The 57,671-nt window shown below is 47.2% G+C and carries 43 protein-coding genes and 2 pseudogenes; 19 read left to right on the forward strand and 26 right to left on the reverse strand.

The features are described from left to right. The first annotated feature begins 166 nt into the window (after positions 1–166). Together JGK36_RS04965 and JGK36_RS04970 are read left to right on the forward strand one after the other, a co-directional pair. Positions 167–4,798 (forward strand): ATP-binding protein, encoded by a 4,632-nt coding sequence (locus tag JGK36_RS04965; RefSeq protein ID WP_293196985.1) that lies wholly within the window; start codon positions 167–169, stop codon positions 4,796–4,798. Positions 4,799–4,903: 105 nt separating this feature from the next. Next, positions 4,904–6,235 (forward strand): response regulator, encoded by a 1,332-nt coding sequence (locus JGK36_RS04970; RefSeq protein WP_293183408.1) that lies wholly within the window; start codon positions 4,904–4,906, stop codon positions 6,233–6,235. 333 nt (positions 6,236–6,568) lie between these two features. Here the strand turns inward: JGK36_RS04970 and JGK36_RS04975 are convergent, their stop codons facing one another. Together JGK36_RS04975 and JGK36_RS04980 are read right to left on the reverse strand one after the other, a co-directional pair. Further along, entirely contained in the window at positions 6,569–7,108 is a 540-nt protein-coding gene (locus JGK36_RS04975) for a GIY-YIG nuclease family protein (protein WP_293183410.1), read from the reverse strand. Positions 7,109–7,167: 59 nt separating this feature from the next. Then, positions 7,168–7,494, reverse strand: coding sequence for a hypothetical protein (locus tag JGK36_RS04980; protein WP_293196984.1), 327 nt, complete (start codon positions 7,492–7,494; stop codon positions 7,168–7,170). Between the two features lie 628 nt (positions 7,495–8,122). Between JGK36_RS04980 and JGK36_RS04985 the strand changes: the two genes are divergently transcribed. Next, positions 8,123–8,920, forward strand: a complete 798-nt coding sequence (locus JGK36_RS04985) for a hypothetical protein (protein ID WP_293196983.1) — start codon at positions 8,123–8,125, stop codon at positions 8,918–8,920. 235 nt (positions 8,921–9,155) lie between these two features. Here JGK36_RS04985 and JGK36_RS04990 read toward each other — a convergent pair whose 3' ends face one another. Further along, a complete protein-coding gene (locus JGK36_RS04990; protein WP_293183415.1) occupies positions 9,156–10,037 on the reverse strand; it encodes a sulfite exporter TauE/SafE family protein in 882 nt (293 codons plus the stop codon). Between the two features lie 116 nt (positions 10,038–10,153). Further along, positions 10,154–10,999, reverse strand: a complete 846-nt coding sequence (locus JGK36_RS04995; RefSeq protein WP_293196982.1) for a pentapeptide repeat-containing protein — start codon at positions 10,997–10,999, stop codon at positions 10,154–10,156. Between the two features lie 232 nt (positions 11,000–11,231). Between JGK36_RS04995 and ilvD the strand changes: the two genes are divergently transcribed. Next, positions 11,232–12,917: a dihydroxy-acid dehydratase gene (ilvD, locus tag JGK36_RS05000; protein WP_293183419.1), complete on the forward strand. Its 1,686-nt coding sequence runs from the start codon at positions 11,232–11,234 to the stop codon at positions 12,915–12,917. 784 nt (positions 12,918–13,701) lie between these two features. Further along, positions 13,702–17,283 (forward strand): isoleucine--tRNA ligase, encoded by a 3,582-nt coding sequence (gene ileS / locus JGK36_RS05005; protein WP_293196981.1) that lies wholly within the window; start codon positions 13,702–13,704, stop codon positions 17,281–17,283. Between the two features lie 541 nt (positions 17,284–17,824). Here ileS and JGK36_RS05010 read toward each other — a convergent pair. The 7 genes and pseudogenes from JGK36_RS05010 to JGK36_RS05040 all read right to left on the reverse strand — a co-directional run bounded on the left by JGK36_RS05010 (position 17,825) and on the right by JGK36_RS05040 (position 24,174). Continuing rightward, positions 17,825–18,118, reverse strand: a complete 294-nt coding sequence (locus JGK36_RS05010; protein ID WP_293196980.1) for a hypothetical protein — start codon at positions 18,116–18,118, stop codon at positions 17,825–17,827. A gap of 10 nt (positions 18,119–18,128) precedes the next feature. Next, positions 18,129–18,464 carry a XisI protein gene (locus JGK36_RS05015; protein WP_293183425.1) on the reverse strand — a complete coding sequence of 112 codons (336 nt, stop codon included), beginning with the start codon at positions 18,462–18,464 and terminating at the stop codon, positions 18,129–18,131. Continuing rightward, positions 18,452–18,871, reverse strand: a pseudogene (locus tag JGK36_RS05020) (XisH family protein). The gene JGK36_RS05015 and the pseudogene JGK36_RS05020 overlap by 13 nt, the downstream one beginning before the upstream one ends. 128 nt (positions 18,872–18,999) lie before the next feature. Further along, complete coding sequence (locus JGK36_RS05025) at positions 19,000–22,029, reverse strand: COR domain-containing protein (RefSeq protein ID WP_293196979.1); 3,030 nt, start codon at positions 22,027–22,029, stop codon at positions 19,000–19,002. A 478-nt stretch (positions 22,030–22,507) separates the two neighbouring features. Then, positions 22,508–22,870 carry a DUF5615 family PIN-like protein gene (locus JGK36_RS05030; RefSeq protein WP_293196978.1) on the reverse strand — a complete coding sequence of 121 codons (363 nt, stop codon included), beginning with the start codon at positions 22,868–22,870 and terminating at the stop codon, positions 22,508–22,510. 3 nt (positions 22,871–22,873) lie between these two features. After that, positions 22,874–23,212, reverse strand: coding sequence for a DUF433 domain-containing protein (locus tag JGK36_RS05035; RefSeq protein WP_293196977.1), 339 nt, complete (start codon positions 23,210–23,212; stop codon positions 22,874–22,876). A gap of 104 nt (positions 23,213–23,316) precedes the next feature. Beyond that, on the reverse strand, positions 23,317–24,174 hold the full coding sequence (locus JGK36_RS05040; protein ID WP_293178594.1) for a leucine-rich repeat protein: 858 nt from the start codon (positions 24,172–24,174) through the stop codon (positions 23,317–23,319). A 339-nt stretch (positions 24,175–24,513) separates the two neighbouring features. Here JGK36_RS05040 and JGK36_RS05045 point away from each other — a divergent pair, with 339 nt between their 5' ends. From JGK36_RS05045 to JGK36_RS05055, 3 genes are all read left to right on the forward strand, one after another. Beyond that, positions 24,514–25,395, forward strand: coding sequence for an aspartoacylase (locus JGK36_RS05045; RefSeq protein ID WP_293196976.1), 882 nt, complete (start codon positions 24,514–24,516; stop codon positions 25,393–25,395). Positions 25,396–25,930: 535 nt separating this feature from the next. Then, positions 25,931–27,010 carry a M23 family metallopeptidase gene (locus JGK36_RS05050; RefSeq protein ID WP_293189399.1) on the forward strand — a complete coding sequence of 360 codons (1,080 nt, stop codon included), beginning with the start codon at positions 25,931–25,933 and terminating at the stop codon, positions 27,008–27,010. A gap of 158 nt (positions 27,011–27,168) precedes the next feature. Further along, on the forward strand, positions 27,169–27,750 hold the full coding sequence (locus JGK36_RS05055; RefSeq protein WP_366516565.1) for a hypothetical protein: 582 nt from the start codon (positions 27,169–27,171) through the stop codon (positions 27,748–27,750). 183 nt (positions 27,751–27,933) lie between these two features. Here JGK36_RS05055 and JGK36_RS05060 read toward each other — a convergent pair whose 3' ends face one another. Further along, positions 27,934–28,167 carry a hypothetical protein gene (locus JGK36_RS05060; RefSeq protein ID WP_293153381.1) on the reverse strand — a complete coding sequence of 78 codons (234 nt, stop codon included), beginning with the start codon at positions 28,165–28,167 and terminating at the stop codon, positions 27,934–27,936. A 180-nt stretch (positions 28,168–28,347) separates the two neighbouring features. Between JGK36_RS05060 and JGK36_RS05065 the strand changes: the two genes are divergently transcribed. Continuing rightward, entirely contained in the window at positions 28,348–30,570 is a 2,223-nt protein-coding gene (locus JGK36_RS05065; protein ID WP_293189395.1) for a flavin-dependent dehydrogenase, read from the forward strand. A gap of 316 nt (positions 30,571–30,886) precedes the next feature. On the opposite strand, the gene JGK36_RS05070 is transcribed toward JGK36_RS05065, so the two are convergent. The 3 genes from JGK36_RS05070 to JGK36_RS05080 all read right to left on the reverse strand — a co-directional run bounded on the left by JGK36_RS05070 (position 30,887) and on the right by JGK36_RS05080 (position 33,533). Beyond that, positions 30,887–32,224, reverse strand: a complete 1,338-nt coding sequence (locus tag JGK36_RS05070; RefSeq protein WP_293196973.1) for a hypothetical protein — start codon at positions 32,222–32,224, stop codon at positions 30,887–30,889. Positions 32,225–32,439: 215 nt separating this feature from the next. Then, a complete protein-coding gene (locus JGK36_RS05075) occupies positions 32,440–33,105 on the reverse strand; it encodes a (2Fe-2S) ferredoxin domain-containing protein (protein WP_293178576.1) in 666 nt (221 codons plus the stop codon). A gap of 182 nt (positions 33,106–33,287) precedes the next feature. Continuing rightward, positions 33,288–33,533: an Asr1405/Asl0597 family protein gene (locus JGK36_RS05080; RefSeq protein ID WP_293178573.1), complete on the reverse strand. Its 246-nt coding sequence runs from the start codon at positions 33,531–33,533 to the stop codon at positions 33,288–33,290. Positions 33,534–33,889: 356 nt separating this feature from the next. On the opposite strand from JGK36_RS05080, the gene JGK36_RS05085 reads away from it, so the two are divergent. Beyond that, complete coding sequence (locus JGK36_RS05085) at positions 33,890–34,432, forward strand: Dps family protein (RefSeq protein WP_293178570.1); 543 nt, start codon at positions 33,890–33,892, stop codon at positions 34,430–34,432. Between the two features lie 324 nt (positions 34,433–34,756). Here the strand turns inward: JGK36_RS05085 and chlP are convergent, their stop codons facing one another. Next, a complete protein-coding gene (chlP, locus tag JGK36_RS05090) occupies positions 34,757–35,977 on the reverse strand; it encodes a geranylgeranyl reductase (RefSeq protein WP_293178567.1) in 1,221 nt (406 codons plus the stop codon). Positions 35,978–36,483: 506 nt separating this feature from the next. On the opposite strand from chlP, the gene JGK36_RS05095 reads away from it, so the two are divergent. Then, a complete protein-coding gene (locus tag JGK36_RS05095) occupies positions 36,484–36,870 on the forward strand; it encodes a hypothetical protein (protein WP_293196972.1) in 387 nt (128 codons plus the stop codon). Between the two features lie 16 nt (positions 36,871–36,886). Here JGK36_RS05095 and JGK36_RS05100 read toward each other — a convergent pair whose 3' ends face one another. Continuing rightward, entirely contained in the window at positions 36,887–37,054 is a 168-nt protein-coding gene (locus JGK36_RS05100; RefSeq protein ID WP_293189391.1) for a hypothetical protein, read from the reverse strand. Between JGK36_RS05100 and JGK36_RS05105 the strand changes: the two are divergent. Then, positions 37,047–37,139: pseudogene (locus tag JGK36_RS05105) on the forward strand (prevent-host-death protein); the annotation flags it as partial. The gene JGK36_RS05100 and the pseudogene JGK36_RS05105 overlap by 8 nt on opposite strands. 36 nt (positions 37,140–37,175) lie before the next feature. Here the strand turns inward: JGK36_RS05105 and JGK36_RS05110 are convergent. From JGK36_RS05110 to JGK36_RS05140, 7 genes are all read right to left on the reverse strand, one after another. Continuing rightward, positions 37,176–37,781, reverse strand: coding sequence for a hypothetical protein (locus tag JGK36_RS05110; RefSeq protein ID WP_293189389.1), 606 nt, complete (start codon positions 37,779–37,781; stop codon positions 37,176–37,178). Beyond that, the gene (locus JGK36_RS05115; protein WP_293189387.1) at positions 37,781–38,134 is read right to left on the reverse strand and encodes an STAS-like domain-containing protein; all 354 of its coding nucleotides are present in this window, start codon (positions 38,132–38,134) and stop codon (positions 37,781–37,783) included. Before JGK36_RS05115 ends, JGK36_RS05110 begins: the two co-directional genes overlap by 1 nt. 15 nt (positions 38,135–38,149) lie before the next feature. Further along, the gene (locus JGK36_RS05120; RefSeq protein ID WP_293196971.1) at positions 38,150–38,626 is read right to left on the reverse strand and encodes an ATP-binding protein; all 477 of its coding nucleotides are present in this window, start codon (positions 38,624–38,626) and stop codon (positions 38,150–38,152) included. Between the two features lie 314 nt (positions 38,627–38,940). Beyond that, positions 38,941–39,366, reverse strand: a complete 426-nt coding sequence (locus JGK36_RS05125) for a hypothetical protein (protein ID WP_293196970.1) — start codon at positions 39,364–39,366, stop codon at positions 38,941–38,943. A gap of 93 nt (positions 39,367–39,459) precedes the next feature. Further along, positions 39,460–39,885 carry a universal stress protein gene (locus JGK36_RS05130; protein ID WP_293197003.1) on the reverse strand — a complete coding sequence of 142 codons (426 nt, stop codon included), beginning with the start codon at positions 39,883–39,885 and terminating at the stop codon, positions 39,460–39,462. Positions 39,886–40,210: 325 nt separating this feature from the next. Further along, entirely contained in the window at positions 40,211–41,515 is a 1,305-nt protein-coding gene (gene hisD / locus JGK36_RS05135) for a histidinol dehydrogenase (protein WP_293178546.1), read from the reverse strand. Positions 41,516–41,703: 188 nt separating this feature from the next. Then, the gene (locus JGK36_RS05140) at positions 41,704–41,916 is read right to left on the reverse strand and encodes a hypothetical protein (protein WP_293178543.1); all 213 of its coding nucleotides are present in this window, start codon (positions 41,914–41,916) and stop codon (positions 41,704–41,706) included. 467 nt (positions 41,917–42,383) lie between these two features. On the opposite strand from JGK36_RS05140, the gene rpsT reads away from it, so the two are divergent. From rpsT to JGK36_RS05155, 3 genes are all read left to right on the forward strand, one after another. Then, positions 42,384–42,683: a 30S ribosomal protein S20 gene (gene rpsT, locus JGK36_RS05145; RefSeq protein ID WP_293178540.1), complete on the forward strand. Its 300-nt coding sequence runs from the start codon at positions 42,384–42,386 to the stop codon at positions 42,681–42,683. 224 nt (positions 42,684–42,907) lie between these two features. Next, positions 42,908–43,687 carry a TatD family hydrolase gene (locus tag JGK36_RS05150; RefSeq protein ID WP_293178537.1) on the forward strand — a complete coding sequence of 260 codons (780 nt, stop codon included), beginning with the start codon at positions 42,908–42,910 and terminating at the stop codon, positions 43,685–43,687. Between the two features lie 31 nt (positions 43,688–43,718). After that, on the forward strand, positions 43,719–43,928 hold the full coding sequence (locus JGK36_RS05155) for a hypothetical protein (protein WP_293178534.1): 210 nt from the start codon (positions 43,719–43,721) through the stop codon (positions 43,926–43,928). Between the two features lie 116 nt (positions 43,929–44,044). On the opposite strand, the gene JGK36_RS05160 is transcribed toward JGK36_RS05155, so the two are convergent. Continuing rightward, positions 44,045–44,188 carry a hypothetical protein gene (locus tag JGK36_RS05160; RefSeq protein ID WP_293178531.1) on the reverse strand — a complete coding sequence of 48 codons (144 nt, stop codon included), beginning with the start codon at positions 44,186–44,188 and terminating at the stop codon, positions 44,045–44,047. Between the two features lie 102 nt (positions 44,189–44,290). Here JGK36_RS05160 and rpoB point away from each other — a divergent pair, with 102 nt between their 5' ends. The 4 genes from rpoB (at position 44,291) to JGK36_RS05180 (ending at position 55,408) form a co-directional block, all read left to right on the forward strand. Continuing rightward, positions 44,291–47,677, forward strand: a complete 3,387-nt coding sequence (gene rpoB / locus JGK36_RS05165; protein WP_293178528.1) for a DNA-directed RNA polymerase subunit beta — start codon at positions 44,291–44,293, stop codon at positions 47,675–47,677. A gap of 133 nt (positions 47,678–47,810) precedes the next feature. Then, the gene (locus JGK36_RS05170; RefSeq protein WP_293196968.1) at positions 47,811–48,902 is read left to right on the forward strand and encodes an HNH endonuclease; all 1,092 of its coding nucleotides are present in this window, start codon (positions 47,811–47,813) and stop codon (positions 48,900–48,902) included. Between the two features lie 83 nt (positions 48,903–48,985). Then, positions 48,986–50,860 (forward strand): DNA-directed RNA polymerase subunit gamma, encoded by a 1,875-nt coding sequence (locus tag JGK36_RS05175; RefSeq protein WP_293178522.1) that lies wholly within the window; start codon positions 48,986–48,988, stop codon positions 50,858–50,860. A 405-nt stretch (positions 50,861–51,265) separates the two neighbouring features. Next, positions 51,266–55,408 carry a DNA-directed RNA polymerase subunit beta'' gene (locus JGK36_RS05180; protein ID WP_293196967.1) on the forward strand — a complete coding sequence of 1,381 codons (4,143 nt, stop codon included), beginning with the start codon at positions 51,266–51,268 and terminating at the stop codon, positions 55,406–55,408. 306 nt (positions 55,409–55,714) lie between these two features. Here JGK36_RS05180 and JGK36_RS05185 read toward each other — a convergent pair whose 3' ends face one another. After that, the gene (locus JGK36_RS05185; RefSeq protein WP_293189379.1) at positions 55,715–57,031 is read right to left on the reverse strand and encodes a transposase; all 1,317 of its coding nucleotides are present in this window, start codon (positions 57,029–57,031) and stop codon (positions 55,715–55,717) included. Between the last annotated feature and the right edge of the window lie 640 nt (positions 57,032–57,671).

Raw genomic sequence — 57,671 nt, forward strand, 5'->3', positions numbered from 1 at the left:
AATCAAGAGCGCTTAAGCGCAACTACATACCTAAATCAAGAGCGCTTAAGCGCAACTACATACCTAAATCAAGAGCGCTTAAGCGCAACTACATACCTAGAAATTAACCTCGCAGAAGACTGCAAAAGTTAAAATTCGATCGCCAGCCCAACTCCTCGATCGCGCCATGCCGATTTATCCCCTCAACCACCCAGCAGCCGCCGAAATTTTCAGCAAACCTCGCCTGCGAACAGTTCTGATTGTTCCCTTTGTGTTGCTAACAGTCAGCGCTGTCGGGCTAGTGGGTTATCTTTCTTTCAAAAGCAGCCGGGAATCCGTCGAGGATCTAGCACAGCAGTTAATGGAACAAGTAGGAGAGCGAATTGGCGATCGGCTCAGCAACTACCTCAACGCCCCCCAGAATGCCGTAGCAGCCAACCGTCTAGCAGTAGAACAAGAAATGCTGAACCTCAACAACACTCAGCAACTGCGACAGCAACTTTGGCAGCAAATAATCTTCAACCCCGCTCTGCAATCGAGCTTTTTTGTCAATGAGCGAGGAGAACAAATTGGGTACGGGCGCCTGATGAGCGAGGAATTTGTGCAACAAGTCACAAAAGAGACAGGGGAGAAATTCTCAATCGGTACGCGTTTTTTTTGCAGTATGAAAAGTACCGACTTGGGTAAAATGCAATACTACTCGGTTGACTCCAAAGGCAATCCCCTAAAACTGCTCTATAGCATCCCTATGGATAACCGCGAAACAGTTTGGTTTCGCCAGGCCAAAGCCTCCAACAAACAAACTTGGTCGCCAATTGTTGTTTTCAACGCTATGCCGACGTTAGGAATTTTTGCGGTGTCTCCCATCAAGGATGCTGGCGAATGGCGGGGGGTTTTTACTTCAAATTATGCGCTGTCGGCAATTAGCAGTTTTCTCGATCGCCTCTACTTCTCTAAATCGGGACAGACTTTTATTATGGAGCGATCGGGCAATCTGGTTGCTACATCCACCCTAGAAACACCCTTTGTCAAGCAAGAAAAACAGCCACCCACGCGATTGCTAGCCACCAACAGCCAGGATACCCGCACCCGAGACATTGCTCGGCAACTCACCAACCGCTTTACCAACTTAAGTTCGCTGGATAGAGCTCAGCAATTTACCATGACGAGTAATGGATCTCGGCAGTTTGTCAGCGTCGCTCCTTATGGAGATGCCTATGGCTTGGATTGGTTGATTGTGGTGGTGGTACCAGAGTCGGATTTCATGGCTCGCATTGAAGCGAATACCCGCAATACATTGGGGTTGTGCGTCGGTACGCTGGTGTTGGCGATCGCGATCGGATTGTTGACTGCCCGTTGGGTAATAAAGCCAATTCTGCGCTTGAATACCGCCGCCAAAAATCTAGGAAAAGGAGAATGGCATCAACCTTTAGAAATTAGACGCTTCGATGAACTCGGAGACCTCACCAATTCCTTCAATCTGATGGCAGAGCAACTGCAACAGGCTTTTTCCGAACAAAAATCTTTAACAGAAGCTTTAGCGCAAAGCGAGAGCCAACTCAAGCAATTTTTAGAAGCCATACCAGCCGGGATATCTATCCACGATGCCTCGGGTAAAGTCGTCTACTTAAACGAAACTGCCAAGCGTTTGAGCGGCGTACAAAATATTCCCGATGCGACTTTAGAAAAAATGGCAGAAGTTTATCAAATCTACCACCAAAACCAGCTTTGTCCAACTGAAAAAATTCCTGCCTTCCGAGCGCTGCGGGGTGAAACGGTACTTGTTGAGGATTTAGAAATTCATCGAGATGGGGAAATTATTAAGCTTGAGGTGCGCGCCACACCAGTTTTCGATGCAGGCGGCAAGATTATTTATGCCATCAATGCTTTTAGTGACATCTCAGGGCGCAAACAATCTGAAAAACTATTAACTGACTACAATAGCACTTTAGCCACCAAAGTTGCAGAACGTACTGCTGACCTAGCTCGTGCTAACGAACTATTACATGAGGAAGTTGCCGAACGCAAATTGATAGAACAAAAACTTGACAGTTCTACTCAAAGAATTCTAAAAATATTTGAGTCAATTGCAGATATTATACTAATTTTAGAATTGCCAGAAAAAACAATTCAAGTTATACCAACTAGGGGAATTTTTCAAGACTACACTCAGACAGAGCAGCTCGACTCTATCCTCGAACAAATTTTTAGTGAGAGTTCCCAAGACATTTATTTCACTCAAGTTCAAGAGGCATTAGAAACCCAGCAAACTATAAATTTTGATTACAGGATGCAGATTAACAACCAAGAAGTTTGGTTTGCTGCTAAAATTTCGCCATTGTCCGATCGCTCTGTGGTTTGGGTAGCCAGGGACATTAGCGATCGCCAGTTGGCTGAAGCCCGACTGCTGGAAGCCCAAAAAATTGCCAGGATTGGCAGTTGGGAATACGATATAGGCCAAGCAACAAGCACTTGGAGTGAAGAACTCTATCGTATGTTCGAGATCGAACCGACTCAAAAACCCGTAGCAACCCCAGAATTAGTCGATCGTTTTCATCCCGAAGATCGATCGCCCTATCTAACAATGCTTCAGGAGCGATCGATCAGTAAAAAAAGCTTTGAACTCGCTCTGCGCCTGATCCGCAGAGATGGCTCGCTCACTTACATGGAAGTCAGAGGGAAACCCGTTTTTGATAAAAAAGGGCAGTTGCTCCGTTGGTTTGGCACTGTCTTGGATATTACCGCTTACAAACAAGCCGAGGCAGCTTTGCGAGAAAGCGCCCAGCGGGAACAAGCAATCGGGCGATCGATCGATCGCATCCGTCAGTCCTTAGATATTGATACCATATTCCAAACCACAACCTCAGAATTGCGAGAAACACTCAAATGCGATCGAGTCGCTATCTATCGTTTTAATCCAGATTGGAGTGGCGAATTTGTTGCCGAGTCAATGGGGGAGGGCTGGATATCTGTGATACAACAATTGGACGAACTTAATTTACCAAACAATCTCGCCACCGACTTTCGCTGTGCGGCGACAAACTTACAAGCCTGCGGTGAAGGAGTACGAGATACCTACCTACAAAAAAATCAAGGCGGTATCTACGATATAGGTGTTTGTTACCGCATGGTTGAAGACATATACACTGCTGGATTTACTCCTTGTTACGTGGAAGTGTTAGAGCAATTTCAAGCCAGAGCCTACATTATTTGCCCCATATTCTGCGGCAGTCAACTTTGGGGTTTGCTCGCCAGCTATCAAAATTCTGGGCCCCGCACTTGGCGCGCAGCAGAAATCAATATCGCGCTGCAAATTAGCACTCAACTCGAAGTCGCTTTACAACAAGCTCAATTACTCGAAGCCACTCAACAGCAAGCCGTACAGCTCCAACAAGCCGCCTTAGCAGCAGAAGCAGCCAACCTCGCGAAAAGCACTTTTTTGGCCAACATGAGCCACGAATTACGCACCCCTCTTAACTCAATTCTGGGATTCTCCCAATTGATGCAGCGATCCGCCAACCTCAACCGCGAACAACAGGAAAATATCGGCATCATCAACCGCAGCGGAGAACACTTGCTAACTCTGATCAATCAAATATTAGATTTAGCCAAAATAGAGGCAGGACGCATTACACTCAACCCAACAGACTTTCAATTAAGCAGACTGCTAAACGAGGTGGAAGAGATGTTCCAACTTCAGGCGCGCGAGCAACAATTGGAGTTAATATTTAGCTACTCTAGGAATATTCCAGAATATTTGCACGCCGATCAAGTTAAGTTGCGCCAAGTTTTAATTAATCTGCTTTCTAACGCTATTAAGTTTACGAAGGAAGGAGGCATTGCAGTAAGAGTAAGTTCGGTAATTGAACAGGAAAATCAGCAATTACCAATCAATTACAAATTACATTTTGAAATAGAAGATACAGGCTGCGGCATGACTCCCGATGAGTTAGACCAGCTTTTTCAAGCCTTTGTCCAAACCAAAACAGGAAAAACATCTCAGCAGGGAACCGGTTTGGGGCTGGCCATCAGCCAACACTTTGTCAAGCTGATGGGCGACATCATTACTGTACGCAGTAAAGTAGGACACGGGACCACCTTCGCCTTTGATATCCCCGTCAGCGCAGTTGAGGCGGCGGCGATTGAACTGGTACAGCCGTCGCGTCGGGCGATCGCCCTAGAATCCAACCAACCGCGCTATCGTATATTGATTGTGGACGATCGCGAGGACAACCGCCAACTACTGCTCAAAATCCTTGCAACCTTTGACTTTGAGCTCAAAGAAGCCTGTAATGGTGTAGAAGCCATTGAAGTGTGGACGAGTTTTGAGCCGGACTTAATTTTTATGGATATGTGGATGCCCGTAATGGATGGAGGTGAAGCCACGCAACGCATTAAAGCCACCGTTAAAGGTAAAACTACCGTCATTATTGCCGTGAGTGCCGCCAACGCCGAGGAAGCCCGAACCGTTACTGTATCAAATAATTGGGATGACTTTATCCACAAACCCTTTCGAGAGACAGACATCTTTGCCACCCTCCACAAACATCTCGGAGTGCGTTACATTTACGATGAACCGGAGAGTGTGCCGGAGCCAACTCAAATCGAGGCTCCGACTCCAGAAAACGTTGCAGCTTTACCAACGGATTGGCTGACAGCTTTAGAAAAAGCCACTATTGAGTGCGATTTAGAGCTGATTCTCAGTCAAATAGAGCAAATTCGCGATCGAAATGACCCATTAGCTAGCGCTCTCGCCGCCTTAGCTAACGAGTTTCAGTTCAATCAAATACTAGCTCTCATCCGTCCCTCAACCAAATAAAAATGATATTAGATCGGGTTCGTAGTGAGGACTTTAGTCCTCATCAAACTTTGAGGACTAAAGTCCTCACTACAAACCTACAAAGGTTATTTTACCAGACTAGATATGAATTACGAAGCAACTCCCGTCTTAAAAGGGAATATTTTAATTGTTGATGATGTTCCGAATAATTTGCACCTTCTAGCTAAAATACTATCGAGGCATGGCTACAAAACACGCACTGCACCCGACGGTCAACTAGCCCTAAGGTCGATCGAATCAACACCTCCTGACTTGATTTTGCTGGACATCATGATGCCCAGTATGGACGGCTACAAAGTCTGCGAAATTTTAAAAGCTTCTGCCACCACCAAAGACATTCCCGTCATTTTTATCAGCGCTTTAAATGAAGTGTTAGATAAAGTCAAAGCCTTTGAAGTTGGCGGTGTAGATTATATCACAAAACCTTTTCAAGAACAAGAAGTTTTGGCGCGCGTCTCAAATCAACTCTTGCAGCGCCAGTTGTTGCAGCAAACACAATCCTACGCGCAGCAACTCGAAGAAACTTTAACTGAACTCAAGAAGACTCAATCTCAGTTAATACAGAAGGAAAAAATGGCTTCTTTAGGGCAACTAGCCGCAGGGATTGCTCACGAAATCAACAATCCAGTCAACTTTATCTCCGGCAATATTACTATGGCTGCTGACTATGCACAAGACTTGGTTCGCCTCATAAAATTATACCGACATTACTACCCGCATCCCGTGGCAGAAATTGTCGGCGAATTGGAAAAAATTCAACCCGAATTCATTGCAGATGATTATCCAAAACTGCTAAGTTCGATGAAAGAAGGTACTTCTCGAATTAGCGAGATTGTGCTGTCTTTTCGCAACTTCTCCCGCCTGGGCCAAGAAAAGTGCAAGCCAGTGGATATTCATGAAGGCATTGACAATACTTTAGTTATTTTGCAACACCGCCTCAAAGGAGCCAACAATATCGGTGAGATTGAAGTGAGAAAACACTACAGTAAACTGCCAAAAATCACCTGTTATGCCAGTCTATTAAATCAGGTATTTATGAATCTGCTAATCAATGCTATTGATGCCCTGGAATCTCAACCTTATCCCCGAAAAATTACCATCAGCACTTCAGTAAGTTCAGATTCAGAACCTGCGTTGTACAATCCAAATTCAAACTTGGCAACTCAAAAGTTTCAGTCCGTTATGATTTTAATTGCCGATAACGGTTGCGGGATTTGCGAGGCAGTGCGCCACCGGATATTTGACCCATTTTTTACTACCAAGCCTGTCGGCCGGGGTACTGGATTGGGCTTGGCAATCAGTCACGATATTATAGTAGAAAAACATGGAGGTAAAATCAGTTGTATTTCTGCTCCCGGCGGGGGGACAGAGTTCATTTTGCAGATTCCGATATCTGTTATAGCAGTTGACAGTTGACAGTTGACAGTTGACAGTTGACAGTACGGGAATCAAATCATTTCTGCTTGACGGATATCGGCTCTATTCATTAGGTTATTTGTGTCCGCACCCGATGTGGCGGTTGCTATAAATCTTAAAATGTTATAAGTTCGCAGTCAGGGCTTTAGTCCTTAGATAAAAAAGTTAATTCCTCATTACAAAAAGGTTCGTAGTGAGGACTTTAGTCCTTAGATAAAAAAGTTAATTCCTCACTACAAAAAGGTTCGTAGTGAGGACTTTAGTCCTTAAAGAGAGGACTGAATTCCTCACTACAAACAGGGTTTATTGTGGAGAATTAACCTGAGAGCATATTTACTTCAAATCCAGCAAGCCGCTAGTTTTTAGCTTGGGATTAAACCGGATTTCTTCAGTTACACCGCGAGATTTGAGCAGCGCTAAAATTTCATTTTCTACGCGGCGCGCTACATTTTTCAACAATTTATCTTTGGCAAGTTCATCGGCGACTATACCTTCATAATTTGCTACTTCTTGCGAAGTCATGACAGTTTTGGTATCGATGGGATCGTTCCACTTGGTAGCATCGGTACCATTGCCCTGGGGCTGGGAACCGTTTTCGGCAATCCAACTCGCTCGGATGCTTTCTAGAATAGTGCGGCTGGGCTTGTCGATAGTTTGGACTTTTAGCCAGTAGCAATGTTCGGGTTGGCGTACTAAATGCTGTTTGAGGCTGAGGTAAGTATCCCGAGAATAGCCGACAAATTGCAGCATTTTATCGTTGTCGAAAATCGCATAGACGCCGATTTTACCCTGGACAAATTCAGGCAATTTCCCTTCTGAGTCAATGTATGGTATGAATTGTAAGCTGGCGAGAGGCTGAATGTCTTCTGTCATCCGATTTTAGATTTTAGATTTTAGATTTTAGATTAAACCACAGATTAACTAGCCTTTAGCTAACTTTGGAAAATGCGATAAACGGCACAGAGGCGGCTGGGTTTAAATATTTTGGCTTGAAACATGAAATTAGGCGGGACGTTGACGATCGCAAAATCGATCGATTCGTGATACTTTTCAAATTCCGCAGGCATTCCCTTGGGCGTCTCGCTGCTGTAAGGGACTGGCTGAAAAAGTAACTCGGCAAACTCAATCCGCGAGCACTGCAATTGCATCGCTACTTGTTGGAGAAAGCTTTCACCTGTTAGTGAATGGAAGAGTGCGGCTTTAGCATCCGGTTCCAGGACAAAACTGCTATCGTAGCTTTCAATAATCTTGAGACCCATTTTCTGTATACTCCTGACAGACGGCGGTTAACGGTTGTCGGTTAAGTTTTAGGCGATCGACATATCCTGAATTTTACCTGAGACTGGCCGTGTTGAAAGCAAAAATTATTCAGCAGAGCTGCCGATAGAAATATGATAATCCCGAAATTTTGACCAGAAAACTAGACGCAAGCCCCCGGCTTGAGACGTGGGGATTAGTCGGTCTGCGGTTTTAACCGCCAGTAAATATTGTATTTGGGGACTAAGCATGGTAATGTAATTGGGTGAGTATGAATAACCGTCTGCGCGTTGAATCATCCTAGTACGGAGAAATCCCGGCAACTCAGATATCCGGCTAGAACCGGAATACTTAGAAAGGGCAAATAATGGCAGGTTGAGGAGCGTACCTATCTGGCTTGTGATGGACTCCCAAAGCAAAAGAAAAACTAAAAGTAAGCCCAACTGCAACACCTCTAGTATTGGTAGTTGATTTGAAGGGTCTAGGGGGATATTTGCCTATCCCTTCCAAGTTCGGCTTGGAGAATCCCCCGGCGACCGCCGTGGGGAGTGTCAAAAATAGCCCTGATTTATTTGCCGATCGCTCTTATCATGTCGGTATCGCAATCTATCAGACTACGACTAAAAGGCTATGCAGAAGATCGAAGACGCATCATTCCCCACGATGAGAATTTCCCCAAACCAGCAGGATTGGCTAGAATTGGCAGAATACGCCTCTATTGCCGGTTCAGCGATTGGTACCATTGCTGCGGGATTGTCGGGGCAAATTCTCTACGCTGCCGCCCCGCTAACCGCAGCACTCTCGCTGAATCTCGCCAATCGCCAGCGTTTTGAGCAAAAAATTCAACAAAAGGCAAATTCTGCCATCGCAGAGGTACAGGCCTCCGCAGAAGCTCGATCGCAGCAAGTTCAGAAACTACCTGGAGAACTTACCAAACTTGATTCTACCGTCTCCGACTTAAAACAAAAACTCGGTATTTTGGAATCGGGCGCCATCGCCGACATACAAGCTGCGGTAGCCGCACTCGAACGCCAAGCGCAGGCACTTCCTGCCGATTCTCAAGAACTCTACAGCATCCTGTCGGATTTGCAGGAAAAACTCCGCATTCTGGAAAATAGCGCCCTCAGAGAGCATGATTGGGAAAATGTCAACGTCCGATTTTTGTTGCTAGACGAGAAGTTAACTGAGGTTAGAACTATTACAGCAGAGTTGCAGGAGCGATCGAACGAAGTAGACTTGGATCGAATCCAAGGTTCTCTGAAGCAATTGCAGGATTTGCTCGATCGACCGACAATAGATACAGCGACGCTGCAAACCGAAATTCAGCACTTGCAGGAGCAAGTTTCCGAGTTGCAGCGACAAAATCAAGAAATTGTCAAGCCTTATCTGCTGCGCTTGACTCGCGCCGTCAAGAAACTTAGTCAGTAGTCATTGGTTATTGGTTATTGGTTGTTTGTTATTTGCCTTGTCTTGTGGCTTTGCTGCCAATAACCGATCGCAAGTAATCTCAGATCCGCTCAATTACCGATAAGAAAAAATGTTTTTAGTGAGGACTTTAGTCCTTGATTTATGAGGACTAAAGTCCTCACTACGAACTAATTTTATAGTCTGATAGCGGAGACTATCTAACCCTTGCAAATAACTAATAACAAATAACTAATAACTAATAACGAAATTTTTGCCAAGCTTGCCAGAAAATATAGATTGATAAAATTGCTAAGAGCGATCGAAAGGCTAAACTAATAGTGCGATCGGACAATCTCGGCAAAAACCTGGTGCTGATTTGCGCGCCCAACAAACCGCCACACCCAAGAATCAACCCCACAACCCACAAAACATTCCCGCGCGCCGCGTGTCCCGCCGTCGCCGAAATTGCCGTAATCACGATGACGCCCAAACTCGTTTGAATTGCCTTTTTAATGCTTTCCCCTAACAGCAAAATTTGCAAGGGAACCATAATCACACCACCGCCTACACCGAACAAACCTGCCAATAAACCGGCAGCACTGCCAGTCGCAATTTTAGCAAAAGTTGGATTAAATAGAATACTTGAATTGTTGGGTAATTGGTGATTGGTAATGGGTAATTGGGAATTGGTAATGGGTAATTGGGAATTGGGAATTGAGCCAGATTCTTTCGTGTCTTCCCCTTCCCCTTCTTCTTCCACTTTCTTAGCAGTCAGGCGCTTGCGAACTTCAATCAAATAAATATTCAGCCACAGCAACAACCCAAAAGTAACTAACAGCAAATAAGGAGGAAATATCCCCGCCAAATAAGCACCAATTTGTGCTGTGATGACGGCGGGAAATCCGATGCCTGCGACTTGACTCAAGTTGAGATAGCCCATGCGCCAATTCTGGATGCTGCCAGAAAGAGCCGTAATTACGATCGACAAACCGCTAGTAGCAACCGCTTGCACCGGAGCATACTTGAGAGCCACCAACAACGGCACGAGCACCGTACCGCCGCCGATACCCAAAAAACCAGCTAGAATACCGGCAAACAGTCCGGCAGCACCCAGAATCAATAATTCGCTAACAGTCATTAGTTAATAGTCATTAGTTATTTGTTATTTGTTATTTGTTGTTTGTTACTCGCTTGGGGCTGCTAATAACCAATAACCAATAACCAATAACATTAATCAATACTCACAACTCAAGATTATTGAGAGTCATTAGTAGCCCCGTCAGGCATAATTGCCCGCCTCAAATCTGCATCGCGGAAGTTAGTTCGATTGAGATTAGCATCAATCAAAACCGCTTCCACCAAAACAGCCCCGCTCAAATTAGACCAACACAGCTTCGCCCGGTACAAATTAGCACCGCTCAAGTTAGCACCGCGCAGAGTTGACCAACTCATATTGGCAACTCTCAAATTAGCATTGCTCAGATTAGCTTCGCTGAGATTAGCTCCAACCATCGTGACTTGACGCAAGTCTGCACCAGTCAGGTTGGCCCTGCTCAGCATCGCCCCACTGAGAATTGCCTGAGTCAGATTGGCTCTTTCTAAAAGCGAATCGCTAAGGATAGCATTTGTCAGGTTTACAGCTTTGAGAGTTGACCAACTCAAATTGGCCTTCATCAAATTAGTGCGAATCATACTAGCTTCGGTTAAGTTAGCCGCAAACAAATTCGCTTCGGTAAAGTTGGCTTCTGTCAAATTTGCTTCCGTCAAATTTGCCTTAGTCATGTTGACTTCTCTCGCCATTGAGCCGCGGAGGTTTGCTCCCACCAGGTTAGCCCCGCTGAGATTGGCGCGGGTCAAATCGGTACCGATGAGATTGGCTTCGGTGAGGTTGGCTTCCGTCATGTCCACCCCACCCAATTTCACCTCGCGCAAGTTCGCTCCCGTCAGGTTAGCGCCTTTGAGGTTTGCGTTTTGGAAATTCGCTCGGGTAAAATTAGCCTCGCTGAGGTTTGCCCCTTTTAAGTCGGCTCCCGCGAGGTTAATCTCTCGAAAAATTCTTTCTCCGGCCGCATATTGCCTCAGAATTCGATCGGCCTCCATGTCATTCGCCTCGCAATTTTTGTTTCAAACGTTAGAGTGATCGGTTTTACACATCATCCCAGATAACCACGGTATTCACCCTGTACGCTTCAGTATCTGTAGAATTTTGGCACTGCTGTGCGAATCTATTCTAGACGGTCTCCTAAAGGTCAGCGATTCTGAGAGAATTAAAAATAGAGTCAAGATATCAGAAAAACAGACAACTGAAACAACAGACAAAGGAAGTTTGAGAATGCCTGAGAATTTAAGAAGCCAAGCGGTGACTGGGGGCGTGCAGCGTTCGCCCAACCGCGCCATGCTGCGCGCCGTGGGTTTTGGCGACGGCGATTTCACTAAGCCCATTGTGGGCATTGCCAACGGCTACAGCACGATTACGCCCTGCAATATGGGATTGAACGACCTCGCCTTGCGGGCCCAGGCGGGTGCAAAAGAAGCCGGCGCCATGCCACAGATGTTCGGTACGATTACTATCAGCGACGGAATCTCGATGGGAACCGAAGGGATGAAATATTCTCTGGTGTCGAGAGATGTGATTGCAGATTCGATTGAAACGGTTTGCAATGGCCAGAGTATGGATGGGTTGCTGGCTGTGGGCGGTTGCGATAAGAATATGCCGGGGGCGATGATTGCGATCGCCCGCATGAACATTCCTGCTATTTTTGTCTACGGTGGCACGATCAAACCGGGACACCACAACGGACGCGATTTAACTGTCGTCAGCGTTTTTGAAGCAGTCGGTCAATTCAGCGCCGGCAAAATTGACGAAACAGAGCTCAACGCAGTGGAACAAAAAGCTTGTCCCGGCGCTGGTGCTTGCGGCGGAATGTACACGGCAAATACGATGTCCAGCGCTTTTGAAGCTATGGGGATGAGTTTGCCCTATTCTTCGACAATGGCTGCTGAGGATGCTGAAAAAGCCGACAGCGCTGCGGAATCTGCAAGAGTTTTGGTCGAAGCAATTCGCAAACAGTTGTTACCCAGCCAAATTTTAACACGAGCGGCCTTTGAAAATGCGATCGCGGTAATTATGGCGATCGGCGGTTCAACGAATGCGGTGCTGCATTTATTGGCCATTTCAAATGCGATCGGCGTTGAGTTGTGCCTCGACGATTTTGAAACAATTAGAGCCAAAGTACCCGTATTGTGCGATCTCAAACCAAGCGGCAAATACGTAGCAACCGATTTGCACAAAGCCGGCGGCATTCCTCTAGTAATGAAAATGCTTTTGGAACGCGGTTTGCTGCATGGAGATGCGCTGACAATTACAGGTAAAACAATTGCCGAATCCCTAGCAGATATTCCCAGCGAACCCCGCGCCGATCAAGATGTCATCCGCCCTCTTGACAATCCGATGTACGCCCAAGGACATTTAGCAATTCTCCGGGGAAATCTGGCAACAGAAGGATCGGTTGCTAAAATTACAGGTGTTAAAAAACCGCAAATCACCGGCCCAGCGCGGGTATTTGAATCGGAAGAAAATTGTTTAGCTGCAATCTTGGCTGGCAAAATTCAAGCCGGAGATGTCATTGTCATCAGGTACGAAGGGCCCAAAGGCGGGCCGGGAATGCGCGAAATGCTAGCACCAACTTCGGCAATTATTGGTGCAGGTTTAGGCGATTCTGTGGGGTTAATTACTGACGGTCGCTTTTCCGGCGGAACCTACGGCATGGTTGTCGGTCACGTTGCACCCGAGGCGCAAGTTGGCGGCACAATTGCTCTGGTAAATGAGGGCGATTCAATTACGATTGATGCTAAGAATCGCTTGTTACAGCTCAATGTTGATGATGCAGAATTAGAGCGGCGGCGCGCTCTTTGGCAAGCTCCTAAACCCCGGTATACTAAGGGTGTTTTGGCTAAATACGCTAAGTTGGTTTCTTCTAGCAGTGTCGGCGCTGTAACTGATTTGGGTTTGGGTTGAAGAAGAAAACCTAATTTTAACCGCAGATAAACGCAGATAAACGCAGATGAAATTCCATCTGCGTTCATCTGTGTTCATCCGCTGATATCTGCGGTTAAAAAAACGATCGCTCCGCTAGCTAACATACCTGACAAATTGCTAAAATAATCGAGATAAAACTGTCAAGAATAGATACTGCGATTGCTTCGTTCCTCGCTATGGCAATTCTCACCCAAGCGTATTGGTTTTTAAGTCGCGAGAATCCTATGGGACTGGACTGTTGGTCAAATGCTCGGTTGGCTGACCCCGTAGCGTAATCTGGATTTATGAATGATTTTTTTTACCACAGAGGCCGCAGAGGGCGCAGAGTTAGAGAGGAGAGGGTATGTTACGGATTTGGTTTGAGCGAATGTGCGGTCGATCGCCGATCGCACCATAACACTGTTTGAACAACGGGGCGCGATCGCATCCCTGTCCCGGCTTTTGCTGAAGCCCTGAATCTGACTGTTGGTCAAATGTTCAGTTGGCTGACTCCGTAGCGTAACCTGGATTTATGAATGATTTTTTAACCACAGAGGCCGCAGAGGGCGCAGAGTTAGAGAGGAGAGGGTATGTTACGGATTTGGTTTGAGCGAATGTGCGGTCGATCGCTTATACTAGAATATCTGGTTGTGTGCCCTTCAAGGACGAAACAGGACTGAAGTCCTCACTACAAACTTAATTATGATTATTTAATCGGACTTGATATCAACTCTCAGTTAACCGCTAACTACTAACAACTAAGTACAAAAAACGTTTCTGAACAATGGAAGCAAAATCCTACAAAGACACCGTAAATTTGCCCAAAACCAAGTTTGATATGCGCGCCAACGCCGTCAAACGTGAACCAGAATTGCAACAATTTTGGGCAGATCAAGAAATATACGATCGCCTTTCGCACAATAACCCAGGGGATTTGTTCGTCCTCCACGACGGCCCGCCCTACGCTAACGGACAACTCCACATCGGCCACGCCCTCAACAAAATTCTCAAGGATTTTATCAACCGCTACCAAATGCTGCGCGGTAAAAAAGTCCGCTATGTACCCGGTTGGGATTGTCACGGATTGCCGATCGAACTTAAGGTATTGCAAAACATGAAGTCGGACGATCGGCTAAATCTTACTCCGATCGATCTCCGCCGCAAAGCCTCCGCCTTCGCCCAGGAAACAATGGCGCAGCAGCGCACATCCTTTCAGCGCTACGGCGTTTGGGGCGACTGGGAACACCCGTATTTAACCCTGAAACCCGAATACGAAGCGGCTCAAATCGGCGTTTTCGGTCAAATGGTGCTCAAAGGCTACATCTTCCGCGGCTTCAAACCCGTGCACTGGAGTCCGAGCTCGAAAACAGCCCTCGCTGAAGCTGAATTAGAATATCCCGAAGGCCACGTCTCGCGCAGCATCTACGTCGGCTTTCACGTGAGAAAATTGTCAAAATCCCTGCAAACGAAGCTCAAGCGCTATATGCCGAGCCTCTGGGCGGCGATTTGGACGACTACCCCCTGGACGATTCCGGCTAACTTGGCGATCGCAGTTAATCCCGAACTGATGTATGCAGTGGTGGAACCGCCGGCAAATTCCCACATTGCACAACAATTTATGTTAGTTGCTGTCGATGCGGTCGATCGACTGTCGGCAACTTTGAATACTGAATTAAAAATCCTGGCTACCTTCCCAGGTAAAGATTTAGAAGGTTCCACCTACAAACACCCGTTGTTCGATCGCGAAAGCCCGATCGTTGCCGGTGGCGACTACATTACCGCTGACTCAGGAACCGGATTGGTGCACACTGCACCCGGCCACGGACAAGAAGACTTTATCGTCGGAAAACGCTGCGGTTTGCCAGTTTTAACGCCCGTCGATGAGAACGGAAATTTCACCGCCGAAGCTGGACAGTTTGCAGGTTTAAATGTCCTCGGAAACGGCAATGCCGCAGTCATTGATGCCCTTGCGGAAGTAAATTGTTTGATTAAAGAGGAAGCTTATCCTCACTCCTATCCTTACGATTGGCGGACTAAAAAACCGACGATTTTTCGGGCGACTGAACAGTGGTTTGCATCCGTTGAAGGGTTCCGCGATGAAGCGTTAAAGGCAATTTCCGGTGTGAATTGGATTCCCGCCCAAGGGGAAAATCGGATCACGGCTATGGTTAGCGATCGATCGGATTGGTGTATTTCTCGCCAGCGGACTTGGGGCGTGCCGATTCCGGTGTTTTACGACGAAGAAACCAACGAACCTCTGTTAAATGAAGAGACGATCTCGCACGTGCAAGCTATTTTTGCCGAGATCGGTTCCGATGCTTGGTGGGAAATGTCGATCGCCGAATTGCTACCGGAATCATACCGCAATGACGGCCGCACTTACCGCAAGGGCACAGACACGATGGATGTGTGGTTTGACTCGGGTTCTTCCTGGGCGGCTGTGGCGAAAGGGCGATCGGAATTAAACTATCCTGCTGATATCTATTTGGAAGGTTCAGACCAACACCGCGGCTGGTTTCAATCGAGCTTACTTACCAGTGTAGCAACTAACGGCGTCGCTCCCTACAAAACAGTTTTGACTCACGGTTTTGTCCTAGATGAAAAAGGCCGGAAGATGAGCAAATCTGAAGGCAATGTCGTCGATCCGGCGTTAGTAATCAAGGAATATGGCGCCGATGTTTTGCGATTGTGGGTGTCTTCGGTAGACTACTCCGCCGACGTGCCTTTAGGCAAAAACATTCTCAAACAGCAATCGGATGTTTACCGCAAGATTCGGAATACAGCGAAGTTTTTGCTGGGGAATTTACACGACTTCGATCCGGCAAAAGATGCCGTTGCTTTCGAGGATTTGCCGGAACTCGATCGCTATATGTTGCACAGAATGGGCGAAGTTTTTGCGGAAGTTCAAGAAGCTTTTGAAAGTTTCCAATTTTCCCGATTCTTCCAAACAGTTCAGAATTTCTGTACCGTGGATTTGTCTAATTTCTACTTGGATGTTGCCAAAGATCGACTTTACATCAGTTCGACAGATGCGCGCCGCCGCCGCAGTTGTCAGACGGTAATTGCGATCGCAGTCGAAAATTTAGCACGGGCGATCGCACCTGTGTTGTGTCACATGGCTGAGGATATTTGGCAGTACATTCCTTATCAAACACCGTACAAGTCAGTATTTGAGGCTGGTTGGGTGCAACTAGATGCTAAATGGCACAATCCAGAATTGGCGACTCGCTGGCAGTATTTACGGCAAGTACGCGGCGAAGTTAACAAGGTTTTGGAACAGGCGAGGACTGAAAAGGCGATCGGTTCTTCTTTGGAAGCTAAGGTTTTATTGTACGTTCCCGATGTCGCAAAAAGAGCGCAATTGCAAGCTTTGAATCCCAGCAGCGAAGGATTGATGGATTATGTGCGATCGCAAAATGCAGCCATCCAACTAGCAGAAGACGAGAAAGCCAAAGCAGTACAAGACAAACAAGAATCACAAGCAGCAAGTGTTGCCAAAGTCTTGACAGAAAAGACAGTTCATGTTGAGGAAGAAACTGTCGCCAAGGGCGATGCAGCTTCTGAGATTGTAGAATATTCTGCCCCAGAAGCATCTGCTTTAGATTTGCAGGAAATGTTAGATAAAAGCGCCCAGTTTGTGGCGGATTTGCCTAACTATGCCGGCAACTTTTTCACAGAATACCAAACATTGCTGGTAACACTTGGGCTGTTAGCTTCTGTGGCGATAACTGGGAGAGTAACCCTGGCGGTTTTGGATACAATGAATCAGATTCCGCTGCTGGGTGACTTGTTTGAAGTCATCGGTATCTTGTTTACAATCTGGTTTGCTTTCCGTCACTTGCTGTTTGCAGAAAGCCGCCAAGAAATGGCACAAACAATTGATTCGCTGACAGCAGATGTGCTTGGAAAGTCAACGGCGCTGGTACTGGTAGAAACACAGGAGATTGTGCTTTCACTTCCAGTAGAGACAGCCCTTGTACCAGTACAGGCGATCGCACAAACAGCCCCAGTCGAACAAGTGTTTGCAGAAACACCCGAAATCCCGACAGCAGAATTAAGTGCGATCGCGCCCAAAGCAGAAATTCCTGCGGAAATAGCTGTACACCACCATTCTGCAAGTGGTAGCAACGGTGTAGACGAACTGCGCTACTTGTTCATTACTTCGGAAGTGGAACTGATAGAATCGAATGCAGTGATGCAGGAATTGCCGTACAGTTACCAGTCTCCAGAGTTGGCGATTGGTGTAGTTAAAGCAGACGGCCAAAAGTGCGATCGATGCTGGAACTACTCTACTCATGTCGGAGAGTCGATCGAACATCCGGTAATTTGCGAACGTTGCGTCTCAGCAGTTGACGGCAAATTCTAACCCTCGCCTCCAACCCCTCTGAGCTCGGGTTTCGTTTGTGCAGACGCGGTTTCAACCGCCGTCTCCAACTCTTGTGGGATGGGCTTCTCCAACTCTTGTGGGATGGGCTTCTAGCCCGTCCCAAATATACAATTCAAATTGTGTATAAAAAATCAAAAACCTCTTGTGGGATGGGCTTCTAGCCCGTCCCAAATCCACAATTTAAATGCGAAAAACCCTAACAATATTGAGTCTTAAAGATTCATTTATGATTATCGTCATCGCCTTCTGTAACTCTACATTTCCTCCATAAATTCAAACAGAGAATTACAGCAAAAGGCACGAAAAATACAACTGCTGGAACTATCCAAAAAGCACCACCGCCAATCAGACTATCGCCATCTGGCGTGATACAGCTAGAATTAGCCGCCTCGATACAGTCCCGCCATTTCCAGTACCGCACATAAAACAGATAAAAGAAAAAAGAAGAGCAAAACAGACAGACACTCATTATAATATAAGACATCTGATTACAAAAACAAGAGTTAATTGAAGAACTTTTCTATTTCTTATTAAAAAAACGGCAGACAAATTCACCAGGATTGTTTTGTCCAAACGCCAAAACAGTGCCATCTTGCTTAACTGTACTGTGGCTGCGGCAATTGTAGACTTCCAGAGGCTGCTTGACTCCATCAACACTCAGAATTACCCTGTATTCCCAGTAGTTTTTCGCACTGCGCTTGATATCGACAATGCAAATCTCGCGCCCTTGATAGTTGCGGCATACAGAAGCCTCAGCCGGAAGGGCGGCGCAGAAAAAACAGATTAATAGCAACAAGTAGCAAACATATTTCATGATTCGCGATCTATTCTACTGCATAACCAGTAAACTTTCGCATAAACGGCGGCTGAAATCCCCACACAATGTCCTCCTTGGGAACTCCGGCTATGACTAAATCTTCAGCAATATCATCTTCAGTCGCATTCCATTGCAGCCAAATTTTCCCGCCCTTGATATCAATGTGAATGCTACAGTGATGCACTCTAGTCTGTTTGTCCCAGCCCACATAGAAGATTTGGTAATGATCTCGTTCTGTATCAAGAATTGTCTCGACTTCAATATCTCCGTGGGCAGGTTTGCGGTTGCCGTACTCCATTAACATTTGCTGTACAATTTGCCGATATTTGATTAGTTTTTCCATTTAACAATTACCTCAATTGCTGTATCATAAACTATCATTTTTAGCTGATTTTCCTCCACTCTTGCTTTCGGAAAATCTAGTTGAAAGAATTATTCGTAAGTTATTAATGGCACAGCCAAGTACAAAATGCGATCGGGTTCTTTTTCTTTCAGTGCAGCTCGGTAATTAATGAACTGCCCCAAAGCTCTGTGGAATTCGGAGATTGCCGACGATTTTGTCAAAAAGCTTTTAACTTCAACGGCAATTTTTTCGCCTTGCCTTTCTGCTGCAATCAGCCTTTCTGCTCCCAGATCGATCGACATATTGACACCGCCCACACTAATCGGAAACGGATCGTGGGTAATATGCCAGCCTTCTTTTTGCAAAGCTGTTTTGACAACTTCATGAAAAACATCTCTGGCAGACATAATCAATTGATAAATAACTTACTTATTACTATCATACCTCTTAACCGCTAAATACAACAATCTCAGAGCGACGCACCTTACTTACTCGAAAATTGTGTATACCACATATACATGGAATATGCTGTAATTTAGCGTGCTGGCGGTAGCTTGATTTCGATACCCACTTTTTGGCCTAAATCGATCGCACTACTAGCAAAATCAGTCATCCCTGCGATCGGAATTGCGATCGCAGTACCGGCCGCAATCATCGCAGTCAAGCTCTTCTTTAACCTGGCTTTATTCCATTGGCTTTCCGGTTTCTTGATTTCCGCTTCGACATCTTCAATATCGATAATTATCCCATCGCGGATGTCTTCGGGAAACTGAGCGGCGGTTTCACGCATCGATGAAATCAGTTTCAAAAGTTCGGCTGTATTGGCGTTATTATTTTGCACTGATTGATTGCCGCCAACTTCGGCACTGTTTGACGAACCGCCGATATTGCCGGAGAAGTTAGCACCTTGAAAAGCACCTTGAAAGTGGTTGATTTCAGAAGAATTTTGAGTCATTTTTGCTTCGGCTTTATTAATAATAGGTCTACTAACAGCTAGTTTAGCGATATCTATAAGGTCGTCATATTCTCTGCCGTATTTGTCATCGCCCCTTTGCCTTCTGCGCCGAAGTTCGATCGACTCATAGCCATCCAACAAAGGCCGCAAATCCAGTTTAAGTTTAAGTTTCCCCACCCGAACCTTAGTCTCGCCCATCTCCTCCAATCCTAGCAACTCCTCGTAATCCAGCGGATCGGCATCTGGATAACCGGGAACCGGCACCCATTGACTGATTTCCAGATTGGCAAAAGAATTGTGGATTTTGCTAAACGTATCCCGAATCATACTCAGAAAAGAACGCCGCGTCGATTCCCGCCCGCTAACGGCGATCGAGATTTTCTCATCTTCCGGGTCAGATTTAATTCGGGCGATATTGTACACTTCAGCGCCTTCCGTGTACTCCAGCATTACCCCCGTGCGCCAGCGGGTTCTGTTGTGGATTTTCTCGTGCATCAGGACGATGAAACGGGAGAGGATGCTGTCGGGGAGGATGCGGTAGTGATATTGAAATTCCAGGGTTTCGCCTTCGAGTTCGGTGTTTTTCGGTTCTTCTTTGGGCAAAATGCCGGGGATGAGGAAAGTCAGCGCGTTGCAATGGCTGATGGGGAAGCAGAGTTGAAATTCGCCCATCAACTCGGTGAGACAGTTGTAACGGTGGCTGGGATATTTAGTTGAGTCGAGGATGCGGCTGAGGTCGGCGTGGGTGAGAATGCCTTTGGTTTTGACTTTGAGTGCGTCGTCGCTGAGGAGGGCATAGATGCCTTCTGTCACCCAGTGGGGATTGAGGATGTTGGTGGATTGCAGGATGGGGTGTTCGCGGAAGTTGAGGACAATGCCCAGGTTGTGCAGCAATCCGATGAGTTGAGTTTGGTCGGTTTCTGCGAGGATGTTTTCTGTGGCGCAGATGGTGGCGTATTCGCTGATGCTGATGAAGTCTTTGTCGAGGTTTTCCAGGCGCTGCTTGACTTGGAACCAGCTTAGCGGCAAAAGATCGTAGACTTCCTTGAGTTGGGAGATTTCGGTGTGGATGGCGCTGCGGAGTTCGTCGATGCCGGTGCCGCTTTGGCAGGAAGTTTCGATAATGGCTTTGATGTTGGGATATTTGTCGCGCAAGGCTTTGCGGTTGAGATCCAGGGGTTGTTCGTCGGATTTGTTGCCGACGAGGATGACGGGGGATGCGTCGCCGAAGCTTTCGATCAGTTTCAGCCAGTATTCGAGGCGGTTTTCGTCTTCGCTGGTGCGGCAGTTGGAGACGAGGAGGTAGAGGCTGCGTTTGGTGAGGAAAAATTGGTGGGTGGCGTGGTAGATTTCTTGTCCGCCGAAGTCCCAGACATTGAGTTTGACCGGTTTGGTGTTGACTGTAATTTGCAAGTTTGTGATGTTGAGTCCGTCGGTTTGGGGCTGGTTGGGGTTGTATTGGTTGTGGGTGAGGCGGTTGATCAGGGAGGTTTTGCCGACGCTTCCTTGGCCGACGAGGAGGACTTTGGCTTCGTTGAGGGGGAGGACTTCGCCGCTGCGGAGTTGGCGCAGGTAGTTGAAGATGGCGGCGGGAGTACCGGGGTTTTCATCCAGGTTGACTGGCCCTAGAACTTCTGGAGAAATGGGCAGAGGATTGCCACGGAGGTCGAGTTTTTCAAGTTTTGAGAGTATTTCTAAGCATTCGGGAATCTTTTCAATCTGATTGTGACTTAGGTCAAGCCGTGTCAGATTGGATAATTGAGAGATCGCTTCAGGGATTATGGTTATCTGATTGTGACTGAGGTCAAGCCGTGTCAGATTCGACAGTTGGCCGAGTGCTTCTGGGATTTGCCTAATCTGATTGTTACTGAAGTAAATAAATGTCAGATTAAACAGTTGGGATATCGCTTCTGGGATTTGGCTAATCTGATTGTTACCGAGGACAAATTCTGTCAGATTGGACAGTTGGAATATCGCCTCTGGGATGACGGTAATCTGATTGTCATATAGGTAAAGCAATTGCAGATTGGACAGTTGCCCGATCGCCTCTGGGATGGAGGTAATCTGATTGTCACTGAGGTTAAGCCGTGTCAGATTCGACAGTTGGGCGATCGCTTCTGGGATGAAGGTAATCTGATTGTTATTGAGGTAAAGCTGTGTTAGATGGGATAATTGAGCGATCGCTTCTGGGATGAAGGTAATCTGATTGCTACCGAGGTCAAGCTTTGTCAAATTGGGCAATTTACCGATCGCCTCTGGAATTTCTGTTAAATCAATGCTGGTTAAATTCAAACTCTCTAATTGCTTCATTTCCAGCAGCAATTCTGGCATTTTTCCGAATGGATTGCTGCTGAGGTTAATCGATCGCAAATTTATCAGCGATCGCAATTCCTCCGGCAGTGTGCTTAATTGATTGGTGATTAGTTTCGGAGTATGTTTGCCATCAACCCATTCCCAGTCTTCCACCTTCCCCAACACCAACGTCTCAAGCTGCGTGCACTTGCCAATCTCCGGCGGCAATTCCTCCAACCCCAACCCCGCCAAATCCAATTCTGTCTGGCCCTCATCAGCCGCTTTGTCGATTAACTGCAACAATTCTTCTCGCGTCATATTTTTTGTCGGTAGTCTTCATTTGATTGTGACAGGATTTTTGGGTTGGTGGGGAATTGGCCATCCGCAACAATCTAAGAAACCGGGTTTTTTTGAGTTTCTGCGCTATCACCCAATATTTTCGTAAAAACCCGGTTTCTGGCCACCCGCGCCAATCTAAGAAACCGGGTTTTTTTGAGTTTCTGCGCTGTCACCAACAATTTTCGTAAAAACCCGGTTTCTGGCCACCCGCGACAATCTAAGAAACCGGGTTTTTTCCCATATCTAGGGCTGTCACCAATAATTCTCGCAAAAACCCGGTTTCTGCACCCGCGACAATCTAAGAAACCGGGTTTTTTCCCATATCTAGGGCTGTCACCAATAATTCTCGCAAAAACCCGGTTTCTGGCCCCCGCGACAATCTAAGAAACCGGGTTTTTTTGGGTTTCTGCGCTGTCACCAACAATTCTCGCAAAAACCCGGTTTCTGGCCACTCGGTTTATGTTAGCGGGAGATGGACGATCTGATCTTGGTATTCATCATCGAATGAACCATCAGCAATTAAAATTAATTCCTCAATATTTTGCCCAATACTTAAATCTGAGTTGAGAATGAAAATCCCTGGAATATGTCTGCCGACCGCCATATTATCTGCCAGATGAACTGGCATTGACTTGCGGTTGTTCGTCACTAAAATAAAACGATTATCTTCACACCAAATCAAAATATCCGGATCGAGCGTACTTTTCGGAGGCGTACCAATGTCGCCCACTGCCCAAACTACTAAATCCGGGCGTTTCCGGCGAAGTTGTGTCGCATAAATTGGCGTAACATTCTCATCCATCAAATATTTAAGCGCCATTTCTCAAGCACCCTGGATCGCAGTTTGCCTTTCCCGTTCTGCCTTCAATTTTCGCAATCTTTCCGCAGCCGGATGAGGATTTGCTGCTTGTATTTTTCGCTGCTGATGCGACCATTCTAACCAATCTTGTATATATTGACTTACTGATTCTTTGTTTAGCAAATAATACAAAATAGTTGTGTAAACTTCTGCTAAAGTTAGAGATGGATAGAGTTGCTGAATTTCTTCGGCGGTGCGTTCCCGATACAAATACTCATACAGCACCGTCTCAATCCCGATGCGATGTCCTTTAATGCGAATATCATCCGCTGCTAAGAAATCAAAATACTCATTCAGTCCCATATCTAAAATCCCTCTTTTAGCTATCTACTATTCTACTATTCGGTTTGATGAGAAACTATAATGCGATCGATTTCTGCGCGGTGGCGATCGCTCCAACCATCATATCAAATTTCCCCTAGAATCGGATTGCCCCGCAAATCGAGTTTTTCTAGATTCTCCATGCTGTCGATCGCCCTTGGGATTGCTGTAATCTGATTATCATTCAGGTAAAGCTGTCTCAGATTCGGCATTTGGGCGAGATTCTCAGGAATTTCTGTAATCTGATTGCTGCTGAGGTAAAGCTGTGACAGATTCGAGAGTTGGGCGAGATCCTCTGGAATTGCTGTAATCTGATTGTATCGGAGGTAAAGCTCTGTCAAATGCGACAATTGGGCTAGATCCTCTGGGATTACTGCAATCTGATTTTTACTGAGATTGAGCTGTGTCAAATTCGCTAATTTTCCTAGCGCCCCTGGGATGGCTGCAATCTGATTGTGCGTGAGGTAAAGCTTTGTCAAATTCGACAATTGGGCGAGAGAGTCGGGGATTTCGGTAATCTGATTATTATACAGGTCGAGGTCTGTCAGATTCGACAATTGGGCGAGAGAGTCGGGGATTTCGGTAATCTGATTGTAACTGAGATCGAGCAGTTTCAGCTTTGACAGTTTTCCGAGTGATTCTGGGATGACAGCAATCCGATTATTATAGAGGTCAAGGTCTGTCAGATTGGATAGTTGGGCGATAAAATCTGGGATAGCTGCAATCTGATTGTAACTTAAGTCAAGCACTGACAGATGAGAGAGTTGGCAGAGAATTTCTGGGATTTCTGTTAAGCCAATACCGCTTAAATCTAAACTTTCAAGTTGCGTACAGTTGGCAATCTCCGGTGGCAATTCCTGCAACTCTAATCCCGACAAATCAAGTTTTGTAATTTTTTTATCAGTAGCTAGATTAATTCGTCGTAGTGCTTCATCGCGCGTCATATCCTGAGTCTCCGCGTGTGTTTCCCCGCCATCTTGTTTCTATTCAGGCAGGAATTTGGAAGATCCGGAAAAATTGGCAAATTGAGATGAGCAACCGGGTTTCTATTATAAATAAACGTCCGCAATTGTCATTACGAGGCACGAAGCAATCGCCAAGACTAAGATTGCTTCGTTCGTCGCAATGACATATATCAGTTGTTTACGCAGGGAGCGAGAAACCGGGTTTTTATTAATCTTTGGTTAGGTGATGATAAATACGGAAAGAAACCCGGTTTCTGAGGTCTGTGTTACCAAGAGAACTGAAATGATGGTAGGCTTGGCATAGAAACTTGTTTGTTTATGAATCAAATTAAACGTGTTGCCATAGTGGGAGGAACCCACGGAAACGAACTCACAGGAGTATACCTTGTGAAGAAGTTCGATCGCGCGCCAGAGTTAATTGGGCGATCGACTTTTGAAACAATCGCCCTGCTAGCCAACCCCAAAGCCTGCGAAATTGGGAGACGCTACATCGATATCGACCTCAACCGCTGCTTTCGCCAGCAAGATTTAGAAAATCCCCACCTCTCCAGCTACGAAGCCCAGCGGGCAAAAGAGATATACCACATTTTTAGCTCAAAAAACACCGAGCAACAAAGCTTAATCATCGATTTGCACAGCACCACATCGAACATGGGGCTAACATTTATTCTCGCCAGCCAGCATCCCTTTAACCTGCAACTAGCAGCTTATTTAACCTCTATCTATCCTCACCTCAAGTTACTGGCTTCGCCAAGCAATCATCAAGATAGTCCTTTGTTGCGATCGATTTCTGAGTTAGGCGGTACGCTGGAAGTTGGCGCAGTCGCGCAAGGTGTTTTAGATGCGTCTTGGTTTCAGCAAACCGAGCAAGTTATCGGGACAATATTAGATTGCACAGAAGCCTACAATCTAGGCACAATGCCCGTTGTCAATAATTCCCTGACTATTTATCAAAGCATTCGGGCGATCGACTATCCGAGAAACAACTCTGGAGAAATTCAGGCAATGATTCATCCTCAGCTACAATCGAAAGATTATGAAGCATTGAATCCGGGCGATCCAATGTTTTTGACCTTTGAGGGCGAGTCTGTTTTGTATGAAGGTAAATCGATTGTTTATCCAATTTTTATTAACGAGGCGGCTTACTACGAAAAAGGAATTGCCATGTGTTTTACCCAAAAGCAAATTGTGGTTATGTAGCGTACATCAGGGCTGAATTTGGCAACCACTTACTCAATAATTTCCCCCTGACCAAGAATTTCAAAGGTGGTATAGCGGTTGTCAGAAAGATGAGGTACGTTGTTGGGCTTCAGCCCTCTTAGTCGAAGGGTTGTGTGGGCTGCCAGTCATACCTCATCTTTTTGAGAAAGGCTATATAAGCCCCCGGATTTATCCGTGGAATCAATCCCAAATCGAAAATCAAAAATCCTCTCTTCCCCCGGATTTATCCGTGGAATTAATCTAAAATCTAAAATCTAAAATCGATTGACGCACCGTAGCAATTACAATTATTAATTCCATAGAAATTATCGGTTATTTGCATAACTCCCCGCCGGAAATAGCCCTGCCGTTTCCCTACAGATGAAATCCTCTAAGCAATATTGTTCATAATTCGTATTGCCACAAATCTAGGAAACAAAAACACCCGATCGATCGTCGAGATTCCTGAGCAAGTATATTTTGAATGATTAATAGATTTTTCACTACCCACCTCAGCTTTACATCCCACCGGCGAATGATTTTACTATCAAAAAAACAGATTTCTACAATTTTGTTGACCGTGGGGTTGACAACTATTTCTAGCTGTGGTAATAACACGGGAGTTAATGCGCCGATCGCCCAAGCCAACTCGATCGCCCAACGCCTCGTCTCTTCAGCAGTCGCCCAACAGCCCAACAGCCCGAAATTCGGTCAGCCGATCGCCTGTACCCTAGGAAAAGACTGTTTTGTCATGCACTATTTCGATCGCGATCCAAGCCCTGGCGCCGTTGAATTCGGCTGCGGGCGACAAACCTACGACGGGCACGACGGTATAGATTTTGCCATTCCCGACGCCAAAGCAATGGCTAAAGGAGTCCCCGTTGTCGCCTCCGCTGCGGGGAAAGTTTTGCGAGTGCGAGATGGCGTAGTCGATCGGCGTTTGCAAAACCAGACAGACAAAACCAACGTCGCAGGTACAGAATGCGGCAACGGTATGGTAATCGATCACGGCAACGGCTGGGAAGCCCAATATTGCCACCTCCGCCAAAACAGCCTTGTTGTCAAACCGGGAATGCAGGTACAAAAAGGCACTGTTTTGGGCATGGTGGGCAACTCTGGCTTAGCCTCTTTCCCCCACGTACACATCACTTTTCGCTATCAAGGCAAGCCCGTAGATCCGTTTGTGGGGCCAGACGCGAAGTTAGGCTGCAACATTGCCCGCAATCCAATTTGGGACAAGCCGATCGACTATGTTTCTACCGGTTTAATTCGCGCCGGTTTTGCCCCCAAGCCACCGGATGAGAATACTGTCTGGGCGGGACAATTTTCGGAAACTCAACTACCTGTAAACAGCCCGGTTTTATTGTTTTGGGTGCAGAGTTACGGAGTCCTCAAGGGCGATCGCGAACAATACAAAATATTTGCACCCGATGGCAAAACTATCGTCAACGACAGCAAGGAAATTCCAGCCCCCAGCCGCACTTGGTTGCGTTATGTCGGCAAAAGAAACAGTACAAATTCTCCCCTGACTCCCGGAGTGTGGCGCGCAGAATATCGGTTGACGCGGGGCGATCGGGTTTTAGCAGAAGTTAAGCGAGAAGTTGAATTGCGTTAGTGGCTAAGCCTTATAAGCTTTAATTTCTCTTTATTTCTTAGTCCGCGGAGGCGGACATCGTTTGTGTAGATGCGGTTTCAACCGCCGACTTTTATTTAGATTTAGTTCCCGATCGCACTTTTAAAAGAATGTCATACAGTCAATTCATCAACCTAGAAATGATTGAAACCAACTTTGGCATCACCATTGCTGACAAAGTTGGTATTTTTGCCAATTTACCCAAATCCGAGTATAGCGACCTTCTCAGTCAAACCCTGCAAGAAAATATCTCTTTAGCTTTAGCAATTAATACCGAAAAAGCTCGCTCAGAATTAATTGTTACACCTATTTTAGTAGAACTGAGAAAGCAGTTTAAGTATCAAATTAGCTTGTTTTCAGGAAAAGAGTTTAATGTAGATTTAGAAAAAGGATTGACTGGTTTTTGTGATTTTCTAATTAGTCGTTCTCCAGAACAACTTTTAATTAAAGCCCCGGTTGTCGCCTTAGTAGAAGCTAAAAATGATAATATCCAAGCTGGATTGCCACAATGTATGGCAGAAATGATTGCAGCTCAAATTTTTAATGAAAGACGAAACAATAATATTTCCGAAATATATGGAGTGGTCACAACCGGAACAAACTGGAAATTTTTACGACTTAGCAATCAAATTATGGAAGTGGATTTAAATGATTATTTTATTGATAATATCAGTCAAATTATTGGCATATTAAAATACTTAATAAACGCAGCTAACCTGTGAAACTCAAACTATCTTGAAAGTCATCTGCGTTTATCTGCGTTTATCTGCGGTTTCCCCAATCAAAAATTTATGCCATAAGTCTATAATTTTTGCACGATCGCCAATTCTACCGGACAATGTAGCTGTCATCAGCTTATTGTCCCCGGCTCGATCGCACTGGCGAATGCTTCTGATTTTGACAATTTAGGGCAAATTTTCCCAAGCTTGAGCCACAATCTCACTCAGCCAGCGCCTTTGAGTCAAATCGAGCAGATTGTCGTCCGCCAGTACCTCAGCCTTTAACTCATCCAAAGACTGCGATCGCGATCGGGCAATCTGAACCACACCCACGATCGCAGATGCCACCAATTCTTCATTCAGCGGCTGCTGTCGCAAAGCAATCATTTCTTGAGGATTCGTAGGAATGGGATAATTCATGAAATTGCATACCGAAGAAAGTAGATATTCAGCCACTGCGGGGTTTCCAGCCAATTAGCTAAAAATCTGAGAACAATGTAAACTTATTTAAAACTAAATAAGTATTTGGGAGTATAGCCTACTTTGCTCCCTTGTCAACTCCCCCATCTTTATGAATTTATTGAGAATTGAGACATTAAAATGCAAGAAATTCTTTATTTAGAAGTCCCGACACCCGATACAGCAGCCGTCTGCACTTGGTTGCAACAGGAATTCGATCCCGGAATCGGAGAAAAAATTATTACTCCTGACGGTTTTCGCCTGCTTTCCAACGTAACAGCAGCCGAATTGGTCAAATCTGGATCTCAAAATGCTAATCTAAAACCGACATTCGCCTATAGCAATTCCGAAAACCGCAATTCGCGATCGACAGAACTTTCCACCTTTGTCTGGTCAGTCCAGCGCACAACTTATTTAAAAGTCTTTCGTATCGAAGACGCACCCGCTGGAGAAAGAAAGTTCCTGGAAACTTTGAATCTGGCTGTCAGAAACAAGTTTCCAGAGCTATACCCCCAACCCCCCGTTATAGACCTCTCCAAACAGTCAATTTTTGAAGCTCTTGCCCCCTATTACCCCCTTACCGTCAAATACTTCAAAAAAATGCCCAAAGGCGAATACGACCTCCAGCGCGTCTACTGGTGGGAGCAGCGCTGGCGTGAAGGTACTCGCAATCCTCAAGCGCCAAAGCAAGTAGTGTTTTTGAAGAAGGAAGAAGTCCGAGGGAAGTCGGAAGAAGGAAGAGGGAAGAGGGAAGAAGGCACAGTTTCGGTGTCGGATGTTGGGGATAGTTTTAAGGAAGAAGGAAGAGGGGAGAAGAAAGAAGGCACAGTTTCGGTGTCGGATGTTGGGGATACTGTTTACGACTTGATTTATATTGGCGGGGCGTTGGGGGTAATTCACGCCGCAGTCATGGCGAGATTGGGCTACCGAGTGCTGCTGCTGGAAAGAATGCCTTTCGGGCGGATGAATCGCGAGTGGAATATTTCGCGGGATGAAATTCAAAGCTTAATTGATTTGGGTTTGTTTACGGCTGCGGAAATCGAAACTTTGATTGCTAGAGAATACAAAGATGGCTATAACAAGTTTTTTGATGCTAACAATCCAACCGTTGCTCAAGCCCCAGTCTTGCACACGCCGAAGGTGCTGAATATAGCCTTAGATGGCGAAAAATTGCTGTATTTGGCGGGAGTTAAGCTAACAGAAGCTGGTGGGGAAATTTGGGACGAAACTGAATTTGTTAGAGCCGATGTTGAAGCAAAAAAAGTAGTGGTTCAAGCCAGCCACTTGCCGACAAAAGCCGATCGCACAACCTCCGCCCGACTGCTCGTGGATGCCATGGGTTCAGCTTCTCCCATCGCTTGGCAATTGAACGGAGGACGGGCGTTTGACAGCGTTTGCCCCACCGTCGGAGCTGCCATTGACGGAGGATTTGAGCCTGGGGTTTGGGATTCTGACTACGGGGATGTTCTCTACAGTCACGGCGACATCTCCCGGGGGCGCCAGCTCATTTGGGAACTGTTTCCCGCTGCTGGTGGAGAACTGACAGTTTATCTTTTTCACTACCACCAAGTACATCCCGAAAATCCCGGTTCTTTGCTAGAACTGTACGAGGACTTTTTCGCTATTCTGCCCGAGTACCGCCGCTGCGATATCGACAAATTGGTGTGGAAAAAGCCGACTTTTGGTTATATACCGGGGCATTTTAGCAGCAACAGCAGCGATCGCGCCGTGGCAGTCGATCGCCTAATTGCGATCGGCGATGCAGCATCTTTGCAATCTCCCTTAGTATTCACCGGTTTCGGCTCCCTCGTCCGCAATCTTTTCCGTTTAACTGACCTTTTGGATACAGCATTAAAACACGATTTATTAAGTGCCAATCACTTAAACCAAATTCGCGCCTACCAGAGCAACGTGTCAGTAACTTGGCTGTTTTCTAAAGGGATGATGGTTCCCACCGGGCGCAGTTTGCCGCCCCAGAGAATTAATTCAATTCTCAATACCTTCTTCGGCATTTTGGCAGGACAAGAACTCACCGTAGCCGAAACTTTTATCAAAGATAGAGTCGATTGGCTAACTTTCAATCGATTGGCGATTGAAGCAGCCGGAAAAAATCCTTCTCTGCTGCTGTGGATTTTAGATTTTGTCACCTTGGGGGATGTTTGGCGCTGGTTGGGGAGTTACTTGACTTTTACTCTGTTGGCTTTAGCTAGTTGGCTGTTCGGATGGCTACCCAGTTTCGCCCGCAAGGTACAGCCTTGGTTGGAACCCAGATATCCGGGTGTTTGGCTGTGGCTGTTGGCTACCAGCTATGCTCTCACCTACGGCATGGGAAAGGGGAAAAAAGAGTTTTCAGTTGATAGCTGAGTGCGAGCGTTTCGCTGACGTTGAACACGCGAGGATCTCGCTGACGTTGAACACGCGAGCGAGACGCTCGCACTGCACTCGGAATAATATTTTTCCGGTCAAAACCCAAACGACGATCTGTCTTTTTGGTAATTGGTAAATTTGAGCAATTACCAATTACCAATTACCAATTACCATAAAGAATTGGTTTAAAGCCGGAACCCTGATCGGGAGAAATTAAAAGAAGACGATTGATTACTCCAATCCTCTTCCTTCTTTTGTCAACTATCAACTGTCAACTGTCAACTGTCAACTGTCAACTGTCAACTTGCGTTTGCTATCGAAAACTCGGCAATTCAATTTCAGCCAGCGATCGACGTTTTTTAGAAGCCCGCAACGGATTGGAAATCAAGGTCAGCCACTCGGGTTGTCCGGCTGCTGTAGGTTTGACCGCACTCGATCGCACTTCCTGAAGGCCAAAGGTTTCCACTGAATTCAAAATTTGAACCGCCTTAGCCAATTCTTGGCTGCCTAAGGTGGGCGCAGCAGTTTCTGGTTCAGGTTCAGGCTCAGCCGCCGGCAGTTGAGGTTCCGCAACCCCAAGGGGCGAGTCAGTTGCTGGCTCAAACGGCTGGTAGGTTTCCGTCTCCTGCAATTGAATGCCGGATGCTTGGGCTAATTTGTTAAGTTCCATATTTGCGATCGATTCAGGGTCGATCGCATATTCAGCAAGCGCTGCCTCTAGATGCTCTTCGGGATCTGACCAAGCTTGGACAGGGGCAGCGTTGAAGGCTGGTGGCAGGGGACTCTGAGAGCTTCTGACTGCCGCTAGCAAGGATTCTAATTGCTTGTGGGCGCTATCTTCCGCCTCGTCAGGTGGCTCAATAATTGGAGATTTCTGTGGCCTTTCCAGACTTTTTTCCAAAGCAGCTTTAAATTGCAGAGTGTGGCGCTGCTGGCGGTGCAAGCGCGATCGCAATTCCCTGCAAACATTTTCGGTAGCTACTAGCTGGTGAAACTGTTCGTTGTAGCGCTGCACAGTAGACGCACATTCTCGCTCCACAATCGCTAACCTGGTTTGGCTGGTTGTCAACTGACTGCTTAAACTTTCCACTAAAATTTCTTGACCTTGCAGAGTTTGATGGGAAACTTCCACTTTCCCAAACAGTCGCGTCAATTGTTCTTGAATGCTTTCTAGTTCAGCAGTCCGCTGTTCTAGTAACGTTTCGCGATTCTCCAATTTGTTGTGGGACTCTTCGAGGGCTGTTTCTAGCTGAGCGATTCGCTGCAAAAGGTCGCGGTTGCATTCGTGCAGCGCTTGCATGAGGGTAACTGGTGTCGATCCTTTGTTCTTAGCCTGTTCGGCATTCCCAAGCAGATTTTTGAGATTGTCTGAAATCACGGGCGATCCCACCTCTGGCGGCTGTGTCTGAGATGGCAAATTGTTCGGGGAGGGTGTTGTGGGAATTGCATCTACGCTGATCGCGTTGGGAAAATCTAGTGTTTGCCAGTCTTCTTCTGGCTGTTGGGGCACCGTTGCGGGAGTATCTGTCGGACGGGGGGCGATCGGCTCAAAACCCCCAGCAGCAGCAAAATTTGACTGCAATCCTTCGTTCTCGGATCGAACAGCAGGGTGGGGTTGGTGCTGACTGGCTCGAAGATCAGCTTCTGACATGGCTTTTTATCCCAATAGTCACAGGGTCTCAGATACAGTCTATCCTTATAGATTATCTAAAAGAAAGCCCCTAGTTATTGGTTATTGGTTATTGGTTATTGGTTATTGGTTATTGGGCAAGCAGGGCAAGCAGGGCAAGCAGGGCATTGGTCACAAGCAAAATTCTCCGATTGGGGACTCCGACATTCGGGCATTCCGAGATTTCCTGCGATCGGCTAAACTTTAACAACTGCAAAATGTTTGTCAACAATTGCTGGAACTTCTGCCGGTTTGATGCGACTGTAGCGAGTTTTGTCCGGCATCACCACTATATTTGGCCCTGCTTTGCACTGTTTGAGACATCCGGTTCCCTGAACAGTCACTTGCTCTTCTAAACCCCGTGCATTCAAAGCATTTTCTAAAGCTTTACAGACTGCTGCGCCGCCCCGCTTCTGGCAGTCAGATTTTTGACACACTAATATTTTGGTTTGAGTTTTTGCCGCAGCTTTGACAGTTTGAGCTGCTGTGGGAGTGGTGACTTCGGTTTTGCCGATCGCGCCAACGGATGTCAGTACCCCAGCAGGTACGCTGGTAGAGTCGAGGTGTTCGAGCGATCGATCGTTGTGGCCCCGAGCCAGAGTGAGGCTGTGAGCTTTCAGTTTTATTTTACCGTTTTTCAAATTGAGTTCTTTCTCACCTGCAACTTGAACTCTCAACCCAGGAGTCAAAACAGGCGCTAAAAATGACCGCAATTCCTTGGAAAGTTTAACAAGGTATTCTACTTTGCGATCGCTGCTAATACGCAAATATTTAAGTTTATAACCATCTTCAATAATCAGGCTGAGGATTTCTCCCTCTAGGCTGAATTCAGAAACTTGCTTGCCAGACTTATACATTGTCATAACTCCTGGGTTGACTGTTCGGTGAAAATTATCAAACTTGACAAGAAAACGTCGCCAGTGAAGGTATTTATGCGTTGAATCGCATCATTATTTTTACTTCTTCCGTCTTCCTTCTTCCGTCTTCCGTCTTCCTTCTTCCTTCTTCCTTCTTCCTTCTTCCTTCTTCCTTCTTCCTTCGGGCTTTATCCGATTTGCCAGCAGCACTCCAGCAACTGAACCAGTTCGCGCCGAGGGGCACTAACTTGCCTCAACACGCTCATTAGCTGAGCAGCTTGTCTGACAGTGTTGACTTTTGCCCGCAAAGGTTGGTCAACCGCACACCAGCAGGGGATTTCGAGTTCTTGCAAGCGTTTGTAAACTTGCCACCTGTCTAGCCAACTAACTTGCACAATCTCACAAACTTCTAACTCTCGATCGGCTGGATTCATCTTGTGACAACAATAATAATTTGCATTAATTTTTACCCGGACTGATAGCGAGCAGAAGTTAAAAGCCAGATTTCAGAAGAGAATCAAGGATTGTCAAAAGCCCTTTCTGAAAAATTTAGCCTTTTGCCTGCTGCTTTCTGCCTTCGGAGGATTCGCCCCACATTCAGGAAGCACTCAGAACGAGCATCTTTTTCCAGCATAACGCAACTGCTAATAATTCTCAATAGGTTTACAAAAAAATTTTCCTACTCTCGAAACTCTATCACTATGAAGCCAGACCCTGCTTGACTGCTAAATTTAGGATGCTAGACTAACTCTATTGGCAACAATCACTGCCTATTGAGAGGAAAACACTAATGGCCCAGATTCAGAGTGCATTGAGACCGTTTGGTCACATAGCTGAAAACCCAATTTTGTTAGAACATTCAGTCACAGCACCGATTTGTGAAGGAATGAACGCCCTGCTGGCGAGTTTTCAGGCTCTATACCTGCAATATCAAAAACATCATTTTGTCGTGGAAGGAGCAGAATTTTACTCCTTGCACAAATTCTTTGAAGAAAGCTACGGAGAAGCTCAAGATAGCGTCCACGAATTGGGCGAACGGTTGAACGGATTGGGCGGCATACCCGTAGCTAGCTTTAGCAAGTTAGCCGAGATGTGCTGTTTCGCTCCGGAAGCCGACGGCGTGTATTCGTGCCGCCAAATGCTGGAACACGATTTGACTGCCGAACAAGCTATAATCGGTTTGTTGCGCCGTCAAGCAGGACAAGCAGAAAGTTTGGGCGATCGAGCTACGCGCTACCTCTACGAAAAAATCCTGCTAAAAACAGAAGAGCGAGCTTACCACATTTCCCACTTCCTCGCCCCCGACACCTTAGTGCAATTGAACTTGAACTAACCCAAAAAAAGGACTGTCCCTAAATCGGAAAAAAGCTTAAAATCCCCTCCCAATTCAAAATTGGGAGGGGATTTCCGATTGAGCAGCTTATCTGTAGGGATACAGCACTGCTCATTCCTGTCAACTGAAGCCTGAAAGCCTTGATAAATCTCGCTGATCCCCGAGTCTCGATCCCCCTAAATCCCCCTTAAGAAGGGGGACTTTGAGAATATTCCTGTCCCCTCATCGCAGCGGAACTTTCAGAATACTCATGTCCCCCCCTTCTTAAGGGGGGCTAGGGGGGATCTCCGGATTATTATACAAAGTGTGATAACTCGCCAGAGATTAAGGCGCCAAAGCACTACCGCGCAACAAGCTACCAATGGTTTTCGCAGTAATCTTCATCTGAATCAAGGGATTAGCCGGTACTACAGTCTTATACAAGTAGCTATCGAATGTGAGTTTCTGCACATCGCGATCGGCACACATTTCCACAAAAGCTTCGCGAGTAGCATCGGAACGGTAGAACACGCGCTGCAAAATGTCAAGCACTTTGTAGGTAATACCGTAAGCCTTATCCCAGCGCTTCAGATACAGCTTAATTTCTTGTTCAGTCGGAATCCGCGCGCCCTTATTGGAAATTTCCACAATAGTTTCAGCGCACATCCGGCCAGACTTAGCCGCAAAATAGATACCTTCGCCCGAAGACTTGGTAACATAACCAGCAGCGTCGCCTACGAGAGCAACTCGGCCGACAACCCGGCGGGGACGCGGATGTTCTGGGATGGGGTGAGCTTCCACTTTAATGATCTCACCGCCCATGAGTTTTTTGGCAGCGCGGGCGCGGACTCCGGCTTGGAGCTTTTTGATATCAGCTTGATTGACTTTCATCGTGCCGGTACCGACGGCTACGTGGTCGTATTTGGGGAACACCCAGGCGTAGAAGTCGGTGGAAACGTCGTCGCCGACGTACATTTCGGCTAGACCTTCGTAGTAAGCCATTTTATCTTCTGGGAGGCGGATGCGCTCTTGGAAGGCGATCGCATAATTGTAATCACCAGCATCAATCGCCTTAGCTACGCGGGAGTTAGCGCCGTCAGCCCCAATTACCAAATCGACTTTCAGGGTTTTCTGAGTTCCCACAGCGGTGCCGTTGGAGTGGTCGGCGTAGTGGAGAATGTAGGGGTCGGTGTTGTTGCCTGGAATTTCTAAGGTGTGAACAGTACCGTTAATCAGTTTGGCACCTAAGGAAGCAGCCCGATCGCGCAAAAAGCCATCGAGGACTTCGCGGCGGCACATACCGATGTATTCGTGTTCGTTTTCGATGTTGATATCCACCTCTACATTGGAGGGGGAAATCATTTTCATTTTTCTGACTTGGCGATCGATAATACTTTGTGGCAAGTCAAATTCTTCAACCATGCACAGAGGAATTGCTCCGCCGCAGGGTTTAGCGTTGTCTAATTTGCGTTCAAATAAATAAGTTTCGATGCCTGCTTTTACCAATGTTTCGGCGGCGCAAGAACCCGCTGGCCCTGATCCAACAACTGCAACCCGTAGTGTCAAAGCTTTTCTCCCAATTTTTTCTATAAGTCTTTACCAGTCAGATGTGATGGTATCACGGAGTTTCTCTGCTGTGGGGTGAGAATGGGAGATTTAAATGAAATGCAACAGAGCTTAACAATTGGATACAAAAATGGGGTTTTTGATGCTGGTTTCTATGGAAAATCTTAAATTTTTTATGGTAGATGAATGCGGATGGACGCTAATGTGCGATCGAATGTTTAGCGGTATTTTTAAGAACAGGCTTTTCGGCTTGTTCCACAAGAGATAAATTAACTGGTTCCCAGGCTGGAGCCTGGGAAGCGAGATCTAGAGGCTCTGCCTCGTCAGTGTGTAAAATGGAGGCTCTGCCTCCGGATCTACGTTACCAGGCTCCAGCCTGGTAACGAGTAGAACGAGTTGACAATGAATTTTCTTGTGGGGTGGGCTTCTAGCCCGCCCGATCGAACTCCATGCAATTACGTTACATTTAAGTTAAGTAAAGCTCCTATATAAAATTTCAAATTGCTATGCTAGGTAATTTTCAACAAAGCCAACTGCGGATTGAGGTTGAAGCTTCGGAAACAGCGATTCGAGACAGTTTGGTGCGTCCGGTGCAGTTGCAGCAGTGGCTGTGGCCTCAGCAGTTTTCTCAGGGTTTGCCCGAATTGCTCGATCGCGAATTGACATTCACAAGTTGGATTGGCCCGGTAGCGGTGCAGCACTATGTGGAGATTGCAGAGTCAAATTGTCTGCGACTGTTGTTGAGTCAGGGAATTGACGGGTTTCACGAGTGGTATTGGGGCGACGGTTGGGTGCAGTCTCGGTTGGAGGGGGTGTCGCTGCTACCGCTGAATTTGGGACAAACTGCTAGTTTGTTGCGGCTGCGGGAGTTTTTGGCGGGGAAGGGGAAGTAGGGCTAGGGGGCGTTGCTTAATCGGAGGATGAAAAAGAACCAGGCAAAAATCCAGAAGCTTTGTTGACAATGGTTTTTAGGATTTGCATATTTAGCCCTTCATACTGTAAGTCAGCAACGCCGGCTAGGGAAATCGATCGCCCGATCGACTCAGCACAAATGGGATGAATCAAATCCATCATCATCACACGCTCTGACGGCGAAAATGTAGCCTTAATTGCCGCTGACGAATTGGCAAGCTTAATAGAGACAGTATATCTGCTGCGATCGCGTGTTGATTACTTATGAAGCATTTGGTCTTATTTCTTATCTAGTAATCAGCTTACCTTGATTTCTTGCTGCCGTAATTACATTGCGGTTAGCAGTAAAAACTTTGATACCAGGAACAGTCACATAATCACCATCATCAGTAATTACTTGAACTACCCCTGCTTTATCCATTGCTTCGAGAATTAGCAGATCGTAGCCATCTAAAAGTTGAGTTTGAAATCTGGTTAAAGATGCGTTAGTTGTAGTTTCATCAATAGTCACATCAGTCGATACAGCAATAGATGTTACCTGACCCCAAGCAGCTAGAACTTCAGCTACTACGTTAGCTCTTTCTGTTGGCTCGTTATGGCGATATTCTTTTGTGTTTAATGTAGCCGAAAAAATTGCTCGTTCTGCCTGTTCAATATTATGTGCTAACTCTGCCAAAGAAAGCCCACAATATAAAAGCAATCCTTGAGCAGAAATAATTTTTGTTAAATAAGCAGGATAATCATTTATTTGATAGCTTTTCGCAGAGGTACTGGCTGGAGTGTAAGTCAGCCAGTACCAGACATTAGTATCTACCAGAAAAATGTCATCTTTTTGAGGTGTGTCAAACTGGATATTAACTACCTCAGCCTTGACTGTATATTGGATTGCCATTATACATTTCCCACCTGTTGGCTGACAATTTCATTGATTGCATTGCGGGTTGCATCATCTGCTGCGTAGTAGCGTTTTGAGTTCTTAATCACCTGTTTGAGTATTTGATTGCCTACAGTATTAAGATGAGAAAATGTCAGCAGACGGTTTAAAGTGTCTGGGGAGATATCCCTAAGTAGCTGTCCAATGGCAAAATTGAAGAACGGAGATGCAAAAATCTCTACACCAGCAAAGTCAAGCTCTACAGCGTGCTCTGCCCGTAGTTCGGGGTATGTCAACTCATACACCTTCATACCGTCATCGGGTGTCATGCAAGTTTTCCCAATCAAAGTGCCAATCTTGTAAGATTTCATATTTCAGAAGTTCCCTCAGAAAAGTGGGGCGTCGCCGTCGGTGTCAGAAGCCAGTACATAAATGGCTTCATCACATTGGAGAGTAATGTTAACCAGTGTCCCTCCGAAAAAGGTTGGGCGATTTTGGTAAGTTTCCTCATCTTTGTTAATCAGGACATACCCATTGTGACTGAAAAACTCCAACTTTCCTCTATTCATCTTTACAAATCTTTTCAGAGAGTCAAGTCCAACACCCCCAGCAACATCACCGCGCCTGGTTGTAGTTCCTGCTTCAAATGCCCATTTTAGGGCTTCGTCTGCTGGTAAATCCGAGAGTTTTCGGAATAGGCGCACATTTTGGGGAATCCCAACACCGAAGTCAATCACAGTGAGTTTTAGTTCCTTTTTTTTAGGGTAGTGCTGTCCACAGCTAAAGACTCCGATTTCTGTTTGCCCATGCTCAAAGGCGTTAGCGTATATCTCCCAAACAGTTCCTACGATGACGTTTTGCAATTTTTGACCAAAAAATTGGGATACAAGCCCTGTCCTTCTAGGACGGCTTTATGTTAGAATTTAATTGGTTGAAATTCCCACCTAAGATTGCAGCGATATATACTCATTCCGAGTTGAAACCGAGACTGATCCAGTAATAGGGAAAGACTGAAGGGCAATGGTTAAAACCCAACCTGGAAGCAAAATAAAAAGTATTGTTATGTTTTCAAACGAAACGATACATATAGTCGGGATAGGGCATTGCCACGACTCTAAATGGGCGCAGAGACAGAGTAAGACTACGACCGTAGCGTCAGTCGATGAAGCGTCAAGAATCACCGCTGCTTCAGCACGGTGAGTATGTCAATTATATCAACCCAGTCTCGTCCTAGCCATTTTTCTGCTAGGTAGTCAACCAAGCCATCTTTATCTTGTTTTTTATCTTCTCGATAAGGGATAGAATTACCCTGCCAAGGTTCTTTATTCTCACAAAAAGTATACATGAATCCGTTTTGTTCAAGATTCATTTTTATGTTCTTATGAATACTATCCCAATTAATGTTTAATTTTATCGAGCGGGATTGAATGAGACGAATCAATCCTCCCAGAAAAGCTACGGCATTTTGTCTGAGAAAAAAACATTTAGAAAAGTCAATAATTACTTCTGAGCAATCCTCATTTAGTTGCTCCAAAAGCTGAAACAGATTGTCAAAATCGTTCAGATTATCATTGATTGTAGGGATGTTAAGAGTCACGCTCATAATTATTCTATGGAAGGCTTGATCCAGAAAGAAATTTAGTAAAATATCAATCAGCCGATGATCGCACTGTCAACCTCTGCGGTTCAATTCCCCCTACCTCGATCGCACAACCAACACCGAACAAGGAGCCTCAGCCACAACCTCAGCACTCACCGAACCCTCCAAAATCCGCTTCAAACCAGTCAAACCCCGACAGCCGATCGCAATTAAGTCCACTTTATAAATATTCGCCAAACGCAAAATCTCCTCGGCCGGTTCCCCCGCCACAATCTCCAACTCACTCTGGCAAGGCAACATTTCCTGATAAGATTGCAACAACTTCTCTACTTCTCGATAAGCAATCTCATTTCCCTGAGCGTGAGGTCGATCGACCACCGCATCAAAATCCAGCGTATCAGAACTCACAACATGAACTAAAATCACCTTCGCCGTAGGTTCTAGTTTAAACTGCCCCACAGCTTGCAAAACCTGTGCTGCAAACTCAGAATTGTCGATCGCCACCAAAAGAGTATCCAATATAATGCACCTTTAAATCTCAGATATTAGACTTTAAACTTCTCATTGATAGTCGCCTACTTTCCACAATTTAGCGCTTCCCACCAACAGCATCATTACTACACAGAAACCCGGTTTCTTAACATAATTGCGTCATTTACGCAAGATAAGCTGTCCTACATTTAAATTGTATGTCAAAAATCACTTAAAAACTCTTGTGGGATGGGCTTCTAGCCCGTCCCGAATATACAATTTAAATGTGCAACAGCTTATTGAAAGAAACCGGGTTTCTTAAGCCCGAAGTGCGTAAATCTCGATCGCCAACCTCAACTCTACCATCTAAAACTCATCACCCTCCCTCATTTTCAGTCCGCAAGCGCACCGAATCGGCATGAGAAGGTAAACCCTCAGCTTCCGCCAACACATTAATCGCCCTACCCACCTTCTTCAGTGCAGCCGGCGAATATTGAATCAAACTCGAATGCTTCATAAAAGTTTCCACTCCCAGTGGGGAAGCATAGCGCGGAGCACCAGATGTCGGTAAAGTATGATTCGGGCCAGCCAAATAATCGCCCACAGCTTCGGGTGTTGAACAGCCCAGGAAAATCGCCCCAGCGTGCCGAATTTGGTCGAGCAGGGCCCAGGGATCTGCCACCTGCAATTCCAAGTGTTCGGGAGCAAACTCGTTAGACAGTTCCGCCGCCGCCTTCAGGGACTCAACTACTACAACTAAACCGTAATTGGCGATCGCCTTTTCCGTCAAAGTCCGGCGCGGGTGATTTACCAATTGTCTGTCAACTTCAGCCACCACCTTTCTAGCCAACACCGAATCCGCCGTCAGCAAAATCGCCGACGCCATCGAATCGTGCTCGGCTTGAGCCAACATATCCGCAGCTACGTGTACAGGATTCGCCGTAGCATCAGCAATAATCAGCACCTCCGACGGCCCCGCCAGAGAATCGATCCCGACTGTTCCGTAAACCAGTTTTTTCGCCAGCGTGACGTAAATATTCCCCGGCCCGGTGATTAAATCTACCTTGGGAATACTTTCGGTACCGTAGGCCAAAGCTGCGATCGCCTGGGCCCCGCCAACCCGATAAATCTCATCAACTCCCGCCTCCTGAGCCGCTACCAGCACCGCAGGATTCATTTTCTTCTCCTGTCCGGGGGGAGTACACATCACCAGTTTCGGCACCTTGGCGACCTTCGCAGGCACCGCATTCATGATCACCGAACTCGGATAGGACGCCTGACCGCCAGGGATGTAAATTCCCGCGCGATCGACTGGCGTGTAGCGCTTACCCAAAACAATCTCGTCATCACCAAACTGCACCCAAGATTTGGGCACACGCTGTCGGTGAAACGCCTCTACCTGTTTACAAGCAAGCCGGATCGCATTTAATAATTCTTTCGATATTTGCTGATAAGCAGCATCCAATTCGGCGCCACTCACGCGCAAATCTGTCGCATTTAGGGTGATGCGGTCAAATTCAGCAGTATATTGCAGCACAGCCTGATCGCCTTTGCGTCTTACAGCTTGCAGCACCTCGCGCACGGTGGCTTCTTTGTGAATAACAAGTTCGTCGTGGGTGCGATCGCAGATTCGTCGCAGTTCAGCTTGCGCCTCAACCCACTGAGTAATAATTCGCAGCATGGAGATTAGGAATGCCGTCAATAATTCACTAACATTTGCTTGACAATTGGGGATTTTTGTGGCTATCTCCTGGACAAGTCAGCCACCACCAGCCCACAAGCTTAAACCGCGAGACTCGCGGGAGTTTCTAAGGCTTCAGTGCAGCGTTATAAATCTCTGTCGATGATTTTGCAACACTGAGAGCTTTTCTAGAAATTGCTCGCCAGAGAATCGGGTGCGGAGGGAGAGGGGGAGAGGGGGAGAGGGGAGAGGGGGGAGAGGGGGGAGAGGGGGAGAGGGGGAGAGGGGGAGAGGGAAAAATCTTCTGCCCTTTTCCTTCTGCCCTTTTCCTTCTTCCTTCTGCCCTTTTCCTTCTTCCTTCTTCCTTCTTCCTTCTTCCCTCTTCCTTCGACGAAGCCCAAATAACCCGTACTCTTTGTTATAGCTTAACTTGGATTTTTCAGGGAATGGGATTTTGAGCCGAATCGATGCTATATTAGTTTTTTCGACACCTGATAATTTTTTATAAAAAAACGCCAAGTTATTGTATACTTGAAAATTGCGCGCAATAAACCGTGAATTTAACTCGTGACGGTGGAAACCCCGCAAGACGCCTCGATCGCACCCTTGTCATACCTTTGGGTATCGTCAGAGGTAAAAAAAAAGGCAGTTAAATGAGTCAATTAAAAATTATTGCGCGATCGCCCTTGAAAAAGTAGCCCCAGGCTCAGCTTGAATCCGATCGATCGGCTCATGGCTGACTCAGCTTTAAAAAAATCAAGCTTTTTGTGGCTCCCACCCGAAAAGATTGTCCCTCAAAATCTCCGTGTCTTGAGACTATCTTGAGACTATGATGTATCAATCAATACCTACTTCCACAAACTGAACTATGGCAAATATTAAGTCCGCCGTCAAACGAGTCAAAATCGCCGAGCGCAACCGCTTGTACAACAAGTCGTACAAGTCAGCGGTAAAAACTTTGATGAAAAAGTATTTTGCAGCCGTCGATAAATACGCCGCATCTCCGACACCAGAATTAATGCAAGAAGTCCAGCAGCGGATGTCTGAGGCCTACAGCAAAATAGACAAAGCTGTGAAAAAAGGTGTACTGCACCGCAACAACGGCGCTCGCAAAAAGTCCCGCTTGGCAAGAACCATCAAGCCACACGAAACACAAGTAGCATCCTAAGACAGAAGAAGGAAGAAGGAAGAAGGAAGAAGGAAGAAGGAAGAAGGAAAAAAGCAGCAGGAAGTAAGAAGGAAGAAGAAGAAAAAGTAGCAGGAAGAAGGAAGAGAGAAGATTTTCCCCCTCTCCCCCTCTCCCCCCTCTCCCACTCTCCCCCTCTCCCCCTCTCCCACTCCCCCCCTCTCCCACTCTCCCCCTCGTCTACTCTCTCACTCTCCCATTCCCCCATGCAGCTCATCGATACTCACGTTCATATCAACTTTCAGACTTTCAAGTCGGAGTTAGAAGCCATTCGAGAACGCTGGCGCGAAGCTGGTGTAGTTCGATTGGTTCATTCTTGTGTAGAACCCGAAGAGTTTGCTGGAATTCAAGCAATTGCCAATCAGTTTGCAGAAGTCTCTTTTGCGGTGGGGCTTCATCCCCTAGATGCCGCCAAGTGGAAAGACGAAACTGCAAGCCTGATTAGGGAATTAGCAAGTTCTGACTCTCGGGTAGTGGCGATCGGCGAAACTGGACTAGACTTTTTTAAGGCTGACGATCGCGAACACCAGTTTAAAGTGTTTGAGGCACAGCTTGAAATTGCCCAGGAACTTGACAAACCAGTCATTATTCACTGTCGCGACGCCGCCGCCCCAATGGCCGAAATGCTGCGGAACTTTTGGGAAAGACGCGGCCCAGTACGCGGGGTGATGCACTGCTGGGGAGGTACACCCGAAGAAACCCAGTGGTTTTTAGACCTGGGTTTCTACATCAGTTTTAGCGGCACAGTCACCTTTAAAAAAGCCTTGCAAATACAAGAATCAGCTTGTATGGTAAATAGCGATCGCATCCTAGTCGAGACAGATTGTCCTTTTCTCGCGCCCGTACCCCAGCGGGGAAAACGCAACGAACCAGCTTACGTCTACTACGTAGCCGAGCAAGTTGCTAAATTGAGAGGAGTTTCTCTCTTGACTTTGTCCCAGCAGACAACCGAAAATGCCTGTCAGCTATTCGGGTTGTCACTTTAGCTACTAGCGCATAGAGAAACGAGGAAAACAGGTGGAGTTCGGGGGAAAAGATAGGAAAAATCCCATCTATATCCTGATACAAAAACCGGATTCATCCTTAATCTCAGATTCTTTGGGAGTTGCCGTAGTGCGATCGGATTTGCGTCCTATAATAATAAAAAGAACCGACCGATCGGGCGATCGCTTGCTTGCGGGCGCCGTCGCAGTCGCCGAACTGCTAGCTTGGGCGAGGGCGCGCTAATCTTCCGGACAGACAAAAACGTCAAGCAATACCTCAAACTTACACTCAATTTTACACATTACAAGCAACTTGGAACCTCAGCAATTTGGCAATAGCTGTAAAGTCAATTTTAGGAGTCAAATGTGTAAGGGATTTACCCTGGAGTACCAAGAGATCGGAGCTAAAAGAATCTCGATCGCAGCCAGAACCCGCACAAAAATAATGCGAGCAACCAATAAAAACAACCGTTGCAGCAGTTGGTAGGCGATCGAAAACATCATATAAATTCTCTCACACAATCCATCAAAAAAACGCAACAAGGTAAAAACGCCAAGCCTTGGCGCCATGTAAAAAGCTAGAGCCACTGCGGAAAAAGGACACCCATGACGACTAAAGATTACACAGAATTCGCCTTCACCTTGCCCGACTTGATCGAAATCCAGCGGGCAAGTTTTCGCTGGTTCCTAGAAGCCGGACTGATTGAAGAACTAGACAGCTTCTCCCCGATTACAGACTACACGGGAAAGCTGGAACTCCACTTCATCGGCAAAGACTTCAAACTCAAGCGCCCAAAATACGATGTAGACGAAGCTAAGCGCCGGGACAGCACCTACTCGGTGCAAATGTACGTCCCCACCCGCTTGATTAACAAAGAAACAGGCGAAATCAAAGAGCAAGAAGTCTTCATCGGCGATTTGCCTTTGATGACCGAACGCGGCACTTTCATCATCAACGGTGCGGAACGAGTCATCGTCAACCAAATCGTCCGTTCCCCAGGCGTATACTACAAATCAGAAACCGACAAAAACGGCCGCCGTTCCTACAACGCCAGTCTCATCCCCAACCGCGGCGCGTGGCTGAAATTTGAAACAGACAAAAACGATTTAGTCTGGGTGAGAATCGACAAAACCCGCAAGCTGTCGGCCCAAGTTCTGCTCAAAGCCCTAGGCTTGACAGACGGCGAAATCTACGACAGTTTGCGCCACCCGGAATACTTCCAAAAAACGATCGAGAAAGAAGGACAGTTCGGCGAAGAAGAAGCTTTGATGGAGCTCTACCGCAAACTGCGTCCGGGCGAACCCCCCACCGTAGCCGGCGGCGAACAGCTCCTCAATTCGCGTTTCTTTGACCCCAAACGCTACGATTTGGGCCGGGTAGGCCGCTACAAACTCAACAAAAAACTGCGGTTGACAGTCCCCGATACGATGCGGGTACTGACATCCCAAGATATCTTGACGGCGATCGACTATCTGATCAACCTGGAATTCGACATCGGCTCAACCGATGACATCGACCACCTAGGTAACCGTCGCGTCCGCAGTGTCGGCGAACTGTTGCAAAACCAAGTGCGCGTCGGATTGAACCGCCTAGAACGGATTATCCGCGAACGGATGACAGTTTCCGACGCCGACTCCCTCAGCCCCGCTTCCCTGGTCAACCCCAAACCGCTGGTAGCAGCAATCAAGGAATTCTTCGGTTCCTCGCAGCTATCCCAGTTCATGGATCAAACCAATCCCCTAGCAGAACTGACCCACAAACGCCGGCTTTCCGCCCTCGGCCCAGGAGGCTTGACTCGGGAACGCGCCGGTTTCGCCGTGCGGGACATTCACCCGTCCCACTACGGCCGGATTTGCCCCATTGAAACACCAGAAGGCCCCAACGCCGGACTCATCGGCTCCTTGGCAACCCACGCCCGCGTCAACCCCTACGGCTTCATCGAAACTCCTTTTTACCCAGTCGAAAAAGGACAAGTATTGCGGGACAAAGCCCCCGTATACATGACAGCCGATGAAGAAGACGACTTGCGCGTCGCCCCCGGAGACATCAGCCTCGATGAAAACAACAACCTCTTGGGCGAAACCGTAGCCGTGCGCTACCGCCAAGAGTTCACCACCACCACCCCGATGCAGGTGGACTACATGGCGATTTCGCCAGTGCAAATCGTCTCCGTCGCGACATCGCTGATTCCGTTCTTGGAACACGACGACGCCAACCGAGCTCTGATGGGATCGAATATGCAGCGGCAAGCTGTGCCGCTACTGAAACCAGAACGTCCCCTTGTGGGTACGGGCTTGGAAGCTCAAGCCGCCCGAGATTCCGGGATGGTGGTAGTTTCTAAGGTCAACGGCGAGGTAATTTACATCGATGCCACCCGGATTATTGTCAAGCCCCTAGCGGTAGATGCCGAGTCGAATTCCAGCGAAGAACATTTCATGATTCGCGAATACGACGAGCTCAAAACCAAGCAGCCCTCGGTGTGGAAGCAAAAATATGCCGGCTGCATCGAACACGAATTGCAAAAATATCAGCGATCGAACCAGGATACCTGTTTAAACCAGCGTCCTTTGATCTATGAGGGCGATCGCGTCGTAGCCGGTCAAGTGCTCGCCGACGGTTCCTCCACCGAAGGCGCCGAACTCGCCCTGGGCCACAACATCCTCGTAGCATATATGCCCTGGGAGGGATACAACTACGAAGATGCCATGCTCATTAGCGAGCGTTTGGTGTACGAAGACGTATACACCTCGATTCACATCGAGAAATACGAAATCGAAGCCCGCCAAACCAAACTCGGCCCCGAAGAAATCACCCGCGAAATTCCCAACGTCGGCGAAGACGCGCTGCGCCAGCTAGACGAACAGGGCATCATCCGCAAAGGTGCTTGGGTAGAAGCCAGCGACATTTTGGTAGGGAAAGTCACTCCGAAAGGCGAATCCGACCAACCGCCGGAAGAAAAACTGCTGCGGGCAATCTTCGGCGAAAAAGCCCGAGACGTGCGCGACAACTCCCTCCGCGTCCCTAACGGCGAAAAAGGCCGCGTGGTGGACGTGCGCGTGTTTACCCGGGAACAGGGCGACGAACTGCCCCCTGGCGCCAACATGGTTGTCCGCGTCTACGTAGCCCAAAAACGCAAGATTCAAGTCGGCGACAAAATGGCCGGCCGCCACGGTAACAAAGGTATCGTCTCCCGGATTCTGCCGATGGAAGATATGCCTTATCTCCCAGACGGGACTCCGGTTGACATCGTACTCAACCCCTTGGGCGTACCGTCGCGGATGAACGTAGGTCAGATTTTCGAGTGCTTGCTGGGCTGGGCGGGCGAAAATTTGTCGATGCGGTTCAAGATGGTGCCGTTTGACGAAATGCACGGCGCTGAAAAGTCGCGGGAAACCGTTCACGGCAAGTTAGAGGAGGCGCGCGAAAAAACTGGCAAACCTTGGGTATTTAACGAAAAACACCCAGGCAAAACTATAGTTTACGACGGCCGCACCGGCGAACCGTTCGATCGCCCCGTCACAGTCGGCATCGCCTATATGCTCAAACTCGTCCACTTGGTAGATGACAAAATCCACGCCCGGAGCACAGGCCCTTACTCGCTGGTAACGCAGCAGCCTTTGGGTGGCAAAGCGCAGCAGGGGGGTCAGCGGTTCGGAGAAATGGAAGTTTGGGCTCTCGAAGCGTTCGGCGCAGCTTATACTTTGCAAGAGTTGCTGACTGTCAAGTCGGACGATATGCAGGGTAGAAATGAGGCCTTGAATGCGATCGTCAAAGGCAAAGCCATCCCGCGCCCCGGTACGCCGGAATCGTTTAAGGTGCTGATGCGGGAGTTGCAGTCTTTGTGCTTGGACATTGCCGTGCACAAGGTGAATACGAACGACGAAGGCAGCGAGCACGTAGAAGTTGATTTGATGGCGGATGCTGGTGGGCGGCGATCGCCCTCCAGGCCTACTTACGAATCGCTTTCTCGCGACGAACTCGACGAGGATTAGGGATTAAAGATTTTAGATTTTTTGGCAACATTCAATCTAAAATCTTTAATCGATACTCTCAAATGAAAATGCCTCAACAGTGTTCGTACCACTGTTGAGGCGAATCAACGCTCTTAAGAGGAGAGACGCTGACATGATTATTGTAACAGTTATCCCTGGAATTGAAGGAGCATTAGACCTGGCGACAGGCTGTATTAATTGGCAAGGCAGTAAGTTTGGTAACGGTTACGGGCGTAAGTGGATCGATGGCAAAACGGTATTAGTCCACCGATTAGTCCTCGAATCGAAAATAACAGGATTCCTCGATTCCAGTTATTTTGCTTGCCACACCTGCGACAATCCAGGCTGCATCAACCCGGAACATCTCGTAGCGGGGTCTGCTGCTGAGAATACCGGACAGATGATGGGGCGCGATCGCAAAACTCCCAGACGCAAAAGTATTCCGGGAAGTGGTAAATTGTCTATCCAACAACTGCGGGAAATTCAGACTAAATATTTATCTGGAACAGCAAAGAACCACCTAGCAAAAGAGTATGGGGTACAACATGAAACTATTACTAAGATAATTCAGGCAAATATCCCCGATAATTTCACCACAGTTTCCCCACGCTTTGTAGGAGAAATTCAAGATAACGGCTGCATAATTTTCCAAGGCGCAAAAGACGGTGCCGGCTATGGCAGGTATTTAACAAAAGATGGGAAACAGGCAACAGTGACTCGTGCTGTTTTAGCAGAGAAATTAGGATGTGAACTTCCAACTTATATGGATGCTTGTCATACTTGCGATACTCCCAGTTGTATTAATCCAGAACACCTCTGGGCTGGTACTCGTTCTCAGAATTTATTAGATGCTTCCCAAAAAGGACGCACCCAAGGAAAAAGTCATCCCCTTTCCAATGCCAAATTAGACTGGGAAAAAGTGCGAGAAATCCGGCAAAAACTAGCAGCAGGAGAAAGAATGAAGGATCTAGCTGAAGCATACAGCGTAAATCCGATAACTATACACAATATTAAGTATCACATCACTTGGAAGGAAGCAGGCGAAGAGGTTCCGATTCCTCGTATGGGTGGATATCTCGATCGCAAGCTGACTTTTGCTCAAGCACAGGATGTGCGAGAAAGAATTAAAGCTGGAGAATCTCTTGCTAAAATTTCTCGCGAATTGGGAGTGTCCAAAAATGTCATTTATGACATTAAAACTAATGCCACATATAAAGGAGTCTGATATTGATGTAATTGGCAAACAATCAATCAAAACAGATTAATTAGAGCAAATAATTTCAAGTAAATCATCGATTGGAGTCTAGAATGGCTAAGATAGAACAACGATTTGATTACGTAAAGATTGGGTTAGCTTCACCAGAAAGAATTCGACAATGGGGAGAGAGAACTTTACCCAATGGTCAGCTTACAGGCGAAATCGTGAAACCAGAAACCATAAATTACAGAACATTAAAACCGGAAATGGACGGGTTGTTTTGCGAGCGCATTTTTGGGCCTGCAAAAGATTGGGAATGTCATTGTGGTAAGTACAAAAGAGTGCGTCATAGAGGCATTGTTTGCGAGAGATGCGGTGTGGAAGTCACTGAATCTCGTGTCCGCCGCCACCGCATGGGATTTATCAAATTAGCAGCTCCAGTGGCTCACGTTTGGTATCTCAAAGGCATCCCCAGTTACATGGCAATTCTGTTAGATATGCCCCTGCGAGATGTCGAACAAATTGTCTATTTCAATGCCTATGTTGTGCTGAATGCTGGTAATGCTGAAAAGCTCCAATACAAGCAATTGCTCACCGAAGATGCTTGGCTGGAAATAGAAGATGAACTTTACAGCGAAGATTCCACGCTGACAGGCGTAGAAGTAGGCATTGGTGCGGAAGCTTTGCAAGTTTTGCTGCAAAATATTCCGCTAGAAAGCGAAGCGGAAAAGCTGCGGGAAGATATTGCTAATGCTAAAGGTCAAAAACGCGCGAAGTTAATTAAACGTTTGCGGGTAATTGACAACTTTATCGCTACGGGTTCTCATCCCGATTGGATGGTACTCAATGTGATTCCGGTGATTCCCCCAGACTTGCGGCCGATGGTACAGCTAGACGGTGGACGTTTTGCAACCAGTGACCTTAATGACCTTTATCGGAGAGTTATTAACCGCAATAATCGCTTGGCCAGATTGCAAGAAATTCTGGCGCCGGAAATTATCATTCGCAACGAAAAGCGGATGTTACAAGAGGCTGTGGATGCGCTAATTGATAACGGCCGCCGTGGCCGGACTGTGGTGGGCGCAAACAACCGTCCGCTGAAGTCGCTGTCGGACATTATTGAAGGGAAACAAGGTCGTTTCCGGCAAAACTTGCTGGGTAAACGGGTTGACTACTCTGGACGTTCGGTAATTGTGGTGGGGCCGAAACTGAAGATTCATCAGTGCGGTTTACCGAGGGAAATGGCGATCGAGCTTTTCCAGCCCTTCGTCATCCACCGCCTGATCCGCCAAGGACTCGTCAACAACATCAAAGCAGCCAAAAAACTGATTCAACGCAACGATCCCAGCGTTTGGGACGTGCTGCAAGAGGTAATTGAAGGACACCCTGTCATGCTGAACCGGGCCCCGACGCTGCACCGTTTGGGGATTCAAGCCTTTGAGCCGATTTTGGTGGACGGGAGGGCGATTCAGCTTCACCCGCTAGTCTGTCCGGCTTTTAACGCTGACTTTGACGGCGACCAAATGGCGGTACACGTGCCTTTGTCTCTGGAATCTCAGGCTGAAGCGCGCTTGCTGATGTTGGCTTCTAATAACATTATGTCGCCGGCAACTGGAAGACCGATCGTCACTCCTTCTCAAGATATGGTGCTCGGTTGCTATTACTTGACAGCCGACAATCCTAACGGTCAAAAAGGAGCAGGTCATTACTTCTCTAATCTTAATGATGCGGTTGTAGCTTACGAACAAGGAGTCGTGGACTTGCACTCCTACGTGTGGGTGAGGTTTCAAGGCGCGATCGAAAACACAGAACCCGAAGGTGAACCGCTGAAGGTGGAGCGATCGACTGACGGTACTGTGACGAAAGAATACAAGTTCCGCCGCGTTCGGGAAGATGCAGAGGGTAAGAGGATCAATCAGTTTATTCGGACTACTCCGGGCAGGATTATTTATCACCAAACGATCGAATCGGTAATTAACAATTAGGAATTGGGTAATTGTTCAACAGTTGACAGTTGACAGTTGACAGTTGACAGTTTGAGAGCGACCTTTACCTAGAAGGAAGAGGATTGGAGTAATGAATAGTCTGATTTTAATTTCTCCCTCAAAGACTTGGGGCTTTCAACCAATTCTTTCTGGTAATTGGTAATTGGTAAGTCCTAAAGGCGAAAAAAATGAGGTGCGACTTAGCGGCAAGGTAGACAAAGCAAACCCTAAATATCGATGTTAGGCTGCTGAAATTCTATTAATTACCAATGACCAATGACCAATGACTAATGACAAGGTTCGCGAGCTCTTAAGCTCGCACTTCTGACCAATGACTAATGACAAGGTTCGCGAGCTCTTAAGCTCGCACTTCTGACCAATGACTAAATTACTAACAGCAGAAAAATGACAGAAAATAAGGAAAATAAGGAAATTGTTTTTCGCAATCGAGTTGTTGACAAAGGTCAGCTCAAAAAATTAATCTCTTGGTCATTCATGAACTATGGAACGGCCCGCACGGCGCAAATGGCCGACAAACTCAAAGACTTGGGTTTTCGGTTTGCGACCAGAGCGGGAGTTTCAATTAGCGTAGACGACCTGCAAGTACCGCCAATCAAACGACAACTGCTCGAAGCAGCCGAAGAAGAAATCCGAATCACCGAACAAAAATACACTAGGGGCGAAATCACCGAAGTCGAACGCTTCCAAAAAGTAATCGACACCTGGAACAGCACCTCAGAAGACCTCAAAGACGAAGTAGTCAAAAACTTTCGAGCCACAGACCCGCTCAACTCGGTGTACATGATGGCCTTCTCCGGCGCCCGGGGGAACATCTCCCAAGTGCGGCAGCTCGTCGGAATGCGCGGATTGATGGCAGACCCCCAAGGGGAAATCATCGACTTGCCAATTAAAACCAACTTCCGCGAAGGACTCACCGTTACCGAGTACATCATTTCGTCCTACGGAGCCCGCAAAGGCTTAGTAGATACCGCCCTCCGCACCGCCGACTCGGGCTACCTGACTCGTCGATTAGTCGATGTATCCCAAGATGTCATCGTGCGCGAAGTAGACTGTGGCACCCAACGCGGGATTCGTGTCCGCCCCATGACCGACGGTGCGACCGTGCTCATCCCCCTGAAAGATCGGCTGCTGGGGCGGGTGTTGGCCCGAGATGTGGTCAATCCCAAAACCAAAGAAATCGTGACTTTTGAGAACGAAAGAGCCGCCCGCAACCAGCCGATTACAGAAGAATTGGCAGGGGAAATCGGTAAGTCTGGAGTGCCAGAAGTTTATTTACGATCGCCCCTAACTTGCGAAGCCACCCGTTCCGTTTGCCAGTGCTGCTACGGTTGGAGCCTCGCCCACCTGAAAATGGTGGACATGGGAGAAGCGATCGGGATTATCGCCGCCCAGTCGATCGGGGAACCAGGAACCCAGCTCACCATGCGTACCTTCCACACAGGCGGCGTATTTACTGGAGAAGTCGCCAAACAAGAACGCGCACCATTTCCCGGCGTCGCCAAGTTTAAGAACTTACGCACCCGCGCCTTCCGTACCAGACACGGTGAAGAAGCCCTCGTCGCCGAAAACAACGGCAAACTCGTATTCGAGGGCGAAGGCTACGAAGAAGGCAAATCCGGCGCCAAAAATCAGAAGCTGAAAGTAGAATTCGCGATCGTCCAAGGTTCGACCCTGATGGTCAAAGACGGACAGCGCGCCATCCCCGGTCAAGTTTTGGCAGAAGTGCCGATCGTCGGACGCGCCGCCCGCAAAACCACCGAAAAAGTCACAACAGACGTAGCCTCCGACTTGGCCGGCGAAGCCAAATTTGCCGACTTAGTACCAGAAGAAAAAACCGACCGTCAAGGCAATACCACCCGCACCGCCAGCAGAGGCGGACTGATTTGGATTCTCTCGGGTGAAGTCTACAACTTGCTCCCGGGTGCCGAACCAGCAGTCAAAAATGGCGATCGCATCGCAGCCAACAGCGTCATCGCCGAAACCAAACTCGTCTCCGAACACGGCGGCGTAGTCCGCATCGCCGACGAGCGAGAAATCGAAATCATCACCGCTCAAGTGCTGCTAGACCAAGCCATCGTCCGCGCCGAAAGCGCCGGCGGCCGCGAACACTACATCATCGAAACCGCCTCCAACCAAAGGTTTTCGCTCAAAACAGCACCAGGAAGCAAAGTCATCAACGGCGAAGTCGTCGCAGAACTGCTCGACGACAGCTACCGCACCGCCACCGGAGGCATCGTCAAATACGCCGGAGTCGAAGTCCACAAGCGCGGCAAAGCCAAACTCGGCTACGAAGTCGTCAAAGGCGGCACCCTGCTGTGGATTCCCGAAGAATGCCACGAAGTCAACAAAGACATCTCCCTACTCCTAGTAGAAGACGGCCAGTACGTCGAAGCCGGCACCGAAGTCGTCAAAGATATTTTCTGCCAAACCAGCGGTGCGGTAGAAGTTACCCAGAAAAACGACATCCTCCGGGAAATCGTCATCAAGCCTGGAACCCTGCACTCGGTCGATCGCCCGCCGCTCACTTACGGCGAAGGTCAAATAGTCAGTGCCGGTCAAGAAATCTTCCCCGGCTTAATTGCCGAAGAATTGGGCTATGCCGAATACATCGAAACCCCCGAAGGCCCAGCATTGCTGCTGCGCCCCGTAGTCGAGTACCCCGTACCCGACAAACCACCCATACCTTCCCAAACAGCCCTCAACGAGTCGATCGCCCTCAAAGCAGTCCAACGCCTCCCCTACAAAGACGGAGAGCGCGTCAAATCAGTCGAAGGACTCGAACTGCTGCGGACTCAGCTCATCTTAGAAATTGGTTCCGGCGCGCCGCAACTGGCAGCAGATATCGAACTCCTGCCCGACGATGGGGACGCCTTAGCTTTTGGAGCCGACGGTTCCGGCCCAGCTTGGGTTGGCTCAGAAGCGGCGGTGGCGTCGCAAGAACTAGCTCTCGTCGAAGGCGAAGAAGTCCCAGCGCCTTCTCGGATTTTCCGCTTGCAGTTAGTGATTTTGGAATCGCTGGTAATTCGGCGGGACGTATCGGCAGATCCCACCCAAGGCAGCACCCACACCAGACTATTGGTAGAAGACGGACAGTCGATCGCCCCCAGCGCAGTAGTCGCCCGCACCGAGATTCTCTGCAAAGAAGCCGGCATCGTCCGGGGCATCCGCGAAGGACAGGGCGAACCCATCCGCCGGTTGTTAGTCATGCGGGATGCCGATTCAGTCACAGTTTCAGTAGCGGGTACGCCCGAGGTGAGTCCCGGTCAATTACTCGTAGCCGGTACAGAAGTAGCGCCGGGAGTAATTCTGGAAGAGTCCGGTCAAGTCGTGAAAGTTATACCAACCTCCAATGACGGAGAAGAAGCCAAAATAGTATTGCGCGTAGCCCGTCCCTACCGAGTTTCCGGGGGTGCGGTGCTCCACGTAGACGACGGCGACTTGGTGCAACGCGGCGACAACTTAGTCATCCTCGTATTCGAGCGAGCCAAAACTGGGGACATCATTCAAGGTTTACCCCGGATTGAGGAATTGCTCGAAGGGCGGAAACCGAAGGAAGCTTGCATTTTAGCCAAGCGCCCGGGGACAGCTCAGGTAGTCACCGACGATGATGTGGTGGAACTCGCCGTAGTCGAGGATGACGGCCGAATCGAGCAATATCCTTTATTACCAGGCCAAAACCCGATCGTCTCCGACGGACAGCGCGTTGGCGTCGCCGAAGCCTTAACCGACGGCCCCGCCAACCCCCACGAAATTCTCGAAGTATTTTTCCAAGTCCTCAAAGAGCGCCAACCTACCTTCGAGGCCGCTTTGGAGAGTTTCCAGCAGGTGCAGACTTTCCTCGTCAACGAAGTGCAATCGGTGTACCAGTCTCAAGGCGTGGATATTTCCGACAAACACATCGAAGTAATCGTCCGCCAGATGACCAACAAAGTCCGCATGGAGGACGGCGGCGACACCACCATGCTCCCCGGCGAGTTGGTCGAACTGCGGCAAGTCGAACAGGTGAACGAAGCCATGTCGATTACTGGCGGCGCCCCCGCCGACTACACCCCGGTGCTGCTGGGGATTACCAAAGCTTCGCTCAATACCGACAGCTTTATTTCCGCAGCTTCCTTCCAAGAAACCACAAGGGTGCTCACCGAAGCTGCGATCGAAGGCAAATCCGACTGGCTGCGCGGCCTCAAGGAAAACGTGATCATCGGCCGCCTGATTCCTGCTGGAACTGGATTCAATGCCTACGAGGATGCCAGCGTTCAGGATGCCGGTTTTGAGGGTGCCGTGTTTGACGACGACATCCAGGATTTGCAGGAAGATGTCGTGTTGGACGATCGTACTGCCCGCCGCAAGTATACGATCGAGAGTCCTTTTGATGTCGCCCGCACCCCTGACATTGAATCCGATGAGGATTTTGAGGAAGTTGAGGTTGATGAGGACGATTTTGTCCCTGATACTGATGATGATTCCTTAGGCGCGATCGCCGATGATGATGATGATATCGGTTACGACTTCGACGAGGACGAAGACTAAAACGAGTGTTTTGAGATAGATTGCCGCGCAGCCAGCGATCCTGAACTGCGCGGCAATTTTTGAGAGATCCTCCCAACCAACAGGCGCAAGCGTTGGTTGAAAAATCTTAAATTTTTGGTTTCAAAACTTAAAATTCAAAATTCACAGGCGAAAGTGCGATCGGCACATCAAATCGCCCGAAAAAAGAAGGCAGAAGATATTCAGCCGCAGGCATAAATCAGAATTCATTGACACTCTCAGCGCTAAAGCGACTGAGATTCTTAAGACATTGCGGCCTTAATATCCTGATTGCTCAGGTTCCCAAACTCACCACGTTTGCTCTGCGAGCGTGGTGATATTTTTTGGGCGTTTAGGTGTTGAGCACCTAGTTTCGCGTCCTGGCCCACGTACCATTCTCAAAGCTCGATCTCTAATCGTTTTTGCAGCGCCAATATCGGCGTGTTCGTGATATCCGCACTCAACACAGATGAATTTTTCTCCATCTCTGTTGGATTTATCGATCTGACTGCAATTCCTGCATTCCTGACTAGAGTGTTTAGGATTAACTTTGATTACGATTTTTCCTTGCTTTGCAGCCAGATACTCAATCTTTAATCCCAAATCGCCCCAACCTGCATCAGACATAGCGCGATTCAATCCCTTTTTTCTGGATTGCCCATTCTTCAGAAACCTCCCAGTTTTCTCGTCACTTTTTACTTTACATCGGCGCATCATCCCTGAAATATTTAAATCTTCTGTGGCAATTACATCAACGTTACGAGATACTATTAAATTTGCAGTTTTCCATTGATATGCTTGACGCTTATCGCTAATCTTTTGATGGAAATTCCCAACTTTAATAGCTGCTTTTTTGCGATTTTTACTACCCTTAATTTTGCGACTAACCCGTCTCTGTCTGATTTTTAGAGTCCGCTTAGCTTTTTTGTTCGTCGAAAACTTGGGATTTTTGATTTGGTATCCATCAGAAAGGTGAACCAGTTTAGTGATTCCTAGGTCGCAACCTATTACTTTGGGGTTATCGCCAACAGGAGTAGCGCTGTATTCAGGTACAGATTTATCCTCTATTCTAATAGAAACATACCAGCCATTCTGGCGTTTTCTAACCGCGCAAGCCTTGATGGTAAACCCATCTGGGATTGAGCGAGAGTTGTAAAACCGCATCCAACCCAGTTTGGGTAGGTAAATTTTATTACCCTTGATTTTTACTCCCATCACGAAAGTAAAAGATGTGAAGTTGCTGCGGTTTTTAAATTTAGGAAATCCCCTACCTTCAAAGAAGTTTTTGTAGGCAATGTCTAAGCGTTTAACATTCTGTTGTAAAACTGTTGAGTCAATTCCACTATACCAAGGTCTAGCCATTTTTAACTCAGGTAATGCTGTAATCTGAATGTCACCAGCACTTCGACGAGGATTTCTAGCTTTGCCTTCTTTGTCAGACTTAGAATCTTTCCAAGGATTTCCGGTTGCGCCACTTTTACTTACGAAGCAGGTCAATGGTGAAGCTTCGCCTTTCGTTCTAATGTCACAGTAATTGCCTTGGATAAACTGCTGGCTGTACTGACAGATTCTGTCATTTAAGCACCAATTATACTGGCTTCGCAGCATATCTATCCAAGCAGACATTTTTGATGATTGTGTTTGATTGGGTCGCAACTTATAAACATAGTTTATTATCAATCTAGTTCACCTCCCTGGCTTGTATTTTAACATCTTTCTTTGGTTTTAAGTATTAAGAATCAAAAAAGATTCACGGCGGTTGAAACCGCCCGTGTCGCTTGCATCTCAGGTCTAAAGACACTGAGTTTTCCGCTTACCGAATGTTTTTTTATAAAACTTGAAAATTAAAATTTTTAATTGTTTGAATCAAACTATAAATAAAATTATTTCTTCCTTATAATACCAATTTTCAAAATTAATACAACATTAGTTGTAGGCTGTGGATCCACGAAAAATTCGTAGCTATATATCGACAATTTGACAGAGCCGCACCTGACCACAATGGTACAAGCGACCAAACAAAACATTTATTATGTCGCAATCTTTTGTCAAAATGGTATTATAAACACGCTCGCATTATTCAAGCCAGTCTGCGAAAATAACTATTTGTTCTGATGTGGGTTTAAGCACGAATTCGTAGGTTAGATTGAACACTAGGTCTTTAAGAAATATCAAGACTTTTCTTAAAAAGTCGATCAAATAAAAGCCGTCCTAGAAGGACGGGGCTGAAGAAGCCAAGTTTTCGGTAAAAGACCGCTAACCCAAG

The organism is Microcoleus sp. PH2017_35_SFW_U_B, assembly GCF_020737865.1.
Lineage (GTDB): Bacteria > Cyanobacteriota > Cyanobacteriia > Cyanobacteriales > Microcoleaceae > Microcoleus.

Bases quoted from the DNA above. Each gene is read 5' to 3' on its own strand.
- JGK36_RS04965 (WP_293196985.1), top strand. From the start codon at position 167: ATGCCGATTTATCCCCTCAACCACCCAGCAGCCGCCGAAATTTTCAGC.
- JGK36_RS04970 (WP_293183408.1), top strand. From the start codon at position 4,904: ATGAATTACGAAGCAACTCCCGTCTTAAAAGGGAATATTTTAATTGTT.
- JGK36_RS04975 (WP_293183410.1), bottom strand. From the start codon at position 7,108: ATGACAGAAGACATTCAGCCTCTCGCCAGCTTACAATTCATACCATAC.
- JGK36_RS04980 (WP_293196984.1), bottom strand. From the start codon at position 7,494: ATGGGTCTCAAGATTATTGAAAGCTACGATAGCAGTTTTGTCCTGGAA.
- JGK36_RS04985 (WP_293196983.1), top strand. From the start codon at position 8,123: ATGCAGAAGATCGAAGACGCATCATTCCCCACGATGAGAATTTCCCCA.
- JGK36_RS04990 (WP_293183415.1), bottom strand. From the start codon at position 10,037: ATGACTGTTAGCGAATTATTGATTCTGGGTGCTGCCGGACTGTTTGCC.
- JGK36_RS04995 (WP_293196982.1), bottom strand. From the start codon at position 10,999: ATGGAGGCCGATCGAATTCTGAGGCAATATGCGGCCGGAGAAAGAATT.
- ilvD (WP_293183419.1), top strand. From the start codon at position 11,232: ATGCCTGAGAATTTAAGAAGCCAAGCGGTGACTGGGGGCGTGCAGCGT.
- ileS (WP_293196981.1), top strand. From the start codon at position 13,702: ATGGAAGCAAAATCCTACAAAGACACCGTAAATTTGCCCAAAACCAAG.
- JGK36_RS05010 (WP_293196980.1), bottom strand. From the start codon at position 18,118: ATGAAATATGTTTGCTACTTGTTGCTATTAATCTGTTTTTTCTGCGCC.
- JGK36_RS05015 (WP_293183425.1), bottom strand. From the start codon at position 18,464: ATGGAAAAACTAATCAAATATCGGCAAATTGTACAGCAAATGTTAATG.
- JGK36_RS05025 (WP_293196979.1), bottom strand. From the start codon at position 22,029: ATGACGCGAGAAGAATTGTTGCAGTTAATCGACAAAGCGGCTGATGAG.
- JGK36_RS05030 (WP_293196978.1), bottom strand. From the start codon at position 22,870: ATGGCGCTTAAATATTTGATGGATGAGAATGTTACGCCAATTTATGCG.
- JGK36_RS05035 (WP_293196977.1), bottom strand. From the start codon at position 23,212: ATGGGACTGAATGAGTATTTTGATTTCTTAGCAGCGGATGATATTCGC.
- JGK36_RS05040 (WP_293178594.1), bottom strand. From the start codon at position 24,174: ATGACGCGCGATGAAGCACTACGACGAATTAATCTAGCTACTGATAAA.
- JGK36_RS05045 (WP_293196976.1), top strand. From the start codon at position 24,514: ATGAATCAAATTAAACGTGTTGCCATAGTGGGAGGAACCCACGGAAAC.
- JGK36_RS05050 (WP_293189399.1), top strand. From the start codon at position 25,931: ATGATTTTACTATCAAAAAAACAGATTTCTACAATTTTGTTGACCGTG.
- JGK36_RS05055 (WP_366516565.1), top strand. From the start codon at position 27,169: ATGATTGAAACCAACTTTGGCATCACCATTGCTGACAAAGTTGGTATT.
- JGK36_RS05060 (WP_293153381.1), bottom strand. From the start codon at position 28,167: ATGAATTATCCCATTCCTACGAATCCTCAAGAAATGATTGCTTTGCGA.
- JGK36_RS05065 (WP_293189395.1), top strand. From the start codon at position 28,348: ATGCAAGAAATTCTTTATTTAGAAGTCCCGACACCCGATACAGCAGCC.
- JGK36_RS05070 (WP_293196973.1), bottom strand. From the start codon at position 32,224: ATGTCAGAAGCTGATCTTCGAGCCAGTCAGCACCAACCCCACCCTGCT.
- JGK36_RS05075 (WP_293178576.1), bottom strand. From the start codon at position 33,105: ATGACAATGTATAAGTCTGGCAAGCAAGTTTCTGAATTCAGCCTAGAG.
- JGK36_RS05080 (WP_293178573.1), bottom strand. From the start codon at position 33,533: ATGAATCCAGCCGATCGAGAGTTAGAAGTTTGTGAGATTGTGCAAGTT.
- JGK36_RS05085 (WP_293178570.1), top strand. From the start codon at position 33,890: ATGGCCCAGATTCAGAGTGCATTGAGACCGTTTGGTCACATAGCTGAA.
- JGK36_RS05095 (WP_293196972.1), top strand. From the start codon at position 36,484: ATGCTAGGTAATTTTCAACAAAGCCAACTGCGGATTGAGGTTGAAGCT.
- JGK36_RS05100 (WP_293189391.1), bottom strand. From the start codon at position 37,054: ATGATGATGGATTTGATTCATCCCATTTGTGCTGAGTCGATCGGGCGA.
- JGK36_RS05110 (WP_293189389.1), bottom strand. From the start codon at position 37,781: ATGGCAATCCAATATACAGTCAAGGCTGAGGTAGTTAATATCCAGTTT.
- JGK36_RS05115 (WP_293189387.1), bottom strand. From the start codon at position 38,134: ATGAAATCTTACAAGATTGGCACTTTGATTGGGAAAACTTGCATGACA.
- JGK36_RS05125 (WP_293196970.1), bottom strand. From the start codon at position 39,366: ATGAGCGTGACTCTTAACATCCCTACAATCAATGATAATCTGAACGAT.
- hisD (WP_293178546.1), bottom strand. From the start codon at position 41,515: ATGCTGCGAATTATTACTCAGTGGGTTGAGGCGCAAGCTGAACTGCGA.
- rpsT (WP_293178540.1), top strand. From the start codon at position 42,384: ATGGCAAATATTAAGTCCGCCGTCAAACGAGTCAAAATCGCCGAGCGC.
- JGK36_RS05150 (WP_293178537.1), top strand. From the start codon at position 42,908: ATGCAGCTCATCGATACTCACGTTCATATCAACTTTCAGACTTTCAAG.
- JGK36_RS05160 (WP_293178531.1), bottom strand. From the start codon at position 44,188: ATGATGTTTTCGATCGCCTACCAACTGCTGCAACGGTTGTTTTTATTG.
- rpoB (WP_293178528.1), top strand. From the start codon at position 44,291: ATGACGACTAAAGATTACACAGAATTCGCCTTCACCTTGCCCGACTTG.
- JGK36_RS05170 (WP_293196968.1), top strand. From the start codon at position 47,811: ATGATTATTGTAACAGTTATCCCTGGAATTGAAGGAGCATTAGACCTG.
- JGK36_RS05175 (WP_293178522.1), top strand. From the start codon at position 48,986: ATGGCTAAGATAGAACAACGATTTGATTACGTAAAGATTGGGTTAGCT.
- JGK36_RS05180 (WP_293196967.1), top strand. From the start codon at position 51,266: ATGACAGAAAATAAGGAAAATAAGGAAATTGTTTTTCGCAATCGAGTT.
- JGK36_RS05185 (WP_293189379.1), bottom strand. From the start codon at position 57,031: ATGTCTGCTTGGATAGATATGCTGCGAAGCCAGTATAATTGGTGCTTA.